At 59.7% G+C, this 56013-nt stretch carries 56 protein-coding genes, 1 pseudogene and 1 other annotated feature (2 of these 58 cut by a window edge); of the genes and pseudogenes, 23 read left to right on the plus strand and 34 right to left on the minus strand.

Going from position 1 to position 56013, the window contains the following annotated elements; genetic code table 11:
• Together ACYQ3S_RS02460 and ACYQ3S_RS02465 are read left to right on the plus strand one after the other, a co-directional pair.
• Positions 1-3497, plus strand: partial view of a phosphoribosylformylglycinamidine synthase gene (locus tag ACYQ3S_RS02460; RefSeq protein WP_459687166.1) — the 3' portion only. Its footprint begins 235 nt before the window's first position; only the last 3497 of its 3732 coding nucleotides appear in the window; the start codon falls outside the window, past its left edge; the stop codon is at positions 3495-3497.
• A gap of 58 nt (positions 3498-3555) precedes the next feature.
• Entirely contained in the window at positions 3556-3963 is a 408-nt protein-coding gene (locus tag ACYQ3S_RS02465; RefSeq protein WP_459687167.1) for an acyl-CoA thioesterase, read from the plus strand.
• A gap of 194 nt (positions 3964-4157) precedes the next feature.
• Here ACYQ3S_RS02465 and ACYQ3S_RS02470 read toward each other — a convergent pair whose 3' ends face one another.
• From ACYQ3S_RS02470 to rpsT, 4 genes are all read right to left on the minus strand, one after another.
• A complete protein-coding gene (locus tag ACYQ3S_RS02470) occupies positions 4158-5255 on the minus strand; it encodes an S-layer homology domain-containing protein (protein ID WP_459687168.1) in 1098 nt (365 codons plus the stop codon).
• Between the two features lie 321 nt (positions 5256-5576).
• Positions 5577-6233: an SdpI family protein gene (locus ACYQ3S_RS02475; RefSeq protein ID WP_459687169.1), complete on the minus strand. Its 657-nt coding sequence runs from the start codon at positions 6231-6233 to the stop codon at positions 5577-5579.
• Positions 6217-6501, minus strand: coding sequence for an autorepressor SdpR family transcription factor (locus ACYQ3S_RS02480; protein WP_459687170.1), 285 nt, complete (start codon positions 6499-6501; stop codon positions 6217-6219). Before ACYQ3S_RS02480 ends, ACYQ3S_RS02475 begins: the two co-directional genes overlap by 17 nt.
• A gap of 189 nt (positions 6502-6690) precedes the next feature.
• A complete protein-coding gene (gene rpsT, locus ACYQ3S_RS02485; RefSeq protein WP_054326254.1) occupies positions 6691-6954 on the minus strand; it encodes a 30S ribosomal protein S20 in 264 nt (87 codons plus the stop codon).
• A gap of 214 nt (positions 6955-7168) precedes the next feature.
• Between rpsT and gpr the strand changes: the two genes are divergently transcribed.
• From gpr to ACYQ3S_RS02510, 5 genes are all read left to right on the plus strand, one after another.
• On the plus strand, positions 7169-8056 hold the full coding sequence (gpr, locus tag ACYQ3S_RS02490; RefSeq protein WP_459687171.1) for a GPR endopeptidase: 888 nt from the start codon (positions 7169-7171) through the stop codon (positions 8054-8056).
• A 76-nt stretch (positions 8057-8132) separates the two neighbouring features.
• A complete protein-coding gene (spoIIP, locus tag ACYQ3S_RS02495; RefSeq protein ID WP_459687172.1) occupies positions 8133-9194 on the plus strand; it encodes a stage II sporulation protein P in 1062 nt (353 codons plus the stop codon).
• A gap of 46 nt (positions 9195-9240) precedes the next feature.
• Complete coding sequence (locus tag ACYQ3S_RS02500) at positions 9241-10698, plus strand: spore germination protein (protein ID WP_459687173.1); 1458 nt, start codon at positions 9241-9243, stop codon at positions 10696-10698.
• On the plus strand, positions 10695-11333 hold the full coding sequence (locus ACYQ3S_RS02505; RefSeq protein ID WP_459687174.1) for a Ger(x)C family spore germination protein: 639 nt from the start codon (positions 10695-10697) through the stop codon (positions 11331-11333). The genes ACYQ3S_RS02500 and ACYQ3S_RS02505 overlap by 4 nt, the downstream gene beginning before the upstream one ends.
• Positions 11326-12177, plus strand: a complete 852-nt coding sequence (locus tag ACYQ3S_RS02510; protein WP_459687175.1) for a hypothetical protein — start codon at positions 11326-11328, stop codon at positions 12175-12177. The genes ACYQ3S_RS02505 and ACYQ3S_RS02510 overlap by 8 nt, the downstream gene beginning before the upstream one ends.
• Before the next feature lie 48 nt (positions 12178-12225).
• Here the strand turns inward: ACYQ3S_RS02510 and ACYQ3S_RS02515 are convergent, their stop codons facing one another.
• The 5 genes from ACYQ3S_RS02515 to ACYQ3S_RS02535 all read right to left on the minus strand — a co-directional run bounded on the left by ACYQ3S_RS02515 (position 12226) and on the right by ACYQ3S_RS02535 (position 17237).
• A complete protein-coding gene (locus tag ACYQ3S_RS02515; RefSeq protein ID WP_459687176.1) occupies positions 12226-13305 on the minus strand; it encodes a PepSY domain-containing protein in 1080 nt (359 codons plus the stop codon).
• 30 nt (positions 13306-13335) lie between these two features.
• Entirely contained in the window at positions 13336-14166 is an 831-nt protein-coding gene (locus ACYQ3S_RS02520) for a PepSY domain-containing protein (protein WP_459687177.1), read from the minus strand.
• A gap of 89 nt (positions 14167-14255) precedes the next feature.
• Positions 14256-15632: a sensor histidine kinase gene (locus ACYQ3S_RS02525; RefSeq protein ID WP_459687178.1), complete on the minus strand. Its 1377-nt coding sequence runs from the start codon at positions 15630-15632 to the stop codon at positions 14256-14258.
• The gene (locus tag ACYQ3S_RS02530; protein ID WP_459687179.1) at positions 15629-16303 is read right to left on the minus strand and encodes a response regulator transcription factor; all 675 of its coding nucleotides are present in this window, start codon (positions 16301-16303) and stop codon (positions 15629-15631) included. The genes ACYQ3S_RS02525 and ACYQ3S_RS02530 overlap by 4 nt, the downstream gene beginning before the upstream one ends.
• 109 nt (positions 16304-16412) lie before the next feature.
• Positions 16413-17237, minus strand: coding sequence for a TraX family protein (locus ACYQ3S_RS02535; RefSeq protein ID WP_459687180.1), 825 nt, complete (start codon positions 17235-17237; stop codon positions 16413-16415).
• A gap of 124 nt (positions 17238-17361) precedes the next feature.
• On the opposite strand from ACYQ3S_RS02535, the gene ACYQ3S_RS02540 reads away from it, so the two are divergent.
• Positions 17362-17697, plus strand: a complete 336-nt coding sequence (locus ACYQ3S_RS02540; protein WP_459687181.1) for an arsenate reductase family protein — start codon at positions 17362-17364, stop codon at positions 17695-17697.
• Positions 17698-17744: 47 nt separating this feature from the next.
• Here the strand turns inward: ACYQ3S_RS02540 and ACYQ3S_RS02545 are convergent, their stop codons facing one another.
• The gene (locus ACYQ3S_RS02545) at positions 17745-17951 is read right to left on the minus strand and encodes a helix-turn-helix domain-containing protein (protein WP_459687182.1); all 207 of its coding nucleotides are present in this window, start codon (positions 17949-17951) and stop codon (positions 17745-17747) included.
• Between the two features lie 200 nt (positions 17952-18151).
• Between ACYQ3S_RS02545 and ACYQ3S_RS02550 the strand changes: the two genes are divergently transcribed.
• On the plus strand, positions 18152-18349 hold the full coding sequence (locus tag ACYQ3S_RS02550) for a hypothetical protein (RefSeq protein ID WP_459687183.1): 198 nt from the start codon (positions 18152-18154) through the stop codon (positions 18347-18349).
• 14 nt (positions 18350-18363) lie between these two features.
• Here the strand turns inward: ACYQ3S_RS02550 and ACYQ3S_RS02555 are convergent, their stop codons facing one another.
• The 4 genes from ACYQ3S_RS02555 to lepA form a co-directional block, all read right to left on the minus strand.
• Positions 18364-19722, minus strand: a complete 1359-nt coding sequence (locus ACYQ3S_RS02555; protein ID WP_459687288.1) for a DUF711 family protein — start codon at positions 19720-19722, stop codon at positions 18364-18366.
• A 98-nt stretch (positions 19723-19820) separates the two neighbouring features.
• The gene (locus tag ACYQ3S_RS02560; RefSeq protein ID WP_459687184.1) at positions 19821-20090 is read right to left on the minus strand and encodes an ACT domain-containing protein; all 270 of its coding nucleotides are present in this window, start codon (positions 20088-20090) and stop codon (positions 19821-19823) included.
• A 3-nt stretch (positions 20091-20093) separates the two neighbouring features.
• Positions 20094-21272, minus strand: a complete 1179-nt coding sequence (hemW, locus tag ACYQ3S_RS02565) for a radical SAM family heme chaperone HemW (RefSeq protein WP_459687185.1) — start codon at positions 21270-21272, stop codon at positions 20094-20096.
• Positions 21269-23080 carry a translation elongation factor 4 gene (gene lepA, locus ACYQ3S_RS02570; protein ID WP_459687186.1) on the minus strand — a complete coding sequence of 604 codons (1812 nt, stop codon included), beginning with the start codon at positions 23078-23080 and terminating at the stop codon, positions 21269-21271. The genes hemW and lepA overlap by 4 nt, the downstream gene beginning before the upstream one ends.
• A gap of 279 nt (positions 23081-23359) precedes the next feature.
• Between lepA and hrcA the strand changes: the two genes are divergently transcribed.
• The 4 genes from hrcA to dnaJ all read left to right on the plus strand — a co-directional run bounded on the left by hrcA (position 23360) and on the right by dnaJ (position 28302).
• Positions 23360-24406, plus strand: a complete 1047-nt coding sequence (gene hrcA / locus ACYQ3S_RS02575) for a heat-inducible transcriptional repressor HrcA (protein ID WP_459687187.1) — start codon at positions 23360-23362, stop codon at positions 24404-24406.
• Between the two features lie 38 nt (positions 24407-24444).
• On the plus strand, positions 24445-24990 hold the full coding sequence (gene grpE / locus ACYQ3S_RS02580) for a nucleotide exchange factor GrpE (RefSeq protein WP_459687188.1): 546 nt from the start codon (positions 24445-24447) through the stop codon (positions 24988-24990).
• A gap of 240 nt (positions 24991-25230) precedes the next feature.
• A complete protein-coding gene (gene dnaK / locus ACYQ3S_RS02585) occupies positions 25231-27078 on the plus strand; it encodes a molecular chaperone DnaK (protein ID WP_459687189.1) in 1848 nt (615 codons plus the stop codon).
• A gap of 75 nt (positions 27079-27153) precedes the next feature.
• A complete protein-coding gene (dnaJ, locus tag ACYQ3S_RS02590; RefSeq protein WP_459687190.1) occupies positions 27154-28302 on the plus strand; it encodes a molecular chaperone DnaJ in 1149 nt (382 codons plus the stop codon).
• Positions 28303-28390: 88 nt separating this feature from the next.
• Here dnaJ and ACYQ3S_RS02595 read toward each other — a convergent pair whose 3' ends face one another.
• From ACYQ3S_RS02595 to ACYQ3S_RS02605, 3 genes are all read right to left on the minus strand, one after another.
• A complete protein-coding gene (locus ACYQ3S_RS02595; RefSeq protein WP_459687289.1) occupies positions 28391-29251 on the minus strand; it encodes an NAD(P)-dependent oxidoreductase in 861 nt (286 codons plus the stop codon).
• Positions 29252-29307: 56 nt separating this feature from the next.
• Positions 29308-30675, minus strand: coding sequence for a citrate/2-methylcitrate synthase (locus tag ACYQ3S_RS02600; RefSeq protein ID WP_459687191.1), 1368 nt, complete (start codon positions 30673-30675; stop codon positions 29308-29310).
• Positions 30676-30967: 292 nt separating this feature from the next.
• Entirely contained in the window at positions 30968-31819 is an 852-nt protein-coding gene (locus ACYQ3S_RS02605; protein WP_459687192.1) for a YihY/virulence factor BrkB family protein, read from the minus strand.
• A gap of 131 nt (positions 31820-31950) precedes the next feature.
• Here ACYQ3S_RS02605 and ACYQ3S_RS02610 point away from each other — a divergent pair, with 131 nt between their 5' ends.
• Positions 31951-32469 carry an SLOG family protein gene (locus ACYQ3S_RS02610; RefSeq protein ID WP_459687193.1) on the plus strand — a complete coding sequence of 173 codons (519 nt, stop codon included), beginning with the start codon at positions 31951-31953 and terminating at the stop codon, positions 32467-32469.
• 99 nt (positions 32470-32568) lie between these two features.
• Here the strand turns inward: ACYQ3S_RS02610 and ACYQ3S_RS02615 are convergent, their stop codons facing one another.
• Positions 32569-33636 carry a branched-chain amino acid aminotransferase gene (locus tag ACYQ3S_RS02615; protein ID WP_459687194.1) on the minus strand — a complete coding sequence of 356 codons (1068 nt, stop codon included), beginning with the start codon at positions 33634-33636 and terminating at the stop codon, positions 32569-32571.
• A gap of 283 nt (positions 33637-33919) precedes the next feature.
• Between ACYQ3S_RS02615 and ACYQ3S_RS02620 the strand changes: the two genes are divergently transcribed.
• Entirely contained in the window at positions 33920-34969 is a 1050-nt protein-coding gene (locus tag ACYQ3S_RS02620) for a polysaccharide deacetylase family protein (protein ID WP_459687195.1), read from the plus strand.
• Between the two features lie 108 nt (positions 34970-35077).
• Here ACYQ3S_RS02620 and ACYQ3S_RS02625 read toward each other — a convergent pair.
• The 3 genes and pseudogenes from ACYQ3S_RS02625 to ACYQ3S_RS02635 form a co-directional block, all read right to left on the minus strand.
• Positions 35078-35569: pseudogene (locus ACYQ3S_RS02625) on the minus strand (sigma-70 family RNA polymerase sigma factor); the annotation flags it as partial.
• A 22-nt stretch (positions 35570-35591) separates the two neighbouring features.
• Positions 35592-36968 (minus strand): recombinase family protein, encoded by a 1377-nt coding sequence (locus tag ACYQ3S_RS02630; RefSeq protein WP_459687196.1) that lies wholly within the window; start codon positions 36966-36968, stop codon positions 35592-35594.
• Entirely contained in the window at positions 36965-37153 is a 189-nt protein-coding gene (locus ACYQ3S_RS02635) for a hypothetical protein (protein ID WP_459687197.1), read from the minus strand. Before ACYQ3S_RS02635 ends, ACYQ3S_RS02630 begins: the two co-directional genes overlap by 4 nt.
• Positions 37154-37345: 192 nt before the next feature.
• Between ACYQ3S_RS02635 and pta the strand changes: the two genes are divergently transcribed.
• Positions 37346-38320, plus strand: a complete 975-nt coding sequence (pta, locus tag ACYQ3S_RS02640; RefSeq protein WP_459687198.1) for a phosphate acetyltransferase — start codon at positions 37346-37348, stop codon at positions 38318-38320.
• A 47-nt stretch (positions 38321-38367) separates the two neighbouring features.
• On the opposite strand, the gene ACYQ3S_RS02645 is transcribed toward pta, so the two are convergent.
• Genes ACYQ3S_RS02645 through ACYQ3S_RS02660 form a run of 4 tightly spaced genes read right to left on the minus strand, consistent with a single transcriptional unit; the run spans position 38368 to position 41412 of the window.
• Positions 38368-39723 carry an AI-2E family transporter gene (locus tag ACYQ3S_RS02645; RefSeq protein WP_459687199.1) on the minus strand — a complete coding sequence of 452 codons (1356 nt, stop codon included), beginning with the start codon at positions 39721-39723 and terminating at the stop codon, positions 38368-38370.
• 34 nt (positions 39724-39757) lie between these two features.
• The gene (locus ACYQ3S_RS02650; RefSeq protein ID WP_459687200.1) at positions 39758-40060 is read right to left on the minus strand and encodes a hypothetical protein; all 303 of its coding nucleotides are present in this window, start codon (positions 40058-40060) and stop codon (positions 39758-39760) included.
• A gap of 36 nt (positions 40061-40096) precedes the next feature.
• The gene (locus tag ACYQ3S_RS02655; RefSeq protein ID WP_459687201.1) at positions 40097-40714 is read right to left on the minus strand and encodes a 3'-5' exonuclease; all 618 of its coding nucleotides are present in this window, start codon (positions 40712-40714) and stop codon (positions 40097-40099) included.
• Positions 40711-41412, minus strand: coding sequence for a DUF2461 domain-containing protein (locus ACYQ3S_RS02660; RefSeq protein WP_459687202.1), 702 nt, complete (start codon positions 41410-41412; stop codon positions 40711-40713). Before ACYQ3S_RS02660 ends, ACYQ3S_RS02655 begins: the two co-directional genes overlap by 4 nt.
• A 267-nt stretch (positions 41413-41679) precedes the next feature.
• Between ACYQ3S_RS02660 and ACYQ3S_RS02665 the strand changes: the two genes are divergently transcribed.
• Positions 41680-42171 carry an Lrp/AsnC family transcriptional regulator gene (locus ACYQ3S_RS02665; RefSeq protein ID WP_459687203.1) on the plus strand — a complete coding sequence of 164 codons (492 nt, stop codon included), beginning with the start codon at positions 41680-41682 and terminating at the stop codon, positions 42169-42171.
• Entirely contained in the window at positions 42165-43334 is a 1170-nt protein-coding gene (locus tag ACYQ3S_RS02670; protein WP_459687204.1) for a pyridoxal phosphate-dependent aminotransferase, read from the plus strand. Before ACYQ3S_RS02665 ends, ACYQ3S_RS02670 begins: the two co-directional genes overlap by 7 nt.
• Positions 43335-43387: 53 nt before the next feature.
• Here ACYQ3S_RS02670 and ACYQ3S_RS02675 read toward each other — a convergent pair whose 3' ends face one another.
• The 3 genes from ACYQ3S_RS02675 to ACYQ3S_RS02685 all read right to left on the minus strand — a co-directional run bounded on the left by ACYQ3S_RS02675 (position 43388) and on the right by ACYQ3S_RS02685 (position 45964).
• Positions 43388-45010, minus strand: a complete 1623-nt coding sequence (locus tag ACYQ3S_RS02675; RefSeq protein ID WP_459687205.1) for a DUF6056 family protein — start codon at positions 45008-45010, stop codon at positions 43388-43390.
• On the minus strand, positions 45000-45662 hold the full coding sequence (gene pyrE / locus ACYQ3S_RS02680; RefSeq protein WP_459687206.1) for an orotate phosphoribosyltransferase: 663 nt from the start codon (positions 45660-45662) through the stop codon (positions 45000-45002). Before pyrE ends, ACYQ3S_RS02675 begins: the two co-directional genes overlap by 11 nt.
• A gap of 65 nt (positions 45663-45727) precedes the next feature.
• The gene (locus ACYQ3S_RS02685; protein WP_107630634.1) at positions 45728-45964 is read right to left on the minus strand and encodes a hypothetical protein; all 237 of its coding nucleotides are present in this window, start codon (positions 45962-45964) and stop codon (positions 45728-45730) included.
• A 92-nt stretch (positions 45965-46056) separates the two neighbouring features.
• On the opposite strand from ACYQ3S_RS02685, the gene ACYQ3S_RS02690 reads away from it, so the two are divergent.
• On the plus strand, positions 46057-46275 hold the full coding sequence (locus tag ACYQ3S_RS02690) for a helix-turn-helix domain-containing protein (protein WP_262563823.1): 219 nt from the start codon (positions 46057-46059) through the stop codon (positions 46273-46275).
• Positions 46276-46318: 43 nt separating this feature from the next.
• On the opposite strand, the gene ilvD is transcribed toward ACYQ3S_RS02690, so the two are convergent.
• The 4 genes from ilvD to ilvB form a co-directional block, all read right to left on the minus strand.
• Entirely contained in the window at positions 46319-47983 is a 1665-nt protein-coding gene (gene ilvD / locus ACYQ3S_RS02695) for a dihydroxy-acid dehydratase (protein ID WP_054326213.1), read from the minus strand.
• A 232-nt stretch (positions 47984-48215) separates the two neighbouring features.
• Entirely contained in the window at positions 48216-49211 is a 996-nt protein-coding gene (ilvC, locus tag ACYQ3S_RS02700) for a ketol-acid reductoisomerase (protein WP_054326212.1), read from the minus strand.
• A 94-nt stretch (positions 49212-49305) separates the two neighbouring features.
• Positions 49306-49782: an acetolactate synthase small subunit gene (gene ilvN, locus ACYQ3S_RS02705; RefSeq protein WP_054326211.1), complete on the minus strand. Its 477-nt coding sequence runs from the start codon at positions 49780-49782 to the stop codon at positions 49306-49308.
• A gap of 17 nt (positions 49783-49799) precedes the next feature.
• Positions 49800-51464 carry a biosynthetic-type acetolactate synthase large subunit gene (ilvB, locus tag ACYQ3S_RS02710; protein WP_459687207.1) on the minus strand — a complete coding sequence of 555 codons (1665 nt, stop codon included), beginning with the start codon at positions 51462-51464 and terminating at the stop codon, positions 49800-49802.
• Positions 51465-51520: 56 nt separating this feature from the next.
• Positions 51521-51768, minus strand: a binding site (T-box leader).
• A 152-nt stretch (positions 51769-51920) separates the two neighbouring features.
• On the opposite strand from ilvB, the gene ACYQ3S_RS02715 reads away from it, so the two are divergent.
• The 4 genes from ACYQ3S_RS02715 (at position 51921) to ACYQ3S_RS02730 (ending at position 54490) form a co-directional block, all read left to right on the plus strand.
• Positions 51921-52595, plus strand: a complete 675-nt coding sequence (locus tag ACYQ3S_RS02715) for a DUF421 domain-containing protein (RefSeq protein ID WP_459687208.1) — start codon at positions 51921-51923, stop codon at positions 52593-52595.
• A 1-nt stretch (position 52596) separates the two neighbouring features.
• A complete protein-coding gene (locus ACYQ3S_RS02720) occupies positions 52597-52935 on the plus strand; it encodes a DUF4363 family protein (protein ID WP_459687209.1) in 339 nt (112 codons plus the stop codon).
• A gap of 126 nt (positions 52936-53061) precedes the next feature.
• A complete protein-coding gene (locus ACYQ3S_RS02725; protein WP_054326208.1) occupies positions 53062-53694 on the plus strand; it encodes a flavin reductase in 633 nt (210 codons plus the stop codon).
• A gap of 193 nt (positions 53695-53887) precedes the next feature.
• On the plus strand, positions 53888-54490 hold the full coding sequence (locus tag ACYQ3S_RS02730) for an NAD(P)H-dependent oxidoreductase (RefSeq protein ID WP_459687210.1): 603 nt from the start codon (positions 53888-53890) through the stop codon (positions 54488-54490).
• 64 nt (positions 54491-54554) lie between these two features.
• On the opposite strand, the gene ACYQ3S_RS02735 is transcribed toward ACYQ3S_RS02730, so the two are convergent.
• Positions 54555-55031 carry a pyridoxamine 5'-phosphate oxidase family protein gene (locus ACYQ3S_RS02735; RefSeq protein WP_459687211.1) on the minus strand — a complete coding sequence of 159 codons (477 nt, stop codon included), beginning with the start codon at positions 55029-55031 and terminating at the stop codon, positions 54555-54557.
• Positions 55032-55082: 51 nt separating this feature from the next.
• Positions 55083-56013, minus strand: partial view of a C39 family peptidase gene (locus ACYQ3S_RS02740; protein ID WP_459687212.1) — the 3' portion only. It continues 5 nt past the right edge of the window; the window shows 931 of its 936 coding nt (coding positions 6-936); its start codon lies beyond the right edge, outside the window — the gene reads right to left on this strand; the stop codon is at positions 55083-55085.

Raw genomic sequence — 56013 nt, forward strand, 5'->3', positions numbered from 1 at the left:
GCGCTCATACCGTGCTTGCGGTCGAGCCGCTGCCCGGCCAGTTCGACCAGCGCGCGGACTCGTGCGCGCAGTGCATCCAGCTTCTGACCGGCGGCGAGCGGCCGGCGGTCGCCGCGGCAAAAATCTATGTATTGGAAGGCGCGCTGACCGGCGCGGACATGGACAAGATCCGCGGCTACCTCATCAACCCGGTCGAGGCGCGCGAGGCTTCGATGGACAAGCCCGCGACCCTCAGGGTCGAATATGCGATCCCGACCACGGTCGCCTCGGTCGTCGGCTTTATCCATATGGACGAGGCCGCGCTCTCCGACCTGCTGGCAAACATGGGGCTTGCCATGGACCTGGATGATCTCAAGTTCCTGCAGGCCTACTTCCGCGATGAGGAAAAGCGCGACCCGACCATCACCGAGGTGCGCATGGTGGACACCTACTGGTCCGACCACTGCCGTCACACCACGTTTCTGACCGAGATCGACGGCGTGAAGATTGACGACCCGATGGTGCAGGACGCATTCGACCGGTATCTCAGGGCGCGCGTCGAGGTCTACGGCGAGGAGAAGGCGGCAAAGCGTCCAGTCACCCTGATGGATATTGCCACCGCGGGCGCAAAGGTGCTCAAAAAGCGCGGCTACCTCAAGAATATCGACGAGTCCGAGGAGATCAACGCCTGCTCGATCAAGGTCAAGGCGCTGGTGGACGGCCGCTATGAGGACTGGCTGCTGATGTTCAAAAACGAGACCCACAACCACCCGACCGAGATCGAGCCGTTCGGCGGCGCGGCGACCTGCCTCGGCGGCGCGATCCGCGACCCGCTCTCCGGCCGTTCCTATGTTTATCAGGCCATGCGCGTGACCGGCGCGGGCGACCCGACGGTGCCGCTCTCCGAAACACTCGAACACAAGCTGCCGCAGCGCAAGCTGTGCCAGACCGCGGCCGCGGGCTATTCGTCCTACGGCAACCAGATCGGCCTGGCCACCGGCCTGGTGCATGAGATCTATCACCCGGGTTATGTAGCCAAGCGTATGGAGATCGGTGCGGTCGTCGGCGCGGCCCCGCTGGAAAACGTCATCCGCGAGGTACCCGAGGCCGGCGATATCGTCATCCTGCTCGGCGGCAAGACCGGCCGCGACGGCTGCGGCGGCGCCACCGGCTCCTCCAAAAAGCACACCGAGGAATCGCTTGAAACCTGCGGCGCGGAGGTGCAGAAGGGCAACCCGCCGGAGGAACGCAAGATCCAGCGCCTGTTCCGGAACGGCGAGGTCACCCGCATGATCCGCCGCTGCAACGACTTCGGCGCGGGCGGCGTGTCGGTCGCGATCGGCGAACTGGCGGACGGTCTGGACATCAATCTGGACGCTGTACCCAAGAAATATGACGGGCTGGACGGTACCGAGCTGGCGATTTCCGAATCGCAGGAGCGTATGGCGGTCGTCGTGCGCGCAAAAGACGCGGATGCGTTCATCGCCGCCGCCGCAAAGGAAAACATCGAAGCGGTCGCTGTGGCGACGGTCACGGATAAAAACCGCCTGTGCATGACCTGGAACGGAAACACCATTGTCGATATTTCCCGCGGCTTCCTGAACACCAACGGCTGCGCCAAGCATGTGACCGCCGAGGTCGCCGCCCTGCCTATGCCGTCCATCGTGTGCGCACCGGAGGGCCAGACCGAAAGGGAAAAGCTGCTGAACCACGCTTCCACGCTCGGCATCTGCTTGGAACGCGGCCTTGTCGAGCGGTTTGACGGGTCGATCGGCGCAAACTCGGTATTCATACCGTTTGGTGGCAAGTACCAGCTCACCCCGGCGCAGGTCATGGCCGCGACCATGCCCGCGCTCTCCGGCCAATGCGAAACCGCCTCCGTGATGGCGTTCGGCTTTGACCCGTACTACACCGAGCAGAACCCGTATCTCGGCGCGTCGGCGGCGGTGATCGAGTCGGTCGCCAAGCTGGTGGCGGCAGGCTGTGACTTTGAGACCGCCTACCTCACCTTCCAAGAGTATTTCGAGCGTCTTGGCAAGGACCCCAAGCGCTTCGGCAAGCCGCTTTCCGCGCTGCTCGGCGCATACAACGCGCAGGAGGAGCTGTGTCTGGGCGCGATCGGCGGCAAGGACTCCATGAGCGGCTCGTTCGACGATATGGACGTACCGCCGACGCTGGTCTCCTTTGCGATCGCCCCGCAGGACGCGTCCCGCCTGATCTCGCCCGAGTTCAAGGCCGCGGGCCATCCTGTCTACTTCTTTGATGCGCCGTACTTCCAGGACGGCTCGCCCGATTACCAGACCATGAAGCACGTCTGGAACGAGGTTGCGAACCTCATCGCCGCCGGCAAGGCAGTGTCCGCGTGGGCGCTGTCCGTGGGCGGTATCGCCGAGGGCGTGAGCAAGATGGCGCTCGGCAACCAGATCGGCTTTGCGTTTGACGAGTCCTTCCCCACCGAGGCGCTGTATCTCAAGAATTTCGGCGGTATCCTGATCGAAGCGTCGGAGGACCTGCCTGCTTACTGGCTGGTCGGCCGCACGACGGACGACGGCGCGGTCACGGTCGCGGGCGAGCGCGTGCCGCTGGACGAGTTGACCGCGGCGTTCGAGAGCCGCCTGGAGAGCGTGTTCCCGACCCGCGCGGACGCAGCGGACGAGCATCTGGCCAAGGTATCCTGGACCGAGCGCAGCGGCAAGGCCCCGGCGGTCAAGACCGCCAAGCCCCTGGCTGTTATTCCGGTGTTCCCCGGCACGAACTGCGAATATGACACCGCGCGCGCGGTGGAAAACGCGGGCGGCGCGGCCGAGATCGTTGTGGTGCGCAACTTCTCCGCGGACGCGCTGCACCAGTCCGCCGAGCAGCTCGAACAGGCTGTCCGCCGCGCGCAGATGGTCATTCTGCCGGGCGGCTTCTCCGGCGGCGACGAGCCAGACGGCTCGGGCAAGTTTATCGCCTCGTTCCTGCGCAACCCCGCCATCAAGGACAGCATTCACGAGCTGCTGCAAAAGCGCGACGGCCTGATGCTCGGCATCTGCAACGGCTTCCAGGCGCTCATTAAGCTCGGCCTTGTCCCCTATGGCGAGATCCGCGACGAAATGACCGGCGACGACCCGACGCTGACCTTCAACCTGATTGGCCGCCACCAGAGCCGCTATGTCACCACGCGCGTAGCCTCGGTCAAGAGCCCGTGGCTGTCCGCCTGCGAGGTAGGCGACCTGCATTCGATCGCGGTATCGCACGGCGAGGGCCGCTTCGTCGCCCCGCAGCATGTGATCGACAACCTGGCGCAGAACGGACAGATCGCGTTCCAGTACACCGACCTGGCGGGCGAGCCCTCCATGGACATCGCCTGGAACCCGAACGGCTCGCTGTGCGCGATTGAGGGCATCACCAGTCCGGACGGCCGCGTGCTCGGCAAGATGGGCCACACCGAGCGTTACAGCCCGTTCGTCGGCAGAAATATCTACGGCGAAAAGTATCAGCCGATCTTTGCGGGCGGCGTGCAGTACTTCAAGTGATAAGCAACCGGAAAAGCGCCCCGTAAGGGGCGCTTTATTCCCAAAAGGAGCGTTTTCCATGACCCCCTATGAACACAAGGTCCAATATTACGAGACAGACGGTATGGGCATCGTCCATCACTCCAACTATATCCGTTGGTTCGAGGAAGCCCGCGTCGACCTGCTCGAACAGCTCGGTTACGGATACAACCGCATCGAGGCCGAGGGCTTCGGCAGTCCGGTGCTCGAGGTCTGCTGCAAATACAAAACCATGGCGCATTTTGGAGATGTGGTGTCAATCTCCGCGCGTATCATCGAATACAACGGCGTCCGCATGGCGCTGCGGTATGAGGTGCGCGACGCGCAGACCGGCGAGCTGCGCTGCGAGGGAGAAAGCCGGCACTGCTTTATGGGGCGCGAGGGGCGTCCCGTCTCACTGAAGCGGAGCTGGCCCGCGCTCGACCGAGTATTTGCCGCACAGTTATAAAAAGCAAGCAGCCGTACTTACCGGTACGGCTGCTTTTCTTTTATGCCTGCTTTTGGCGGACCGGATGATTGTTCTCCTTTCACAGATATCCGTGTTTTTTTGCGCTCACGGCCAGTATGGCCCCTTACAACGTGTCAGAGTCAAGCCTCTCTGAACAAAAAAAGATCCACCGGATTTTCCGATGGATCTGCTGTTTACGGACGGGTATAATAAATGACGGTCACTTCTCCGTTTACGATGGAAGGGTAGCAGTAGTTGTAAATACTGCCCGTACTGACCGGCGATTTTATCTGATGATAGGGCTGCGACACATCAATTGCCACGCAGTTTGCGGCGACCGGATAAGCGGTAGTCCCCGCTCCCTCGCCGGCCTGATGGTCCAGCACAAGCTGGCCGGCGGTATAAACGCCCGTCCGGTCGATCGACTGGTTCTCCTCCAGCGTAATATACATTACGCCGTTTTCCTGCCGCAGCATGGAATAGCGCATCAGCTCGCCATAATGGACGGTCGGGTCATAATTCTCAATCACCACGTCGCAGTAGCTCTGCGCGCCGATGCAGACGTTAACAATATCGCCGCGGGCCTGATAGACTGCGCCGCCGCCCTGCTCGCGCAAATGGGTGGCGCGGTACAGCATGACCGCCATCTCCGCGCGCGTGACGTTCATCTTGGGGTTCAGCCTGCCATCCGAGCCGCCGATCACCTTTGCGGCCACCAGCGCGCTGACGGAATCCGCTGCATACACGGCAACCTGACCGGCATCCGAAAAGCCCGCGAGCGAGCCGGCACTCAGGTCGAGCTGGGTGCGGTCGATCGTGCGCTTGAGAAACACCATCGCGTCCTCGCGCGTCATGGGCCGGCTGGGCAGGAAGCGGTTATCCGCTGTCCCGTTCGCCACGCCAAAGGCCTTGGCCGCGGTCACCGCCTTGCTGTAATAGGCATCCTGCGGCACATCGGCAAAGCTTCCCTGAGACGCGATCGCACCGCTGTCCAGCGCCTCGCTCATGCCGTACGCCCGATCCAGCATAACGATGAAATCCGCGCGTGTGATAGAGTTGCCCGGATAGAACAGATGGTTCCCCCCGCCCTTGACAACGCCGTTCATCGCCAGCGTATCGATCTCGCGGTGAGCCCATGCGTAGCCCTCTGCAACATCATAAAAATAAACTGAGTGATCGGGCAAATACGCATAGGTCTTTGTGTTGTCCGTCGCGAGCGCCGCAGTCAGCACGCTCACCGCAACGACGGCAACAAGCAGCAGCAACGCTGCCAGCTTACGCGTTCTTGTCATAATCTTCTCCTTGCCGTAAGGTTGAAAACATGGGTTGTATTCACCACCCATGCAAACTTACTGCAAGATTATAACACATTGCTCCCCACTTGACAAGTTAAAACTTGACTAAAAATGTCACCTCTGCCTTTGTTACCAGCTTTTCACACGCCATTTCCCGCTATTTTTCCTGCATTTTCCCCAGATGGACGACATTTTGCAGACAATCCGCCGCAGCCAGCTCCGCAACGGGCATCCCCATCACAACCGGTCCGCTGACGCCAATGCTTCAAAACGTCCATGTCAGCCCAAAGGTCGTGACCAGGTAAATCAGGAGGCGTTTCATGCCCGCTCCCTTTGCTCCGCGCGGAACCACAGGTAGCTCAGCACGGTCGGCACCAGTGCCGCCAGCAGCAGCGGCCCGAACAGCAGCGCGATCCGCGCCGTATTATTGGGTATAAACGCGCCCAGCAGGCCGACCATGCCTGCCGCGAAAAACATGCGGCCGCCAATGCGGTGTGTGCGTGTCCATACCGCTTCACTGGACAATGTCCACGGATTTTTGATGCCGCAGTACCAGTTCATGCGGATTTTGGGCATCATATTCCCCACATACACCATGACCAGGCTGACCACCAGACATACCGCCATCGCCACATTGACCGTACCCGGGCGCAGTCCCTCAACCACACAGATGCCGTTCATGATAATCAGGAACAGCATCATCATGAGCTGGAAGCCGATATAGGACCCGAAAAACTTATTATAATTGCGCCTCTTCGGGTCGAGCGCCGGCATACCATAGAACAGCGCCGCCAGCAGCGGCGACAGACCCGCAATCAGCCACAGGTGCCACTTCGGCTCGTAGCCCACCTCGCCGCCGAAATCCCAGCTCATCGGGATCTGCGCTGGCAGCCTGCCGTATACCGCCGCAGCCAGCACCAGCGGCACCAGCGCCAATATCCAGACAAAAATTTGGGCTTTACTGATTTTTTTCATGCTTATCTCCACCTTTCAATGCCGTGACCCATTCCAGGATCTCGTCGACCACAGACATGTTGAGTTCATAGTAGATGTACTTCCCCTGTTTATCGTCCAGCACCAGCCCCGCGTCACGCAGAATCGACAAATGATGCGAAACCGTCGCTCCGGAAACCTGAAAATGGGCTGCGATATCACCTGCCGCCATCGGACCCGCGCGCAGCAGCGCAAGGATATCCCGCCGGATTGGGTCGCTGAGCGCCTTAAAGCTTTTCTGGAACCCCATTTCCGCACACCTCTTTCCGGCGCATAGCCGCGCCTGCATTTTATTTAGATAATTATCTAAATAAAGAATACTATTCCTCCTCCAAAATGTCAAGCATTATTTCGATGATTTTCTAAATGACTGTCCACAAAGCTAATTTACGGCAATAAAAAATCCCAAGGCAAAAGCCTTGGGATTTTGGAACACAGGTTACGCCATGCCGTTGAGCTTAACGGTCATCTTGCTCTTCTTGTTGGCCGCGTTGTTCTTATGCAGGAGGTGCTTGGCAGCCGCCTGATCAACCGCCTTGACGGCAGTCGTATAAGCAACAGTCGCTTCCGCCTTATCGCCGGCAGCAACGGCCGTATCGAACTTCTTCAGCGTGGTCTTGAGCGCGCTCTTCGCCATCTGGTTGTTCATCGCCTTGACAGCGTTCACCTTGACGCGCTTCTTTGCAGACTTGATGTTGGGCATTCCGAAAACACCTCCTTTTTTCTCTATTCGTCAGTAGTTCTATTCTACCATCAGTTTTTTCAAATTGCAAGCATTTTTTCCTCTTTTTCGAATTTTAATTCTCCCACCCGCTTTCCCGCCCTGACAGCGGCGCCGAGGCGCCGTCTTTTCTTCCCGCGCGCCCTGCATAAAACCGGCCGCCTCTCGCAAACTACAGAAAAAAGGAGGGAGCGACATGTCTTTTCGCACAGACCTTGCGGTCGAAGCGATCGAAAATATGGACCAGGCCGCCGATCACCGGCAGGTCAGGCAGACCGAGCGCACGCTGGAGGGTTTTTCCGTCAACGAGGTAGAGATCCGCACCGATCATGCGGCACGGGAGATCGGCAAGCCGCGCGGCCGGTACCTGACGCTGGAGCTGGACGCGCTGATCCGCCGCGAGGAGGACGCATTCCCCCGCGCCTGCCGCGCACTGAGTACGCTGCTGCGCGAGCTGCTTCCCTCCCAGGCTCCGGACGGCCCGGTTCTGGTCGCCGGACTCGGCAACCGCATGATTACGCCGGACGCGATCGGCCCGCAGGCGGCTGACCATGTGATTGCCACACGGCATCTGGTCGAACAGGTACCCGATGTGTTTTCTTCCTGGCGTCCGGTTTCCGCGCTGGCGCCCGGCGTTCTGGGGCAAACCGGCGTTGAGACGGGCGAGGTGGTTTGCGGCGTCCTCGACCGCATCCAACCCTCGGCCGTACTCGCTATCGACGCGCTGGCGGCCGGACGCCTCTCACGCCTGCTGCGCACGGTGCAGCTTGCGGACACCGGCATCACGCCGGGCGCGGGCGTGGGCAACGCGCGCGCCGCGTTGAACGAACACACGCTCGGCGTGCCGGTCATCGCTATCGGCGTGCCAACCGTCGTGGATGGCGCGACGCTCGCGCACGAGATCGCGGGGCAGCTTGGCGGGCCGACCTGCGAAGCGCTGGAAGACCTTTCCCGTCCCGTGATGATTACCACGCGCGACATCGACCGCGAGGTCGCAGATATCTCCCGTATGATCGGCTACGCGGTCAACATGGCGCTGCACCCGCATCTCACCGTTTCGGATATCGACCTGTATCTGTCCTGAAACAATCGTCACAATTCGGTCATACTCGCGCGCTGGCGCGCGTATGATAGAGACAAGACTTAGGGAGGTGGCGGATATGAGAAGACGCAGACCCAAACACCGGCGGCGGGGCGGCATACAGCTTTCCGCCGCTGTCGCCCTGTGTCTGGCCGTATCGCTCCTGATGTTCGCCCGCGCGGGCGGCGAGGAGCTGGCGCAGCAGGCGCTCGACCGCCTGGCCGGCAACACAGGCTTCATCGCCCGCGCCGTTTCCCTCGAGCTTGGCTTTTTTCCGGAAACCACCGAGGTATTCGCCCCGCGCACCGCGGCCGCAGCACGCGACGAACAGGCGTCAGACCCGATCGCGGAAAGCGCCTACATCCCGCTGGAGGAGGAAAACGACGCGCCCGTCCTCCACGCGGCCGATAAAGCGGCCACCGTCACGATCAACAACGAAACCTCTTATGAGGTAGATGTCGCCTCCTGTCTCGCGGCCAACGCCTCGATCCGTGACAACGGGGACGGCCCGCAGGTGTTGATCGTACATACCCACGGCAGCGAAAGCTACACGCCCGACGCTGCCTTTCCCTACACGCCAACCGAAACCGAGCGCACGACCGATACCAAATACAACGTTGTACGCGTCGGCGACGAGCTGCAAAAGGTTCTGGAGGCCAACGGCATACAGGCGGTGCATATCCGCGATATTTTTGATTCCCCCGCCTATTCCGGTTCTTATGACCGCTCCCTCGCCGCGATAGAGGAGGCGCTGGCCGAATACCCTTCCATCCAGATCGTGATCGACGTACACCGCGATTCCATCCTGACAGACGATGGACGCGCCTATAAAACCTCCTGCACGATCGACGGGGAAGAAATGGCGCAGCTGATGTTCGTTGTCGGCACGGACGACGGCGGCCTGACCCATCCGGACTGGCGCGATAATCTCAATTACGTCGCCAGCCTGCAATATAAGCTCAACCGCACCTATCCCGGGCTGATGCGGCCGGTCAACCTGCGCACCCAGCGCTTTAACCAGCATGCGCGGCCGGGCTCAATGCTGGTCGAGGTCGGCTCCTCCGGCAATACGATGCCCGAAGCGCTTGCGGCGATCCGCCTGTTCGGCAAAACGCTGGCCGAGGACCTCACCGGTGCATAAGCTTTCGCGGTTTGGTGCAAAATACCCCTGGCAAAGGGGTGAAGCTATGGATAAAATAACGTTTTCCACCGATCTTGAAACCAACATCCGCCTGATGCAGGCGATTTTTCAAGGGGATAATACCTTTGTGGTCCGGCGTGCCATAGGTCACAGGGGGCTTTCCTGCGCTGTGTTCTTTTTCGACGGCATGGTCAACTCCATCGCCATCAACCAGAGCGTGATCCGTCCGATCGTCTGCTCGGACTGCAAGCGCGTCTCCGCCGACGAGCTTTCCCAAACCATCCTTCAGGTAAACGACAGCCGCGTGGAGACCGACACCAGCAAGCTGTTCGCCTCCTTCCTCTATGGCGACTCAGTCGTGTTCACCGAGGGGGACGCGCGGCCAGTCGTGGTCAATACCAAGGGGTTTTCCGTCCGGTCCGCCTCCGAGCCGGAAAACGAACGGGTGCTTTCCGGCCCGCGCGAGGGCTTTACCGAGTGCTTCATGCCCAACCTTGCGCTGATTCGCCGCCGGCTGAACGATAAGCGCCTGAAATTCACCTTCCTGCGCGCGGGCAGGCGCACCAACACGGTCGTCTGTCTCTGCTATCTGTCCGGCGTGTGCGAGCAAAAGCTGGTCGCGCACCTGCGCCGCAAGCTGGAATCGCTTGATATCGACAGCGTGCTGGATGCCAACTACCTGGCCGAACGCATTCGGGATCACCGCTGGTCTCCCTTCCCGACGCTGGGTACGACCGAGCGGCCGGATGTCGTAGCCGCCCGTCTGCTGGAAGGGCGCTGCGCGCTCGTGGTGGACGGCAGCCCTGTGGTGCTGACCGCACCGTTCCTGTTCCAGGAATGCTTTCAGTCCAATGACGACTACTATATCAGCTTTCTGCAGGCCAACCTCTCACGGGTGCTGCGCGTCCTGGGCTTTTTCTTTACGATCGCCTTTCCCGCGGTCTATGTCGCGCTGATGCTGTACCATCGGGAGCTGGTACCCGCCCGCCTGCTGTTCGCGGTTTCGGCCGCGCAGCGCGGCGTGCCGCTGCCGATCGGCTGGGAGACCCTTCTGCTGTTGCTGGTGCTGGAAGCGCTCAAGGAGGCCGGCGCGCGCACCCCCGGTGCCATGGGACAGACCATGAGCATCGTCGGCGGCCTCGTACTCGGACAAGCCGCCGTATCCGCCCGTTTCGCCGCCGCCCCCACCGTCATTGTCGTCGCGATCGCAGGCGTGACCGGATTGATGGTCCCCAAGCTGCAGGCCGCTGCGCTCTGGCTGCGCTTTGCCCTGCTGGCCGCGGCGGCCGCCTACGGCCTGTACGGCGTGGGGCTTGCGCTTGCGCTCATTCTTGCCTGGCTCTGCCGCATGCACTCCTGCTCCATCCCGTATCTGCTCAATCTGGTCCCGCGTATCCGTTCCGAACAGGAGGACGCCTGGCTCCGCTCCCCCTGGTTCTTTATGCGGTATGACCGTTTTCCGGTCAAACGAAGCCGAAAATCTGCAAAGGGGGACAATCCTTGAAAACCGTTCGAAAGCTGCTTTTTCCCTTGCTTTTGCTGCTGCTGTGCGGCTGCTCGCGCGAGGTATCGCCCGTATCGGCTCTGGCGCTCGACCGGATCGACGCGGGCTACCGCCTCACCGCCGAGGTCGTCCGGCAGGACAGCCTGGACGACGCCGCGGCGCCCGCCTATCTTTCCGTTACCAGCCACGACCTGCCTGAGCTGGTGCGCAATCTCCGCAACATCCTGCCGGGCGAGCTGTATCTCAGCCATGCACAGGTGCTTCTGATTTCGGAAGACGTGGCCTCGGAAAGCATCCTGCCCCTGGCGGACTATCTTTGCGAGGACAACAACGTCCGCCTTTCCCTGCGCGTTGCAGTCGTTCGCGGCGGCGCGGCGGATGTGCTGCTGGAAAACGACGACGAGGTCTACGCCCTCAGCGAAATGCTGGACCAGGCGGCGCGGTCCGGCACGCTGCCCGACATGCCGCTCTACCGCGCCACCGAGGTGCTGCACGCCAACGGCACCGCGATCCTGCCCGCGCTGTATCTGGATGAATTCGGCCAGACCGCCCCCGCAGGCACGGCGGTTTTTTCCGAGGAGCGCCTTTCCTGCTTCCTGGATGGCGGCGAGATCGGAGGCGGCGCAGATGCGTGAGCGGCTGTTTCCCCGCTGGGGCGCGGCGCTGTTCGCGCTGCTGCCGCTCAGCGAACTCCTTTATCTGCCGGTCGATGGCCAGACCATGTATGCCGCCGCGTTAGCCAGCCTGATCTGCGCGCTGCTCTGTGCCGGCGGGGCGCGCATCGCGCCATTTTGGCGCCGGTACCGTATATTGCAGTGGGCGCTCGCACTGTTCGCGCTCTGGCCACTGACCCAGTCCCTCGCGCGCATGGGGCTTTTCCTGCGGAACACCGTGTTTCCGTCCCGCCCGCTTTGGAGCCTTATTCTGCTGCTGACCGTGTGTACGCTCCTGACCGCCACGACAGGCTTGAACCGGTGCGCCATGTGGGCGCTGCCGGTGGCGTGGGTCGCGGGCGCGGTGCTGATACTGTCGGGCATCCTCACGCTCGGCGAGCTTCGCATCAGCTATTGGGAGGCGCCCGCCGCTCCGCTGCTCGGGCAGGCCGGCGCAATCCTCCGCGCCCTGCTGCCTGCAGCGCTGGCGCTTTCGCTTGCGCTTCCGGACGGGCTGGCCGGCGCTGCCTCCCGCGGGCTGAGCGCAGGCGGCGCGCTGCTCGCGCTGCTTTCCCTGCGCGCCCTCCTGCTGCTCGGCCCACATACCGCCGCGCTGCTGCCCTACCCCAATTTTTCCGCGGCCGGCCTGGCCGCGATCGGCGATTTCGCGCGGCATGGCGAGGTGTTTTTCGCCGTTCCCCTGCTGCTGTGCGAGCTGGGACGCTGCGCGGCTCTGGCCTGTGTGCTGCTTCTGCCGGTCACGCATTCCTACGGCGTCCTCCGGCTCGGCCAGGAGGCCGACCGTCCGGCACACCGGCAGCAATAGATAAAAAGGCTGGGAGACTTATACGGCTCCCAGCCTTTTGTCCGCTCCTTAATCGTAAATGGATTCCACATCCCATTCGACAATCGATCCGGTGTTCGCATCGATCGTGAACTCGTACTCCATCTGGTTGTAAATAATCGTTCCCTCGTACTCCCAGCGACCATCGTCAAAATCCAGCTTGAACTTGTAGATATTGGATGCGCTCGCGCCGGGTACACGGTTCAGCGCGGTCTGCTTGGCGGTGGACTCGCTGACCGATACGCCTGCGCCGGAATTCCCGCTGCCGGAGGGCTGATAGCCCTCCGCATCATAGTCGTAGCTGATGATCTTGCCGGTTGAAGCGTCGATCTCATAATCGTATTCCAGATACGCGCTGCCGGACTGGACGATGAATTCGACCTCGTAAACCCAGCGGCCGTCGTCAAAATCCTGATGGGCCTTGACAAAGGTGACCTGCGATGCCGTTTTGCCCGCATGGTCAAGCGCAGTCTGCTTGGCCTGCTCCAGCGTTACCGAGCCGGTGGGCTGCGTGGGATTTACAGGGTTGGTCGGCTTTGTGGGGTTAGCGGTATCAAAATCCGTCACGCTGCCATCCGCCGAACCACTGGAAAGGAATACCGTTTCCGTCGCTTCATTCCAGGAAACCGTTTTGCCCATGATCTCGCCGATTGCGCGGATGGGCAGATAAATGGAGCCATTATACAGCGCAGGATCGACCTGTTTGCCATTCACATCATAGAACGTGCGCTTGACCCCATCGATCACAATGGTATAGCCCGGCTCCATGCGCAGGGATATCTCCTGCTCCCTCGCATTCCGGTCCGGCGTGCCGGTGGCGTCCGGTGTGACGCGCGTGCCGCCGATCGTCGCCGTGCTGGTCGCTTCATCCCAGTTTACATTTTTGTCCATCAGTTCGCCGATCGAACGGATCGGCACATAGGTGGTGCCTGCATAGCTGATCGGGTGGACCTCTTTGCCCTGCGCGTTATAGAATACGCGCTCCACGCCGTCGATTTTGACCGTGATATCCGGACTCAACTCCGCGGTCACTGTGTAAGAGCCGTTTGCTGCGCCGGCAGCACCGCAAAGCAGCGCGGCAAGCGTCATCGTGCAGATCAGTTTTTTCATTGTATTGTCCTCCTTTTATTTTGGTTGGTTTTAATCAAAAATCGACTCTGCATCCCATTCCTGGATGGCTCCGCTGTAAGCGTCGATTTCAAATTCATATTCCATCCCCTGATACACGATCTTGCCTTCGTAAAGCAGGCGGCCGTCATCATGGTCCAGCTTCAGGCGGATATCCTTTTCCGTCGCCCCCGGCACCTTGGCCAGCGCGATGTCGCGGATCTCCTGCTCGCTTTTCGCCTCTCCCGCACCTCCGGTCACGCCCTGCTGCCCCGGCTGGTAATTTTCCGCGTCGTAATCGTAGCTGCGGATGCTTCCGGTTGCGGCCTCGATCTCATAGTCATACTCGGTATTGGTTGACGCAACGTAGAATTCCACTTCATAGACCGCGATGCCATCCTCATAATCCGGCTTTACCCACAAAAACGACGTATCGCTTTCCGCGACGCCGGCGTGGTCGAGCGCGATCTGCTTGGCCTGGTTTTCATCCACCTGCCCCGCGGCAGCGGCCTGCTGGCCTGCCGTTGCGGCCTGCTGGCCCGCACCCGTGGTCTGCTGCGCCGAAGCCGCGCTGCTCGATTCAATGACCGTACCCGTCATCGCGTCAATCGCATAGTGATATTCTCTGCCATTTGCGGTAAAATCCACCTGATAGTAGGAAAGCCCGTTCTTTTCGCCCAGGTCGGCGCTCGAAAAGCTCGCGTTCGCGGCATCGACCTGCGCGTCCGCTGCCGCCATGTTTTTCGCCGCGTCCGCACCGATATAGTTCATATGAGCGGCGCTTCTTTGCGCGGGCTGCGCGCAGCCTGCCAGAGTTGCGGCCAGCACCAGCGAGGCGGTCATAATGGTAAGCTGTTTTTTCATCCTGCTCACACCTTTCGTTTGAGTTCATATACAGCATACCAGCCCAACATTAAAAGAACATTAAAAAAGTAAATTTTTCTGAAAATTTTTCAGCCGGCCGTTCCGGCCGCTTCCGGACGGTTCTCCGCAGGAAATCGCAAAGTAAAACAGCTCCCCTGTCCGGACGCGCTTTCCACCGTGACCGTTCCACCATGCAGGGCAGCGATCTGGCGCACCATGGTCAGCCCCAGTCCGGTTCCCCCCTCGCTGCCGCGCGAAGCGTCCACCTGGTAAAACCGCTGCCATATCTTCTCCTGCTGTTCCTGAGCGATCCCGATGCCATCGTCCCGCACAGCGAGCAGAATATCCTTCTTTTCCCTGCGCAGCGTGACCCAGATGTGGCCGCCCTGCCTGCCATACCGCACGGCATTATCGATCAGGTTTTGCAGCAGGCGGCTGATCAGCGTGACATCGAAGCAGGCTTCGACCTCCGGCTGGATATCGGCCTGCAGGGTGATATCCTTGGGAAACGCGGGCTGCTCCGTGCAAACGACTTCCACCAGGCTGCTCAGATCCGCCTGCTCAAAGCAGGCGCGCTGCGTCCCCTGCTCCAGGCGGGTCATCTGCAGAAGCTGGCTGATCAGCGCGGACATTTTGCCGGCCTGCCGTTCGATCACCTCGACCGCCTGCGCGTACTGCGCGGGGTCCTCCGCGTGCTTGCGGGCATAGTCGCACTGGGCGAGGATGACCGCGGTCGGTGTGCGCAGCTCATGCGAGGCGTCCGAGGTAAACTGCTTTTCGGATTCAAAGGAAGCCTCCAGGCGGGCGAACATATTGTCGAACGCCTGTCCCAGACGGCTGATCTCATCCCGCCCGGGCGGCAGCCCGATGCGGCGCGACAGGTCGCGCCCCTCGCCGATTGCCTCCGCCGCCTGGATGATGCGCCCGATCGGCCGGAAGGTCGAGCGCGCGAGCAGGTATGCCCCCAGCCCGCTCACCACGACCATCAGCGGCAGGAGCAGCAGCGCGATGCCGACCAGGTCGTCCAGCACATCAGCGATATCAGGCGCGGGCAGGATGCCGCGCACCCAGACGCCGTCCTGCCATCCGAACGGCAGCCACAGGTCAAGCGCATAATAACTGTCGTCCACCCCCTGCACCGGCCGGATGGCGCCGTTTTCAAATGCCGTCCCCTCGGGAAAAGCCAGTGGGAGCTGCCCCGCGAGCAGCGCGCCGCTGTCACTGTATATGACGGTATAAACGCCGTTGTTGGTAAAGGAAAACCCTTCGCTGAATTTCAGGCTGCCGTTCTCCCGCGAGATGCCGGACAGGTTGTTCTGCACCGCGCTTGTCAGTTGGTCGTAAGCGTTCTCTGTCACCACCGAGCTGCTGACCGCCACCATGAACCCCAGCACCAGCGTGCTGAGCAGCAGCATGAGCAGCGTGATCCACAGCGTGAGCTTCTGCTTGACGGAAAGATGCTTCACGGCTCCTCCTTTAATATCCAGCCCGCGCCGCGGACCGTATGGAGGAGCTTTTTATCAAACCCTCCGTCGATCTTCTTGCGCAGATAGGTGATATAGACGTCCACCACGTTCGAGCCGCCCGCATAGTCGTAATTCCAGATATGGTCCTCCAGGCGGGCGCGCGAAATGACCGTCCCCTTATGCTGCATCAGGTATTGCAGGATGGCATATTCCTTGGCGGACAGCCGGAGCTCCTTCCCGCCGCGCGTGACCGTGCGGCTGCCGGTATCCACCGTCAGGTCGGCCAGCGTCAGCACGCTGGTTTTCTGCACGCTGTATTTCCGCGTTGCCGCGCGGATTCGGGCGAGCAGCTCGTCAAAATCAAACGGCTTGACCAGATAGTCGTCCGCACCAAGGTCCAGCCCCTCAATCCGGTCCTGCACGCTGTCCCGCGCGGTCAGGAAAATAACCGGCACCGTACTCCCCTGCGCACGCACCGCACGCAGCACGGCATGCCCGTCCTGTTTCGGCATCATGATATCCAGCAGCAGGCAGTCATATTCCGCCCCCAGCAGGTTGTCCAGCGCGGCCTCGCCGTCATAGCAGGTATCCACGCTGTAGCCGGCGCGCTCCAGCGTTTGACAGATCAGCCGGTTGAGGTCGCGCTCGTCCTCTGCAACCAAAATACGCATTGCCGCCCCTCCTTATCGTTTCGGCTGAATCTATTATAGTATATTTCTTCCTTTTTGCAAGCGGACGCCCCACAAAAAAGCGGGATGCTTCCGCATCCCGCTCCCCTTGCTACGGCCGCCCCAGCAACGAGACCGCTATTGCAAAAATGTATACATGTGCCGGATAATAGAGGTAGAAAAGGTACTTCATGCCCCGCCCCCGCTTTCCGTTATACTGCAGGAGGAATGGCAGCGCCAGCCACATGAAGAAAACCGAAGCAACGACCTCCCAGTCAAAAGCAGCCAGACATTGCAGGACGAGCGCGACCCCCAGAAACGCCGTATAGAAAATCGCAAGCGCCCGTTTGTTATTCCGGCAATAATAAAAGCCTATGCCGATCAGCACAACCAGTATGCTGCCCTCGCACCAGATCGGACTGGGTATGAAAATGGTTGCCAGCTGCACCGCCAGCGGCGACACCGGCAAAAGCATCTGCACCGGCACAATGGAAAGCAGCAGCGCTGCCATCGCCAGTATGTACAGCGCCGCGCGGCCGTACCTGCGTCCGCGCAGGGCCTTGCGCGTGTTCTCGATCCACCAAAGGTAAATGACGATGACCGCCATAGTTGTAAAAATGCCGTTCATCACGATCATTCCGCCCGGCAGCGGGAAATAGATATTCACTATGGTATTTATCATATACATCAGCACGCCGCCTATGTACAAACGCAGCAGGTACTTCCGTCGGCTGTGCGTATGGGCGAAGCCCTCGGCCACGAAAAACACAAAAACCGGCGCGGCAATACGGCCGATCAGCGTCAAAATCAGCGGCATATCGGTTAAGGCCGAGCCGAAATAGTGGATATGGTCGATCGTCATAATGACAAGCGCCATGAACTTGAGCTGGAAGCCGTCCAACCCCCGCCGCCGCTCCAGTGATACGGATTGTTCCATGTTGATTCCCTTTCTATTTGCATTATTGTTCTGTATAAATAATACAATAATGCAATCACTTTGTCAACCCTTGTTTTATTCGGCTGATTTTGTTATAATAGCAGACAAAAAGGAGAGCGGCGAAATGAACATTCAGATTTTCGGCAAGAACAAATGCTTTGATACTAAAAAGGCCCAGCGGTGGTTCAAGGAGCGCGGCATCAAATTCCAGATGATCGACCTGGCGCAGAAAGGCATGTCCCGCGGCGAGCTGGATAGCGTTTTGAAAGCGGTCGGCGGGCTGGATGCGCTGCTCGACGAAAAAAGCAGGGGCTATGCCGCCCTTGCCTATCTCGCGTATGACGAGGACAAAAAAGAAAAGCTGCTCGAAGACGGGACGCTGATGAAAACGCCGGTCGTGCGCAACGGGCGGCAGGCGACGGTGGGATACCAGCCCGAGGTCTGGGCATCGTGGGAATGAGAGAAAGCTATTATAAAAAGACCTGTTCCGGCCGGAACAGGTCTTTTTTAATCATCAACATATTCAAAAATATCTTCCACCCTGCAATGAAATGCTTTGCACAATGCTTCAATCTGTGCAATTTCAATCCGCTTTATATCCTCATAGTACAAGTTGGAAATCGTATTAGGGCGGATACCTGTCATCTCAGAGAGTTGCTTCATGGACATTTTGTGTTCCCCTAAAAGGTTGGAAACCTTTATCTTAATCGGCATAAAATCACCTCTTTATAACTAAATCTTAGCATTAAAAGTTACTTTTTTCAATTATTACGCACATATATATCTTTTATAGTTTTATTATAACTTGACAAGTTATTTTATACGTTATATAATAGCTCCAAAAGATATTCAAAGGGGTGTTTTTTATGTTCCACAAACCAACTATCGCAGAGCTGGAAGAAGAACTGCATTAGTTGACCGATGATCTGCTAATCGATTTATTCCTCTGTGACCTGCTCGTGCATTATCCGGCCGATCCCGCGGCGGACAACCGCACGTTTCTCGCGGCGGTATCCCGCACCGGCTGCTTCTTAAAGCAGCACAGCGCGGATCTAAGCGCCGCGGGCCGTTTTCTGCTCGAACGCGCAAAGGAAAACGCCGCATCGGCCTGATGCGGCGTTTCGTTTTAGTTTTTCAAACTCTGGATGGGCGCCGGAATGCGGCCGCCGCGATGGATGAATTTCGCGGGTGAGCCGGTGGCGATCGGCATGATGGGCGCGCTGCCCAGCAGGCCGCCGAACTCCACCATATCCCCCACCTTTTTGCCAATGGCCGGAATGACGCGCACGGCGGTCGTCTTGGAGTTGACAACGCCGATGGCGATTTCATCCGCGATCAGGCCGGAAATGACCTCGGCGGTCGTGTCGCCGGGTACGGCGACCATGTCGATGCCGACCGAGCAAACCGCGGTCATGGCTTCGAGCTTCTCCAGCGTGAGCGCGCCCGCCTGTGCGGCGGCGATCATGCCCTCGTCCTCGGACACCGGAATAAACGCGCCCGACAGCCCGCCGACGCTGGACGACGCCATCACGCCGCCCTTTTTGACCGCGTCGTTGAGCATCGCCAGGATAGCGGTCGTGCCGCAGCAGCCGCAGACCTCCAGGCCGACCTCTTCGAGGATGCGCGCGACCGAGTCGCCGATTGCCGGCGTCGGCGCGAGCGACAGGTCCACAATGCCGAACGGTACGCCTAAACGCTGGCTGGCGATCGCGCCGACCAGCTGGCCCATGCGGGTGATCTTGAACGCGGTCTTTTTAATGACCTCGGCCACCTCGTTAATCGGGCAGTCGCCCGCGCGCCGGATGGCCGACTGCACCACGCCCGGGCCGGATACGCCGACATTGATAACGGTTTCCGGCTCGCCGATGCCGTGGAACGCGCCCGCCATGAACGGGTTGTCGTCCACCGCGTTGGCGAATACGACCAGCTTGGAGCAGCCCATGGATTCGTTGTCCTTTGTCAGCTCGGCGGTCTGCTTGATGATGCGCCCCATCAGCGCGATGGCGTCCAGATTGACGCCCGCCTTGGTCGAGGCCACGTTGACCGACGAGCAGACCAGATTGGTCTCAGCCAGCGCCTCGGGTATGGAGTTGATAAGGATTTCGTCGCCCTTGGCAAAACCTTTCTGCACCAGCGCGGAAAAGCCGCCGACAAAGTTAACGCCGGTGGCCGACGCGGCGCGGTCGAGCGCCTTGGCCAGCGGCACATAGCTGTCCGCATCCGTCACCGCGCCGATCATCGCGATCGGGGTGACCGAAATGCGCTTGTTGATGATCGGGATACCCAGCTCGCGCTCGATCTGCTCGCCGGTCGCGACCAGCTTTTCCGCGCGGCGGGTGATCTTGTCGTACACCTTGTCGGCCAGCACGTTGATGTCGCTGCTGGCCAGGTCGCGCAGCGAAATGCCCATCGTGATCGTGCGGATGTCGAGGTGCTCCTCCTCTATCATCTTGATGGTTTCCAGTATATCTTTTGTGTTAATCATTGACATAATAATAGTCCCCGTATTCACCCATAGCAGGATATTTTTCTTCCGCACGCACTCTTCCCGCGCGCAGCGCCGTTTGGCGGAAAATGGCGTTTTTATATTTTGTGCATCGCGTCGAAGATATCCTCATGCATGGTATGGATCTTCATGCCGAGCGTTTCCCCGTCCTGATCGAGCAGGTCGGCCAGCGCGGTGAAATCCACCGTACACTGATCGATATTCACCAGCATGACCATGGCGAACATGTCCTCCATAACATTCTGCGAAATATCGACAATATTCACCTGATGCTTGTACAGCGTGTCGGATATCTTAGCGATAATGCCCGTGCGGTCCTTGCCGACCACCGTGATAACTGCGCGCATGTTTTATTCCTCCAAAAATTGAATTGATTGTTGTTCCCCCATGTCCGGCTGGCCAGCCTCGACAATGGTGTTGATGATGCTGTTGGATACCAGGAACCCCTTTTCGGTCAGGTACCAGCGCGTCCCCTGGTGGGCGACCAGCTCGTTTCCCATCAGACCGCGGAACGCTTCCTCATAGGGCGTGGAGTCGATGTTATACCGTTTCTCCAAATCGAGGAAGTCCACCCCGTCCGAGGTACGCAGGCGTACCATCAGGTATTCGCCCTGCCGCTGGAACGTCGGCACCTCGTCCTCGTCCCGCAGGATATCCTCGCCGCTTATGTAGGCCTTGATGTCGCGCGCGAACTCGAACCGGCGCCCATTCATGAACGAATGCGCGCCCGGCCCCAGCCCCAGATACTCGGACAGGTCCCAGTATTTCTGGTTGTGGCGCGACCGGAAGCCCGAACGGGCGAAGTTGGATATTTCATAATGCTCAAAGCCGTTTTTGCGGAGCAGCTCGCACATGGCGAGATAGGTGTCCGCCTGCGCGTCGTCGTCGGGCAGGGTCGGGTTTTCGCGGCCCATCGGCGTGGCCGGTTCGAGCTTCAGCCCGTAGCAGGACAGATGCTTCGGACCGAGCGCAAGGCACTGCTCCACCGAGTCGAGAAACTGCTCCTGCGTCTGCCCGGGCAGACCGTACATCAGATCCAAGCTGATGTTGGAAAAGCCTTTCTCCCGCGCCAGGTCAACCGCGTCCTTCGCCTGCTGGAACGTATGGATGCGGCCGATGGCCTTCAGCTCGTCGTCATGCGCGGACTGCACACCGAACGACAGCCGGTTCACGCCCTGCTTTTTCATCATTTCCAGCACTTTTTTATCCGTGCTTTCCGGATTGCACTCGACCGTGATCTCCGCGTCCTCCGCAAGGGGGAACTTGTTCCGCACCTCCTGCAGGATGCGGCCGAGGTATTTCGGCCCCAGGCAGGTCGGCGTACCGCCGCCGATATAGACCGTATCCACCGTGTAGCCGCCGCACAGTGCGCCGTAGGAGCGGATATGGGTCAGCAGCGCCGAAACGTAGTCTTTCATCAGTTCCTTGTCCGGCACGGAGTAAAAATCACAGTAGCCGCATTTCTGCACACAGAACGGGATATGCAGGTACAGGCCGAGCGGCTTGTTTCGATAACTAAATTTACTCATGATTCCTCGTCCAGCTTGAGCACCGCCATGAACGCCTCGGTCGGGATCTGCACCGTACCGAGCGAGCGCATCTTCTTTTTGCCTTCCTTCTGCTTTTCCAGCAGCTTCTTCTTGCGGGTGATATCGCCGCCGTAGCACTTGGCGAGCACGTCCTTACGCATCGCCTTGACCGTTTCGCGCGCGATCACCTTGCCGCCGATCGCGGCCTGGATGGGTACCTCGAACAGCTGGCGCGGGATATTTTCCTTGAGCTTTTCACAGATGCGGCGCGCGCGGACGTAGGCCTTCTCGCGGTGGACAATAAAGGAAAGCGCGTCCACCTGGTCGCCGTTGAGCAGCATGTCCACCTTGACCAGATCGCTCGGCCGGTAGTCGAGCAGCTCATAGTCAAGCGAGGCATAACCCTTGGTGCGCGCCTTGAGCGCGTCGAAAAAGTCGTAGATGATTTCATTGATCGGCATTTCGTAGTGCAGCTCGACCAGGTTGGAGTCAAGATACTGCATATCCTTGAACACGCCGCGGCGCTCCTGGCACATGGGCATGATATTGCCGACAAATTCCTGCGGGGTCATAATGGTGGCCTTGACGAACGGCTCGCGCGCCTCGTCGATCAGGCCGGGATCGGGATAGTCGTGCGGGTTGTCGCAATGGACAACCGCGCCGTCGGTCCGCACGATCTCATACACGACCGAGGGCAGCGTGGTGACCAGGTCGAGGTCGAACTCGCGTTCGAGCCGCTCCTGGATGACCTCCATGTGCAGCATGCCGAGGAAGCCGCAGCGGAAGCCGAAGCCCAGCGCGACCGAGCTTTCCGGCTCGAACGACAGCGCCGCGTCGTTGAGCTGAAGCTTTTCCAGCGCGTCGCGCAGGTCGGGGTATTTGGAGCCGTCCTCGGTATAGATGCCGCAGAACACCATGGGCTGCGCCGGACGGTAGCCGGGCAGCGGCTCCGCGGTCGGCCGTCCCGCCTCGGTGACCGTGTCGCCCACACGGGTGTCGGACACGGTCTTGATGGACGCGGTAAAATAGCCGACCTCGCCCGCGCACAGCTCCTGCTGGGGCGACAGGCCGAGCGGCAGCATGTAGCCGCATTCGAGCACCTGGAACTCCGCGCCCGTGGCCATCATTTTCACCTTCATGCCTGGGCGGATGCTGCCGTCCATCAGCCGCATATAAACGATAACGCCCTTATAAGGGTCGTACTGGCTGTCAAAGATAAGCGCGCGCAGCGGCGCGTCCGCGTCGCCCTGCGGGGCGGAGATGTCGGACACGATGCGTTCGAGCACCGCGTGGATATTGATATTCATTTTGGCCGAGATCTCCGGACTGTCCTCGGCTGGGATACCGATGATGTCCTCGATCTCCTGCTTGACGCGCGGCGCGTCCGCCGCGGGCAGGTCGATCTTGTTGATGACCGGCACAACCTCCAGCCCCGCGTCAATGGCGAGGTAGGTGTTGCCCAGTGTCTGCGCCTCAATCCCCTGTGCCGCGTCCACCACCAGCAGCGCGCCCTCGCACGCAGCGAGCGAACGCGAAACCTCATAATTGAAGTCCACATGCCCGGGGGTGTCGATCAGGTTCATCTCATAGGTCTGGCCGTCGTCGGCCTCGTATTCCATGCGCACCGCGCGCGCCTTGATCGTGATGCCGCGCTCACGCTCCAGATCCATATTGTCAAGCAGCTGTTCCTCCATCTCGCGCTGGGACACGGCCTTGCACTGTTCGAGCAGGCGGTCCGCCAGCGTCGACTTGCCGTGGTCAATATGCGCGATGATGGAAAAATTCCGTATTTGCCCGCGATTTTTCACACCGAAAGCTCCTTACCTTTCCTTAATAGCAATATGGAAATATTATACCACGTTTTACGCCGCCCCACAAGCATACTTTTGCACAAGCGGGCCGCACGCTCCTCCGCTCTTTCCAGCACATTAGCAGTCCCCATCCGGCTGTGACAGCCCGTTTCCTATCATTTAACAAAATATTCATAAACGAGACTTGACTTTGCCGCTACGCGGTGGTAAATTAGTTTTAGCACTCAGAGAGGCGGAGTGCTAACCCATTTTCACACAGGAAAGGAGTCCGCTCAGGTGGAGCTTTCGGAACGAAAAAAGCAGATCCTCAAGGCCATCATCGGCGATTATATCCGCACAGCCGAGCCAGTCGGCTCCAAGGCGCTGACCGAGGGGCATGCGCTTCCGTTTTCCTCCGCCACCATCCGCAACGAGATGAGCGAGCTGGAAGAAATGGGTTTTCTGGAAAAGCCGCACACCTCCGCCGGCCGCATCCCCTCGCCGCAGGGCTACCGGCTGTATGTCGACGAGCTGATGGAGCAGCCGGCTGAAACGCCGGACGACGCCGCGCCGCTGCAGAGCATCCTGCAGACCAAGGTGCGCGAGCTCGACCATTTGATACGCGAGGCGGGCAAGCTGATTTCCAGCCTGACCAATTACGCTTCCGTCGCGATCACTCCCGCCATGACCCAGGCATCCATCCGCCAGTTTGAGATCATCGCCATTGACAAAATGAATTTTGTCATCGTGGTTGTAACCGACTCCGGCTCGGTCAAAAATAAAATGGTGCGGACCATGACCGACGTCACCAAGGACGAGGCCGAGCTTCTCACCTATGTCCTCAACCAGACGCTGACCGGCCTGCCGCTCAGCCACATCACGGCCGAGCGTTTTGATATTGTGCGCAGGGCCGCGGGATTGACCGCCCTTTTGGCCCCCGTGGCTGAATATGTCGCCGAGCTGATCGAAGAGCTGGGAGATCAGAAGGTCTTTCTGGACGGGACCAACAAGCTGCTGCGCTTTCCGGAATACAAGGACCTGCACAAGGCGCAGGCGCTGCTTGACTATATGGAGGATGACAGCCGGCACCTGCTGCCCGCGACCCGTAAGATCGACGGAATCCAGTTCTTCATCGGGCCGGAAAACGGGGAGAACCCGCTCAGCGATACATCCGCGATTTATGCAAAATACGATATCGGCAAAATCGGTCAGGGCGCGATCGGCATCGTGGGTCCGACCCGCATGGATTACGCCAAGCTGTCCGCTCAGCTCAGCCGCTTCGCCAAGGGGCTCAATCAGCTGATTGCCGAGACCTTTTTAGACGAGAAAGACGGAAATCCCTGAACAGCGGGATTTTCAGCAAATGGAGGCATGAAAACAATATGAGCAAGAAAAAGCAGTCCGATCCGGCCGAGGCCGAGCAGAAGGCGCCGGAAACCCCGTCCGAGGAGGAAACGGCAAAGGCCGGCGCGCAGGAGGAACAGGCCGCGCCCGCCGACGACTGGAAGGCAAAATACGAGGAGCTGAACGACCGCTATCTCCGCATGGCGGCGGAGTACGACAACTTCCGCAAGCGCAGCCAGCGCGAGCGCGAGCAGGCGTATACGGACGCGGTCAGCCGCGCAGTGACCGCGCTGCTCCCCACCTATGACAACCTTGAGCGTGCGCTCAAGGCCGAAACCGCGGATGCGGAATACAAAAAGGGCGTGGAGCTGACCATGACCCAATTGACCGACAGCCTGAAAGGCCTGAACGTCACCGTGATCGAGGCTTCGGCCGGCACCACGTTCGACCCGAATTTCCACAACGCCGTGATGCATGTCGAAGATGAAGCGCTGGGCGAAAGCGTGATTGCCGAGGTATTCCAGCAGGGCTTCCAAATCGGCGACAAAGTGATCCGGCACGCGATGGTGAAGGTCGCAAACTAAAACCCCCGTATAGGGGACTTCAAAAGTCCCCTATATACGAAAGCAAGTTCCTTTGAAACTTGCTTTCGATACCCGAATGCCGCCGCCCAAGGCGGCTGAGTCGAGGAATAAAATCCGAGATACATGCTCTCGGATTTTATGGAAATTTCTTTTCCAAGGAATTTCCTGATAAATGCGCGCCGGAGGGCGCGACAATACTTGTAATAAAGCATCTGAATCATATAAAGGAGTGCTATCAACATGGGCAAAATCATTGGTATCGACCTTGGTACAACAAATTCCTGCGTATCCGTTATGGAAGGCGGCGAGGCTGTCGTCATCCCCAACGCGGAAGGCGCGCGCACGACTCCGTCGGTGGTCGCGTTCTCCAAGGACGGCGAGCGCATGGTGGGCCAGGTGGCCAAGCGCCAGGCCGTGACCAACGCGGACCGCACGATTATTTCCATCAAGCGCCACATGGGCTCGGACTACCGCGTAAACATTGACGGCAAGCCCTATTCCCCGCAGGAGATCTCCGCGATGATCCTGCAAAAGCTCAAGGCGGACGCGGAAGCCTACCTCGGCCAGCCGGTGACCCAGGCGGTCATCACGGTGCCGGCGTACTTCTCCGACTCCCAGCGCCAGGCGACCAAGGACGCGGGCAAGATCGCGGGCCTCGAGGTGCTGCGCATCATCAACGAGCCGACCGCGGCTGCGCTGGCTTACGGCGTGGATAAGGAAGCCGAGCAGAAGATCATGGTCTACGACCTCGGCGGCGGCACGTTCGACGTTTCCATCCTCGACATTGGCGAGGGTGTGCTCGAAGTGCTGTCCACTGCGGGCGACACCCACCTCGGCGGCGACGACTTTGACCAGCGCATCATCGACTGGATGGTCGCGGAGTTTAAGAAATCCAACGGTATCGACCTGTCCGCTGACAAGATGGCCATGCAGCGTCTGAAGGAAGCGGCGGAAAAGGCCAAGGTCGAGCTGTCCGGCATGGCGCAGACCTCGATCAACCAGCCGTATATCACCGCGGACGCGACCGGCCCGAAGCACCTCGAGCTGACGCTGACCCGCGCGAAGTTCAACGAGCTGACCGCCGACCTGGTCGAGCGCACCATGGGTCCGGTGCGTCAGGCGATGAGCGACGCCGGCCTGTCCGCCTCCGACCTGTCCAAGGTATTGCTGGTGGGCGGCTCGACCCGCATTCCCGCCGTGCAGGAGGCTGTTAAGGGCATCACCGGCAAGGACGGCTTCAAGGGCATCAATCCGGACGAATGCGTCGCGATCGGCGCGTCCATCCAGGGCGGCGTACTCGGCGGCGAGGTCAAGGATGTGCTGCTGCTCGACGTCACCCCGCTGTCCCTCGGCATTGAGACGCTGGGCGGCGTATGCACCAAGCTGATCGACCGCAACACCACCATTCCCACCAAGAAGAGCCAGATCTTCTCCACCGCAGCCGACAACCAGCCGTCGGTTGAAATCCACGTCCTGCAGGGCGAGCGCGAGATGGCCGCGGGCAACAAGACGCTCGGCCGCTTCACGCTGGACGGCATCGCCCCGGCGCCGCGCGGCGTACCGCAGATCGAGGTTACCTTTGATATCGACGCGAACGGCATCGTAAACGTATCCGCCAAGGACTTGGGTACGGGCAAGGAGCAGAAGATCACCATTACCGCGTCCACCAATCTCTCGCAGGACGAGATCGACAAGGCCATGCACGAGGCCGAGCAGTACGCGGAGCAGGATAAGAAGAACAAGGAAGCGGTCGAGGTGCGCAACAACGCCGAGCAGCTTGTCTTCCAGTCCGAAAAGGCGCTGACCGACCTGGGCGATAAGCTGTCCGCCGATGAAAAGGCCGGCGTACAGGCCGAGATCGACAAGGTCAAGGAAGCGCTCAAGGGTACCGACACCGAGATGATTAAGATGGCGACCGATGGCCTGTCCAAGAAGTTCAGCGATCTGGCGGGTAAGATCTACCAGCAGCAGGCGCCGCAGGGTGACCCGAACATGGGCGGCCAGCCGGGCGCACAGTCCGGCCCGCAGGGCGATTTCGTTGACGCGGACTTCACCGAGGTCAAGGACGACGACGATAAGAACAAGTAATTCCATGCCGCGTGGGGCGGGACGGTCTCCGTTCCGCCCTGCGGCATGTCATTTTCCGTTATTTGAGGGATCATAATGGCTGACAAAAGAGATTATTACGAGGTACTGGGCGTGCAGAAAGGCGCGAGTGAGGACGAGCTGAAAAAGGCTTACCGCCGCCTGGCCCGCAAGTACCACCCTGACCTGAACAAAGACAATCCCGATGCGGCCGACAAATTCAAAGAGGTCAACGAGGCCTATGAGGTCCTTTCCGACGCGGATAAACGCGCCAAGTACGACCAGTTCGGCTTCGCGGGCGTGGACCCGAGCTACGGCGGCGGCGCGGGGGCAGGCGGCTTCGGCGGGTTCGATATGGGCGACCTCGGCGACCTGTTCGGCTCGTTCTTCGGCGGCGGCTTTGGCGGCGGGCGCTCGCAGCGCCGCAATGCGCCGCAGCGCGGCGAATCCATCCGGCAGACGGTCATCCTCTCGTTTGAGGAGGCGGCGTTCGGCTGCGAGAAGGAGATCTCGGTGAACCGCATCGAGTCCTGTGACGAATGCGGCGGCACGGGCGCTGCCAAGGGTACCAGCGCCGAAACCTGTCCGAACTGCCGCGGCACCGGCTCCGTGACCCAGACCCAGCGCACCCCGCTCGGTGTGTTCCAGACGCAAACCGCGTGTCCCAACTGCCGCGGCACCGGCAAGATCATCAAAAAGCCCTGCGCCAAGTGCGGCGGCGCGGGACGCGTGCGCAAAACGCGCAAGTTCAAGGTAAACATCCCTGCCGGCATCGACGAGGGACAGTCCATCCAGCAGCGCGGGCAGGGCAACGCGGGCGTGAACGGCGGACCGGCGGGCGACCTGTTTGTGACCGTGTCCATCCGGCCGCATCCCATCTTCACCCGAGAGGGGCAGGATGTGTACGTCGAGATCCCGATTTCGTTCGCGCAGGCGGCGTTGGGCGACACGCTTCAGGTGCCGACGATCGACGGGCGCGTGGAATATAAGGTGCCGGAAGGGACGCAGACCGGCACCGTGTTCCGCATGAAAGGCAAGGGCATCCAGAACGTCAGCGGCCGCGGCCGCGGCGATCAGTATGTCCGCGTGAATATCGAGGTGCCGAAAAACCTGTCCGAAAAGCAGAAAAAGCTGCTGCGCGAATTTGAAGAATCCGCAACCGATGAAAACCAGAGCAAGCGCAAGGGCTTCTGGGATAAGGTAAAGGACGCGTTCAGCGAAAAATAACCGACCGGCGCAGGCTGTTCCGGTCGGATCAGGTTTCCGCCCCGCGCGGGAAACGGAAAAGAGGGCCGCTCCTGCGGCCCTCTTTTTTTCAGTTTTCGCGGTAATGCCGGATCAAGGCCTGTGTGCCGAGGTCGCCCATGCCTTCCGCTTCCAGATCGCCGTACATGGCGCAGACGCGCTCCAGCACCGGCAGCACGGGTCCGCCCTGCGATTGGGCGATCTTCATGTCCTTGATAAAATGCTTGAGGAAAAACCCCGGCGCATAATCCTCTTTTACCATCTTGGGCATCAGGTTCTCCATCTGCCACGAGCCGGCCGCCCCCTTGGAAATGCTGGCGAGCAGCTTATCCGGCTCCAGCCCCGCGCGTTCGGCATAGGCGAGCGCTTCGCACACGCCGGCGATCGTCCCCGCAATCGCAATCTGGTTGGCCATCTTGGTATGCTGTCCCGCGCCAGCCGGACCTTCATAAACGATCTGCTTTCCCATCGCTTCAAACAGCGGCAGGCACGCCCTGTAATCCGCTTCCGCCCCGCCGACCATGATGGAAAGCGTGCCGTTTTTCGCCCCCGTGTCGCCGCCGGAAACCGGCGCATCCAGCACGCGCAGCCCGCGCTGCTTCCCCTCCTGGGAAATCCGGACCGCAAGCTTCGGGTCGGTCGTGGTCATATCGATCAGATAGGCGCCGGCCTTCGCCGCCGCCAGAATGCCCTCTCCGCCGAAATAGACCTGCTCCACATCCTTCGGGTAGCCTACCATCGTAATAACCGCATCGCGCCCTTTCGCGCATTCTGCAACGCTGTCGCACCAGCGCACTTCATTTTCGGCAAGGAAATCCGTAAGCTTTGCCTTGGTGCGCGAATAAACCGCGACCTCATAACCCGCACCCAGCAGGTTGCGCACCATGGAGCGCCCCATCACGCCCACGCCAATAAACCCAACTGTTTTCATCATTTTTCCTCCTTGCGTATATGCGTCTAAAGCGCGGACCGAAATCCGCGCTTTTTTTACCGTTCCCCAAGGGGGGTATATCCGATTTCCGGCTGTACACAGCGGTAGGCGGGCCGGATGATCTTGTCCGTATTAATCAGCTCCTCCAGCCGGTGCGCGCTCCAGCCGACGATACGCGCCATGGCAAATACAGGCGTGTAAAGCTCGGGCGGAAGCCCCAGCATGGAATACACAAAGCCGGAATAAAAATCCACATTGGCGGAAACGCCTTTGTAAATCTGCCGTTCCTTTGCAATAACCTTGGGCGCCAGCCGCGCAACCGTGGAATAGAGGGCGAAATCCTCATCCCTGCCCTTTTCCTTGGCCAGCTGCCCGACGAACGACTTGAACACCTGCGCACGCGGGTCCGAGATCGAATACACGGCATGGCCCATGCCATAAATCAGCCCCTTGCGGTCAAACACTTCGCGCCGCAGCAGCTTGTCCAGATAATCGGCCACCTGCTCGTCGTCATGGACATCGGAAACGCTGCGCTTGAGGTCCTCGAACATCTGCACGACCTTATAATTGGCGCCGCCGTGCTTAGGCCCTTTCAGCGAGCCGAGCGCCGCCGCGATCGCCGAATAGGTATCCGTTCCCGAGGAGGTGACCACATGCGTGGTAAAGGACGAATTGTTGCCGCCGCCGTGCTCCATATGCAGCACAAGCGCCAGATCCAGCACACTCGCTTCCAGCGGCGTGTACTGCATGTCCGGACGCAGCATGCGCAGGAAATTGGAAGCCGTGGAAAGGCTGTCCGAGGGGTAATGGATGTACATACTGCCGCCGCACTCATAGTGATTATAGGCGTGATAGGAATATACCGCGAGCATCGGGAACACGGAAATCAGCATCAGGCATTGGCGCAGCACGTTCGGCAGGCTGATATCGTCCGCATAATTGTCGTAGGAAGCCAACGTCAGCACACTGCGCGACAGGCTGTTCATCATATCATGCGGCGGCGCTTTCATGATGACATCGCGTGTGAAATTGGTCGGCAGCGTACGTCCTTGGGCAAGCAGGCCCTTGAAGTCGGCAAGCTGACCCGCGTCCGGCAGCTTGCCGAACAGCAGCAGATAGGCGACCTCCTCATATCCCTTGCGCCCTTCCTTCATGAAGCCCTGCACCAGATCGTTTATGTTGATGCCCCGATAGTACAGTTCCCCTTCGCAGGGTACCATTTCACCATTGACTTCTTTCTGCGATATGATGTCCGAAATATTGGTCAGCCCTGCCAGTACGCCCTTCCCGCTCAAGTCGCGCAGGCCGCGCTTGACATCATATTGCTTGTACAGCGCGGGATCGATCCGGCTGTTTGTCCGGCATATCTCCGCCAGCGCCTCCACGCGCGGCGTCACCTCTAAAATGTTGTGGTCTGCCGTCATCTTGTGTCCTCCCTTTTCCAATACATACTACCCGATGTATATATTGTATCTGGAAAATCGCAAGCCTGCAACGACATTTCGGTAACAGAGTGTGAAAATTCTGTGAATTTTTACTATAGCAGCATCATAAAGCACCGCTCACTCCTCTTCCATTCCGGCGCGACGCCGCTTTGCATATCGGAACGAAGCGTAGTAAGCAGCAGTACCAATACTGTGGTCAGCGGCACCGTGAACAGCACGTCAATTATATATTATTTTCATCAATAAAAAAGAGGACCGCACAGTCCTCCTTTTATTGAAAATGCTTTTCGGTCTCCATGCGGTACAGCCGCATAATGACTAACGTGTGGTTGAGCTGCGGCCCCATCAGCAGGATCATACTGACAATATACAACCAAAGCATCAATACGATGATTGCGCCGAGCGAGCCGTACAGCACGGAATAATTGGCCATGTTATCCACATAAAACGAAAACGCCCACGATACCAGCAGCCAGGCGACCAAGGAAAACAGCGCCCCCGGCCATACCTCCCGAAATTTCAGATGCAGGTTGGGGACCACGCGGTTGAACAGCATCAGGAACACAAAAATAAACGCGATCATCACCCAAAAGCTTGCGTCATGCGTCAAATCCAGCGCCGCTGGCGGCACCGGCTCCAGCCGCGGCAGGATGCGGATGATCGTCCGTCCCGCAACCGCCAGAATAAAACTGCAAACGACCGATACCAGAAAGCCCGCCGTAATGCCGAACGAGATCAACACATCGCGCAGGACGCCGCGCTGCACCTCGACATGGTAGATGTCATTGACTGTGCGCATCATGGAGCGGACCGCGCGGGACAAGAAATACAAGGTCAGCACAATGCCGATCAGCATGGGACTGAACGAGGGAGAGTTGGAAAGCTGCGCCAGATAGGAGGTGATCAACTGCTGCAGGCTCTTGGGCAGCAGCTCCAGCACGGGCTGTATGCTCTCGATCGAAATATCGAGCTGTGCCAGAACCGAGTTGACAAACATCAGCAGCGGGAACATGGAAAACAACAGGAAATACGACAGCTCCGCCGCCGCCTGCGGGATACCGTCCGAGAAAAAACGGTAAACCATCCGTTTTATCAGGTATGCCAGCCGGTTTTGCCCATTCACGAACCCATCCCCCTTTCCTCTAAGGTACTTCTATTGTACCAGCTTTTTTCTGATTTTCAACTTGCGTTTTGGCAGCATCCGGTGTATACTGTCCATAAACAGAACATTTGTTCTTATTGGAGGGGATGTCCATGGATAGCCTGCGCGGGGAAACCTGTTGTTTTTCCGGATATCGGATCGAAAAAATGCCGTTTCGGACGGACGATTCCCCGGCCGCCGGCGCCTTGCGCGAGGCGCTTGACCGGGCAATCCGCCATGCCGCCGGACAGGGCTATACCCGCTTTCTGTCCGGCATGTCCACCGGTTTTGACCTCTGGGCCGCGGAAGCCGTGCTGCGGGCGCGCGCGCAGCTTCCGGTGCAGCTTTTATGCGCGGTCCCGTTTGACGGGCAGGCGTCCCGCTATGCGGCGGAATGGAAGCGCCGGTTCAATCACTGTCTGCTCGCAGCGGACGGGGTATACTCCCTGTCACGGAAGTATCATACCGGCTGCTATGCCGCGCGCAACCAGTTCATGGTGGACGCGGCTTCCCTGCTGATCTGCTTCTTTGACGGACAGCCCGGCGGCACCGCACAGACCGTGCGCATGGCGCGGCAGCGGGGCCTGCGCATCGTCAACCTCGCGGAGCGACAGCTCTCCCTGCTGGATTGACCGGCGTACGCCGCGCGGACCATTATGCCGCGGCGCGGGCGTTAAAAAGAGGCTCGGAAATGATTCCGAGCCTCTTTTCACAAGCGATTTATCCTGCGATCAATCCACCTTGACCGTCCAGCCCAGCTCATCCGGCATGGTACCCCACTGGATGCCGGTCAGGGTATTGTACAGCTTATGGGTGATCTCGCCGATCTCACCGTTGTTGATATAGGCAACGTCGCCCTCGTAGCGCAGCTCGCCGACCGGAGAAATGACCGCCGCCGTGCCAGTGCCGAACACCTCTTCCAGCTTCCCGTCCTTGGATGCCTGCATCACGTCCGCGATCGGCAGGCGCTCCTCAGACACCGGAACGCCCCAGTGCTTGAGAAGATCGATGCAGCTCATGCGGGTAACGCCCGGCAGAACCGTACCCACACAGGGCGCGGTGTAGACCGTGCCGCCGATCTTGAAGAAGCAGTTCATCGATCCCACTTCCTCCACATATTTATGCTCCACACCGTCCAGCCACAGCGTCTGCTCGTAGCCAAGCTCATGCGCCTTTACCTGCGAGATCAGGCTGGCCGCATAGTTGCCGCCGCACTTGGTAAAGCCCGTGCCGCCCGGGCAGGCGCGGGTATATTCGTCCTCCACGAAGATCTTGACCGGATTGATGCCCGTCGAATAATACGCGCCGACCGGCGAGCAGATGATGATGAACTGGTGCGTTCTGGACGGGCGCACGCCAAGGTGCGGCTCGGTCGCAATCACAAACGGGCGGATATACAGGCTGGTACCCTCCGCATGCGGCACCCAGTCCTTTTCAACCGAAACAATTTCCTTGACCGCCTGCACAAAATCCTCCACCGGCAGGCTCGGCAGGCACATGCGGTGGTTGGTGTTAATCATGCGCTGCGCGTTTTTGTCCGGCCGGAACAGCTGGATCGAACCATCGGGCGTGCGGTAGGCCTTCATGCCCTCGAACGACTCCATCGCGTAATGCAGGACCATGGCCGCAGGATCGATCTGAATCGGCTCATACGGTACGATGCGCGCGTCGTGCCAGCCCTGCTCCTCATCGTGATCGATAATCAGCATGTGATCGGTATAATAGACGCCGAAGCCGAGGCTGTTTTCATCCGGCTTGGACTTTTTGTTGGCTGTGAGCTGTTTTTTGATCTGCAGCATGGTGGATTCACTCTTTCTTTCTTGTTTTTCTCTTTTATTATAGCACTTTGCCAAGATAAAGCAAGGCGTTTTTCGATACAAAGGGTGACAAACCCGCCGTGTTTTGATATAATAAGTTCGTATGAATTGCTGAAAGGGGTGACCGCGCATCAAACAGAAATGGAAAAAGCTGCTCAGTGTACTGCTGTGCGCGGCGCTCGTCCTGTTTTCATTTCCCGTCCCCGCCCGCGCGCTGACGCTGACCGCGGTCAATGATACGCTTCTGCCGCTTGACGACGGCACCATGCCCGCGCGTCTCGGCGGCGAGCTGTATGTGCCGTACAGCGTCTTTACCATGCTTGGCGTTTCCGCTTCGCAGGAGGGCGGCGTGCTGAGTCTCTCCGCAAACGGGGAAACGCTTAGCTTCTCCCCCGACGAGGGATATGTATACGACCAGAACCTGAACAGCTATTCGCCCCCCGCGTACCACCGGAACGGAACGGTTTATGTGCCGGTCAAGCTGTGCTGCGGCAAATTCGGCCTGAGCTATTCCACGCTGTCCTTTTCCGGCGAAACCGTGCTGCGCGTGACTGACGGTTCGGCGCAAAGCGACTCCTCGTTCACCTCCTCCAATGCGGATTCGATCCAAAGCGCGATCAATACATACAAGGGCGTCGCGCCGTCCACTCCATCGGGCGGCAGCGGCCAAACGACCGAGCAGCCGGCCGAGCCTCCCATCCCTCCGGTTGAAGAAAAACCGACGCAGAAGCCCGCGCGGGTTTACCTGACCTTCTATGGCGCGCCGACCGCCAACACCCCCGCCGTGCTGGACGCGCTCCACAACGCCGGCCGCCTGGCGACGTTTTTCCTTCCCGTGGATGCGTCCAGCTGGACGGACGACACCGTGCGCCGCATCGTTGCGGAGGGGCATACCCCCGCACTGCTGCTGAACGTTTCCCCCCAGACCGCGCCCGCCGACCTGGTTGCCAGCCTGACCGCCGCAAACGAGCGTCTGACGCTGCTCACCGGCGTATCCACGCGCATCGTTTCCAACGATACGGGCTGCGCCAAATTGACGCAGGCACAGCGCGACGCACTGATCGGCGCCGGCTACCGGCTGTGGGACTCCACCTTTGACAGCGGGGACGCCACCCAGTCCGCGGCAAGGGCATACGCCACCACCGCCCAGAACTTTGTCTCAACGACCGCGACCGTCGTGGTCCGCCTGCATCACAGCGCCTCCACAGCGCAGACCGTGCGCTCGCTTTCCGCCTATATGTCGAGGCAGGGCATCCCCTCGTCCCGCGTCATGCTGAGCGCCACACCGATCAACAGCGCTTCCGATACCCGATAGCTACCTGCGCATCTGTCATGGAAAACACGGCACAGCTTAAAGCTGTGCCGTGTTCTTTTCCTGCCGGACGCCGCTTTGGAACCGCGGCGCGTCTCCCCATCGGTTTTGCTATATCTGTTTCCGAATGTGGTCGAGCGCCCCCTTTTCCAGACGGGATACCTGCGCCTGCGAGATGTGGATTTCCTCCGCCACCTCCATCTGCGTCCGCCCCTCGAAAAAGCGCAGCCGGATGATGCGTTTCTCCCGCTCGCTCAGGCTGTCGATCGCTTCGCGCAGCGCAATGCGGGCGAGCCAGTTCTCATCGGTATTTTTATTGTCTCCCACCTGGTCCATCACGCATACCGTGTCCGCACCGTCATGAAAAACCGGCTCAAACAGGGATACCGGATCAAGGATCGCGTCAAGCGCGAATACAACCTCCTCCTTGGGTACGTCCATCGCCTTGGCCAGCTCCACTATATCCGGCTCGCGCTGGTGCTCGCGCATGAAGGCTTCCTTGGCCTGCAGCGCCTTATAGGCGGTATCCCGAAGGCTGCGGGATACCCGCAGCGCGCTGTTGTCCCGCAGGTAGCGCCGGATTTCCCCAATAATCATCGGCATGAACGTACAAAGGAGAAAACAGCTATCCCGCTGCCGTTTCGTATCCGCTGACGCCCTCAATGGCATAATATATTTCGGCCTTGCCGTTTTGCAACACGATTTTTTCTACGCAGGCGCGTATCAACGCCTGCCGCTCCTCACCGGCCAGGCTGTCCCAACAGGCGCCGATGGTATATAACGCCCGCCGCGCTTCCTCATCCTCCTGCCGCTGTTCCTGCCGCTGCGCGGCGGAAAGCGCCTGCTCGGCCCGTTCCCGCTCTTTTTTGACGCGCTCGATCGATTCGCGCAGCGTATCGTCTTCCGCGTCGGCATACAGTTCGTACAGGCGGCGCAGCTTGCGCTGGACCCGCTCCAGCGTCCGGCGGCACTCCGCCGCATCCCCCTGCCGTTGGCGCGGTGCCGACGGCTGCGCGGACAGCCTCGCCAGATCGCGTATGACGATCGCCTCCACCTCGCGCGCCATCACTCCCCGATTCGGACAGGCGGCATCATGCACCAGATGAGGCTTGGACTTATCCCGCGAGTAACAGACCAGCTTATCCCCCGCGTTGCCCCATTTCTGATAGCGCATTTTGGCGCCGCAGTGTCCGCAGACCAGCAGGCCGGCCAGCAGCTTTCCCGCCCCCGCGGCGCGCGGCCGGTTGGGACGGTGCAGCCGGCGCTGTGCGCGCGCAAAGGTTTCGCGGTCAATCAGCGGCTCATGCCGCCCCGCGTAGCGCTCGCCTTTATAGACGATCACGCCCGTGTTGCTCTCCCGATCCAATATCTGCCGCACCAGATGCTCGTATTTCAGCCCCAGCTCGCGCGCGATGCGTCCGGCCGACTGGCCCTCCAGATACCGCGCGTAGATCTCGCGCACGGTATCCGCATCGCCGTTGGGGACCAGGATGCCCTTCCCCGCGTCGTAATCATATCCAAACGGTATTTTGCCGCCGCCCGGCCAAAACCCCTGCTTGACGCGCTCGACCATGCCCATGCGGGTGCGCAGAAAGATGTTCTCGCGTTCGAGCTGGGCAAATGCGGACAGAATACCGATCATCGCGCGCCCATACGGGCTGCCGGTATCGATATTTTCATTGATCGATACAAAATCCACTCCATGCGGCAGAAAAACGTCCTCGATCAGGTAAAGCGTGTCTTTCTGGCTTCGGCTCAGGCGGTCGAGCTTGTAGACAACGACGCGCTCGACCGCGCCGGCGCGGATTTCCTCCACCAGTTCGGTAACGGCCGGCCGTGTCAGGTTGGAGCCGGAAAAACCGCCGTCCACATACCGCCGGAAGCGGGTGATCCCCTTCATCCGGCAGTACGCCTCCAGCTTTTCGGCCTGCGCCGCGAGCGAGTATCCTTCATCCGCCTGCGCTTCGGTCGATACGCGCAGATATAATGCGGTGTGTTTCATGAAATATCCTTTCCAAGACCGCGTTCCTCCGCTTCCAGTATAGCAGAGGGCGGCGGCTCCGGCAACGGAAGTTCCTGCCGGAAGCGCGCCTCGCGCAGCAGCATGCCGACCCCCTCCTGGTCAAGCAGCAGCGGCGGCAGCACGCCGTGCAGCCGCTTCCCGTTCAAATAACGCACCACGCGCATGCGGACCACCTCCTTTCCCCTTTATTCTGCCCAGGTTTCCCCTTTTGCAACCGTTCGGACGCTCTTCCAAACCGTTCCACAAAGCAACCAAAATATACTCAAAATAACACTTGTGGAAGTATCAGCATTGGGTGTATAATGGGGTATCGGAACTGTTTGACAGACGAACAAAAATTTAGAGGAGAATGCATCATGTTTGAAAATCTGATTGCCACGCTCAAGGCCGACAAGCGTAAAATCGTATTCACCGAGGGGCCGGACCCCCGCATTCTGGAAGCCGCCTCCCGCCTGAAGAAAGACGGCCTGCTGGATTCCATCCTGGTCGGCAATGTGGACGAAGTCAAGTCCGCCGCTGCCGCGGGCGGTTTTGACATCGAGGGCATGGAAATCATCGACCCCGCGGCTTATCCGGAAATGGACGCGATGGTCGCCAAGATGGTCGAGCTGCGCAAGGGCAAGATGACCGAGGAACAGTGCCGCGCAGCGCTTTCCAAGGGCAATTATTTCGGCACCATGCTGGTCAAGCTGGGCAAGGCGGACGCCCTGCTCGGCGGCGCTACATATTCGACCGCGGACACCGTCCGCCCCGCGCTGCAGATCATCAAGACCAAGCCGGGCAACAAGATCGTATCCTCCTGCTTCATCCTGCGCCGCGACGGTAAGGATGGCGGCGACGAGCTGTACGCGATGGGCGACTGTGCGATCAATATCAATCCGAACGAGGACGAGCTGGTGGAAATCGCCATTGAAACCGCAAAAACCGCCAAGGCGTTCGGCATCGACCCCAAGGTGGCCATGCTGTCCTACTCGACCAAAGGCTCCGGCAAGGGCGAAACGGTTGACATGATGAAGAATGCAACCGAAAAGACGAAAGCGGCCGCGCCCGATCTCGCGGTAGACGGCGAGCTGCAGTTCGACGCTGCGTTCTCCCCTGTCGTTGCGGCGACCAAGTGCAAAGGCTCTCCGGTTGCCGGCCAGGCCAACACCTTTATTTTCCCCGATATCAACGCGGGCAACATCGGCTACAAAATCGCCCAGCGTCTGGGCGGCTTCGAGGCCTACGGTCCGATCCTGCAGGGCCTGAACGCGCCGATTAACGATCTGTCCCGCGGCTGCAACGCGGATGAGGTCTATCAAATGGCGATCATCACCGCCGGCCTGAAATAACCCGACGCCGCACGGCAAACACCAAGCAAAAAGGACTGACCAGCCGGTCAGTCCTTTTCGTTTTCCTTTTGCGCCTGCGCACGCGCCTTCTGTGCGGCTTCCCGCCGCTCCTTTGCACTGACCGGTGGGGCCTCCTCCCTGATCTCGACAAACGCCCGCGTTTCCGGATCGAGACGTTTTGGCCCGCGGTAAGCATTGGTGTCCACCGAAAGGCCGCGTTTTCGCAACAGGTTATTGACCGCCTCGGTCGCCATCGTATACAGTACGGCGAACAGCGGCACGCCGACCGCCATCCCCACAAAGCCGAACACGCCGCCGAACACGAGGATCGCAAACATGACCCAGAAGCTCGACAGGCCAGTGGAATTGCCCAGTATTTTCGGCCCCAGGATATTCCCGTCAAACTGCTGAAGCGCCAGGATGAACAGCACAAAATATACCGCCTGCACCGGACTGATGACCATAATCAGGATGGTGCTCGGCACCGCCCCGATAAACGGGCCAAAAAACGGGATGATATTGGTCACGCCGATAATGACCGAAATCAGAAGCGCATACGACTGGTCCATCGTCATCAGCCCGAAGCCCATCAGGATGCGCAGTCCGGCAAAGCACAGCAGGCCGATGATGAGCGAATCGATCAGCTTGCCGGTGATGAATCCGCCGAATACGCGGTGGATATAGGCAACACGCTTGATGATGCGGTTGGCGCGCTGGATGGAAAACAGGCTGTACAGCGTCTTTTTGGCCTGCGCGCAAAAGGTATCCTTGCTGTTGAGGATATAAAGCGCGATGATAATGCCGATCAGCAGGTCGAACAGGACGGAAACCGTCGTTACAACGCCGGTCATCAGCGCGACCAGCTGCGGCAGCGCGCTGTTCTGCACCCAGTCGACGACCTGTGTGGAGAACTGCTCATACAACTGCAGGAAATTCCGCTCGATCACCGGATTGTCCTTCAGCAGCGACGCGACCCAGGTCGATATCTCGTCCAGATAGGTATCCATGGATTCCAGCAGGGAAAACACGCTTACGATCAGCTGCGGCAGCACCATCCACAGCAGCACGCCCACGACCGCAAGGCCGATCATCAGGGACAGGATGCTGCAAAGCCCCTTGGCGATCTGTGTCCCCCGCTTCATCCGCTGCGCCAGCTTAGGCTGCAGCACGCGGTACAGGCCGTTGAATACCGGCATCAGAAGGTATGCCATGACAAAGCCGTAGATAAACGGGCTCAGAATGCCGAGCAGCTTTTTGATCATGCGCCAGATGATCGGCAGCCAGCCCAGAAAATAAAAGACAAGCACACTGGCAACGATCACGCAGAACGCCGTCAAGCCCCACTGGAAATAGTGGGGCTGATTCTGCGCTTCCGTCCTATGTTGTTCTGTTGGTTCCTGCACGGACACGCTCCTCTCCTATCCTTCCGGCCGCGGGTTATTCTTCGTCGTCAAAGAAAATGCGCCAGAACAGGTACATCCAGGTCGCGGCAAACGCAACGAACAGGATGCCCCGAAACTTTTTGAAAAACTTTGCAAAGCAGGCGCCGAGCCACAGCCCGAACGACAGCATGCAGATCTTGAACACCGCGAAATCAAACATCGAGAACCCCTGCGCCTTGGACACCGCATGGTCCGTCCAGCGGGCCGCACAGTCGCGCGCGTCGTTCGCATAACCGAGCACCTGATTCGCGCGGCTGCGCAGCGCCTCACGGTCGATGGAATCCAGATAATTTTTCATAGCTTTTCTCTCCTTTTAACAAATATGTGAAACCGGTCACACCGTATTTTCGATTCGTATATCCTTTGCGATGCTGCAGGGCGTCGTCCCCATGGACGAGATCCGTCCCAGCCGCATCCCGATCTTCGCCGCGAGCGCATCCGCGTCCTCGCTCCCTGTTTCCTGCAGCGCCGCCTGCAGAATCCAGCCGGCCGCCCGTGCATCCGAGCCTGCCTCGTGATGATTCAGCTCAATGCCGAGCGCTGCGGATACCGTATCCAGTTTATGATTTTCCAGCGCCGGCCATACGCGTCGGGCCACCTTTACCGTACAGATATAGCGGCACTCCGGCACCGGCAGCTGGTAATGGCTCAGGCATGCGCACAGCACCGCCGTATCAAACATCGCGTTGTGGCAGACCAGAACGCTGCCCTCCGCCTCCCGCGCCACGGTGTTCCAAACCATATCGAACGCCGGCGCGTCCGCCACCATGCGTTCCTTGATATGGTTGACCCTGACATTGCCCCAGTGGAACTTTCCGACGCAGGCGGGCGGCTTGATAAGCGATACCTGCTCGCGGATCAGGCTGCGATCCTCAAACACCGCCACGCCAAGCGCACAGGCGCTGAGCGGAGAGGCGTTTCCTGTTTCAAAATCGAGCGCAACATACCTCATTCGAGCGCCTCCCGCGGCGCAGCGCCCGCTCTTTCCTTTGCGGCGAGCAGGAAACGGTACAGCGGCGCGAGCCGGCGCATGGTATCCACCATCGGCCCGACGAACGACCCGTCCAGCACGGGAGAGAAGTCGTTTGTTTCCCGAAAGTCCACGCCGATCTCCTTCCGGTTGAGCCAGGTCTGGTAGGCGGGCTTTGCATCCGGAAATTTCGGACGCTTATACAGCTCCCCATCCAGCCGCACCTGTGGGCAGGCGCGGACCGCCTCATACGCCTCCAGAAACAGCTTATCCTCTTTCAGGATCATCTCGCGCAGCGCCTCCATCTCGCCCTTCCCCCAGGCGCCCCAGCAGCCAAAGCCCCAGAACTCCGGACGGATCTCGAAATAATAGCACGGCACGGACTCATGCTCCCGACGCGGACGGCGAAAAAACATCCACATATTCGCGCGGTAAAGCGTCTTATCCTTGGTATAGCGGGTATCGCGCCGTACACGCGATACCATGCGCGAGGGCGTGACCACAAACAGCGGGTCGATCTCCAGCATGGCTGGGGTCATCTCCGCGATCAATTCATGAAATGGCTGGATCGCCAGCCGTTTGATCTCTTCTTTATGCGATTCATAAAATTCTCTGCTGTTTTGCAGACGGTTGAGCTGCAGCAGGTCGATGCCCGCTGCAGGAAAGCCTGTGAATGCCATGGAAAAGGGTACCACCTTTCTGCTTATCATTGTACCGCGTTTTACCGGTTTCCGCAACAGTATTTTGCAGACTTATCCCGCGCATGCCGCAAAATATTGTAGTCTGCAGCAGGCGGCGCCGTCCGTCTTGCCCTGACCCGCCGCTCCCCTTCCTATTCCGGCCGTCTGTCCGGCTTTCCCGTCCAGGGCTGTGTACGCACAGTGGACAAGCCGCCGGATTGGTGCTATAATAAACCCAATCTTTATCTGAAACAGGAGGGCGTTATCATGGAAAACCCTGAAAAATTGCTGGATCTGCTCAGCCAGGACGCACGCCTGACGCCGGCGCAGCTTGCCGCCATGACAGGCGCGACCGAAGCAGAGGTCGTCGAAGCGGTCCGCACCTTTGAAAAAAACGATACCATCCTTGGTTATAAAACCGTTATCGACTGGGACAAGACCTCCAAGGAAAGCGTCACCGCATTGATCGAGGTCAAAATCACGCCGGAAAAAGGCATGGGCTTCGACGAGATCGCCCGCCAGATCTATTCCCATCATCAGGTGGAAAGCGTTTACCTGATGTCGGGCGGCTTCGATCTGACGGTCATCATCAAGGACCGCACCATGCGCGAGGTCGCGCGCTTTGTCTCCGAGCAGCTCGCGCCGATGGAAAACGTCCTGTCCACCGGCACGCATTTCATCCTCAAAAAATACAAGGACTACGGTGTGGAATTCGACCCCTCCGATCGCGATAAAAGAGAGGTCATGATGGCATGGTAGATTACGAGCAGCTGCTCTCCGACCGTGTCAAGATCGTAAAGCCATCCGGCATCCGCCGCTTTTTTGACGCGGCGGCAGCCATGCCGGATGCGATCTCGCTCGGCGTCGGAGAGCCGGATTTCGAGACCCCGTGGCAGATTCGCCGCGCGGGCATTCAGTCCCTGGAAAAAGGACAGACGTTCTACACCTCCAACTGGGGCCTTGCCGAGCTGCGCAGCCAGATCGCGGGGCTGGCCCGCCGCAAATACCAGCTCTGCTATGACGCGGACAAGGAGATCCTCGTTACGGTCGGCGGTTCGGAGGCGATTGATAACGCCATCCGCGCGCTGGTCAACCCCGGCGACGAGGTGCTCATCCCCGAGCCCAGCTTCGTCTGCTATACCCCGCTGACCCAGATGGCGGGCGGCACCCCTGTCCCCCTGCCGACGCTGGCGGAGGACCAGTTCAAGCTGACGCCCGACCGCCTGCGCGCGGCGATCACGCCGCGCACCAAGCTGCTGATCCTGCCGTATCCCAACAATCCGACCGGCGCGATCATGACGCGGGACGAGCTGGAGGCCATCGCCGCCGTGCTGCGCGACACCAATATCATTGTCATTTCGGACGAAATTTACTGCAGCCTGACCTACGGCGCCGCGCCGCACGTCTGCTTTGCCGAGCTGGACGGGATGCGCGAGCGCACCATCGTCGTGGACGGCTTCTCCAAATCCTACGCGATGACCGGCTGGCGCCTTGGCTGGGCCATGGGTCCCAAGGAGTTGATGCGGCACATCTGCAAAATCCATCAGTTCGGCATCATGTCCGCGCCGACCACGGCGCAGTTCGCCGGCATCGAAGCCATCCGGACCGGCGAGGACGATATCGAACGCATGCGCACACAGTATGACATCCGCCGCCGCTACCTGCTGGGCGAGCTGCGCTCGATGGGGCTGACGTGCTTTGAGCCGCAGGGGGCGTTCTATATGTTCCCCTCCATCGCCTCGACCGGCCTCTCTTCCGAGGCTTTCTGCGAACGTCTGCTTCATGAGCAGCAGGTCGCCGTTGTACCCGGCAGCGCGTTCGGCAAAAGCGGCGAGGGGCATGTTCGCATCTCCTATTCCTATTCCATGAACCATCTGCGCGAGGCCTGCTTCCGCATGCGGAAATTCCTGCAGTCTTTATAATTCCCATCTGCGCACAGAAAACGGACTGCCCTTTTGGGGCAGTCCGTTTTGCGTTATTCCCATATCAGCTCTACCTCGCGCGGCAGGCCGTAATATTCTTTATAATACGCGTCATAGTAATCGTTGTGATACGGCATGGCCCAGCCGTACAGGTCGTTCGCAAACCGATGCTGCGTCAGGTGATCGCTGCCATCATAGGCGGCAATCGCAAGGCGGTTCGCCGCATCGACCGCGGCGTTTGCCCGATACCCGTCATACTGGTCCTTGAGCGTCGTCCACGCACAGAACAGCAAAGGCACACAGCACAGCGCCGCGCATACGGCCCGCGCGGGAAGATACCGGCACAGCAGCCACAGCAGCGCGGCCGCGGCCACAACAGCCGCCGCCCACGCCTGTCCCCAGTGCCAGGCAAGGATCGAGCCCGCGCCCAGCAGGTACAGATACGGCGCTTCCCGCATCAGGCAGACGGTAAACAGCAAAAGCATCACCGCGCCGCACAGCATGGTGCGCGGCCCGATCGTGGGTGACACCAGCATCATCACCTGCGAACCGACCCCCAAAATCAGGGCGAACAGCGGCGTCCACTCCCTTTCCATCGCGGAGCGGACGGAAATATAGAACGCGCACAGCAGATAGCCGCCCAGCACCGCCAGCGCGTAGGCCGCGACGCGGACAGGCACCTCGGGGCTGTTGCGCAGCAGCTCCGGCACCTGCTCCGGCAGCCAGAACCACGCGGAAAACGAAATGACCGACAGCACGGCGAACACACCGTCCGGCACGCTCCGGCGGCGCACCGCGCGCAGCAGCAGCCACAGCGGTATCGCGGTGAGCGTCAGGAAGTGGATGGGGAAAAGCGTATCCCCAAACAGAAAGGTCTGCCGCAGCTGCAGGACGTTATACTTCACCACAGCCAGCGTGCCGCCCTCAACCGGCGGCGGCGTGATAGACGCGCGGTAGGCGACCGACGGGGCGAGCAGAATGCTCGCCGCGCCCGCGGCCGAAAGCAGCAGCGGCCACAGCGCCTTTTTCGGGAACCCCTGCCTGCGGACGGCCCAATGCTCCCCAACCAGCAGCACGGTCAGCCCGACCGTCATCATGCTGGCCTGCTCGACCGTCAGACCCGCGAGCGCCCCGAACACCGCCGCCGGCAGCCATCCCCTCCTGCCGGAAAGCGCATCGCGCAACAGCACCCAGTATTCCAGGAAGAGCGCCAGCGGCAGGACATAGTTCATCGCGCCGGTAATCCAGTACACGCTCTGCCTTGTCAGCACAGCGGGCAGCAGGAAGATGCCGCACGCGCACAGCACCGCGGCGGCAACCGCCTGCCTCCAGCCGTCCGCCGCGAGCCGCGTCAGGTTGAGCGCGATCGTGCCGAGCAGGGCCGCGATAAACACCCGCGCAAACACGACGCGCCCGTCCGAACCCAGCAGGACCGCGTCCAGCAGGTGAACAAGGTTGCGCCCGTTGGCCGTCTGGTAATGCTGCGCGATGCGCGCCAGAAGCTCCCCCGCGCCCAGCCTGCCCCACCGGCCGTAAAACAGGTCGTCCCCCATCGGCACAACGTACTGCAGCACCGCATAGCAGCCGACAGTCACCAGCAGGAACACGCCCAGATAGATCCAGGGCAGATATTTTCTGTTTTGTTCCGCTTCCAATCCCATGGATTTAGAATACACAATACTGCGCCATATATGCGTCCATCAGCGGCAGCAGGTGCGCGTATTCCTCCTTATCCGCCAGATATTCGCGGATATCCTGCACCGTGACGAGCGCATGCACCTTGATGCCGAACTCCTCGCCAACTTCCATGACCGCGGTCTTGCCCGGGGTCGTGCCGATCTCGCAGCGGTTGACCGAAATGAACATATCGGTCACCTTCACATCCGCGCAGCCTTTCAGCACCGGCATGGTTTCGCGGATCGCGGTGCCTGCGGTAATTACGTCCTCAATGATAATGACGCGGTCCCCGTCTTGCGGCTTGTAGCCGACGATGCTGCCGCCCTCGCCGTGGTCCTTTGCCTCCTTGCGGTTGAAGAAAAAGGGCTTATCAATCCCGTAATTGCGGGCAAGCGCGCCGGAAACCGAGGTCGCCAGCGGGATGCCCTTGTACGCAGGGCCGAACATCGCGTCGAAATCGCCGCCGACCGTCTCCTTGACGAGCGCCGCGTAAAACTCGCCCAGGCGGGAGTTCTGCAGCCCTGTCTTATAGTTGCCGGTGTTGACGAAATACGGCGTTTTGCGGCCGGACTTGGTGGTAAAGTCACCGAAGCGAAGCACGTCCGCGCTCATCATGAATTCGATAAATTCCTTTTTGGAAGCTGTCAGCATATTATCATACCGTCCTTTTTTTGGTCTGCTTCCATTATACCAGATTTATACGCCCCCCACAAGGTTTACCGGAAAAGCTGCTCCTCGGCGAGTAAAAGGCCGCATTTCAGGCCAAGGGCAAAGCTCTGCTCCTGATACTGTGTCAAAAGCGCCATCAGGTCGTTCTGAAACTGCTTTTTCTTCCGTCCGCCCTTTTCCGCCCAGCGGTCTACCTGACGGTAAACGCGGTCCTCGACCTCGGTTTCGTGATAGTTAAGACCGCTTATAACCGCATCGTACAGCAGCGTTGTTATGGATTCCATATGTATCACCTCTTACGCTTATATTACCGAGATTCTCGTTAAAAGTCAATACCGAGTTTCTCGTTAATATATAATAACTTTGAGGTGATGATATGATTTTTCAACACTTGCGCGATTTACGCGAGGACAATAATCTTACACAAACACAGGTTGCCGAAATCCTGCATATTAAGCAAACGACATACAGCGGCTATGAAAGCGGAGCACATCGCATCCCAATTGATGCTTTGATCGCATTAGCCGATTTTTACAATACCTCCATCGATTATATCGTGGGCCGCACCAACAATCCCGCCCCGCCGAAAAAATAACACAATAAAAGCCCCGAAACCACCGGTTTCGGGGCTTTTCCTGTTATCGCAGCACCGCGCCCTGGTCGGCGGAGCTGACCATGCGGGAGTAGCGGTAGAGCCAGCCGGACTTGATGTTCGGCTCGCGCGGGACGAACTTCGCACGGCGCGCTTCCAGCTCCTCATCGGATACCTTGACGTTGACCTTGCTGTTCGGAATGTCGATGGCGATGGTATCGCCCTCCTGAATGAGCGCGATCTCTCCGCCCGCCGCCGCTTCCGGCGACACATGACCGATGGACGCGCCGCGGGACGCGCCGGAGAAGCGGCCGTCCGTAATCAGCGCGCAGTCCCTGTCAAGCTGCATGCCCGCCAGCGCAGAGGTCGGATTGAGCATCTCGCGCATGCCGGGGCCGCCCTTCGGGCCTTCGTAGCGGATAACGACCACATCGCCCTTTTGGATCTTACCCGCGTAAATGGCCTGGATCGCATCGTCCTCGGAATCGAACACGCGCGCAGGGCCTTCATGCACCATCATCTCGGGCGCGACTGCGGAGCGCTTGACCACGCAGCCATTTTTGGCAATATTGCCCCACAAAACGGCAATACCGCCGGTTTCGGAATACGGGCTTTCCAGCGGACGCACGACCTCGGGGTTCTTGTTCACGACGCCCTCGAGGTTCTCACCCACTGTCCTGCCGGTCGCGGTGATGAGCGACAGGTCGAGCAGGCCGCGTTTGGTCAGCTCTTTCATGATAGCCGGCACACCGCCCGCCATATACAGCTCCTCGATGTGGTGCGGGCCTGCGGGCGCAAGGTGGCAGATGTTCGGCACCTTGGCGGACAGCTCATTGAGCGTGGCCAGGTCGAGCGGCACGCCCGCCTCGTTCGCCAGCGCGAGCAGGTGCAGCACCGAGTTGGTCGAGCAGCCGATCGCCATTTCACAGGTCAGCGCATTGCGGAACGCCGCCGGCGTCAGGATGTCGCGCGGCTTGATGTCACGGCGCAGCAGCTCCATGACCTGCATGCCGGCGTGCTTGGCCAGATGGATGCGCGCCGCATGCACAGCTGGGATGGTACCGTTGCCGGGCAGCGCCATGCCGATGGCTTCGGACAGGCAGTTCATCGAGTTGGCCGTGTACATGCCCGAGCATGAGCCGCAGCCCGGGCATGAGCCGCACTCGCATTCCATGAGCTTTTCGTCGTCGATCAGGCCGGCCTTGTACGCGCCGACCGTTTCAAAGGTCTTGGAGAGTGAAATCTCCTCCCCGTTGTAATGGCCGGCGAGCATCGGCCCGCCGGATACAATGATAGACGGGATATTGAGCCGCGCCGCGGCCATCAGCATACCGGGTACGATCTTGTCGCAGTTGGGGATCAGCACGAGCGCGTCGAACTGGTGCGCCTGCGCCAACGTCTCCACGCTGTCCGCGATCAGCTCGCGGCTGGGTAGCGAATACTTCATGCCGATGTGGCCCATCGCAATACCATCGCACACGCCGATCGCCGGAACGAGTACAGGTGTGCCACCCGCGATACGGACGCCCGCCTTGGCGGCATCCGCGATTTTGTCAAGATTGATATGGCCGGGGATGATTTCGCTGTATGCGGAAACAATGCCGATGATCGGCTTGTTCATCTCCTCTTCGGTCAGGCCGCAGGCGCGTAGCAGCGAACGGTTTGGCATACGCTCTGCACCCGCGGTGATGTTGTCGCTTCTTTTGGACATGGGGGCTTCCTCCTTTTTGCAACACAGGCGGGCGGAAGCCCGCCCGCCTGTGCGCATTCAGCTTTTCACGCGCCCTCGGCGCGCATGTAACAGAAAAACAATGCCTGACTTTTTACACAAGAGCTGTAAAAAGCTTCGCTTTGTTGGAACTTTTCGCAGCCTCGGACGTGTCCGCGCCCCGCGCGGCACGTCCTCTTGCTTGAAACTGTGGTTTCAAACGAAAACAAAGTTTTTACTTCTTCAGCCAGCTCATCATGCTGCGGAGCTGCTTGCCGGTCTCCTCCAGCTGGCTCTCCGCCTCGACCTGACGGCTCGCCAGGAAACGGGCGCGGCCGCCCGCGCGGTTCTCCTGAATCCACTCGGAAGCGAAGGTGCCGTCCTGAATCTCGCGCAGGATCTTCTTCATCTCCTTGCGGGTCTCCTCGGTGATGATGCGCTTGCCGGTACGGTAATCGCCGTATTCCGCAGTGTCGGAGATCGAGTAGCGCATCTTGGCAAAGCCGCCCTCGTTGATCAGATCGACGATCAGCTTCATCTCGTGTACGCACTCGAAATACGCGTTCTCCGGCGCGTAGCCCGCCTCGACCAGTGTCTCGAAACCGGCCTTCATCAGCTCGCAGACGCCGCCGCAGAGCACGGCCTGCTCACCGAACAGGTCGGTCTCGGTCTCAGCACGGAACGTGGACTCCAGAATGCCCGCGCGGCCGCCGCCGATGCCGCAGGCATACGCCAGCGCAATGTCCATTGCCTTGCCGGAAGCATCCTGATGTACGCAGACCAGATCCGGAACGCCCGAACCTTCCACATAGGTACGGCGGACCGTATGGCCGGGACCCTTCGGCGCGATCATGATTACGTCAACATCTGCCGGCGGCACGATCTGCTTGAAATGGATGTTGAAGCCGTGCGCGAAAGCAAGCACGTTGCCCGGCTTGAGGTTGGGTTCGATCACTTCCTTATAGATATCCGCCTGCTTCTCGTCCGGAACGAGCATCATGATGATATCGCCCGCCGCAGCAGCCTCGGCCGGCGTCATAACGGTCAGGCCGGCAGCCTTCGCCTTTGCTTCGTGCTTGGAGCCCGGACGCAGGCCGACGACGACGTTCACGCCGGAATCATGCAGGTTCTCGGCATGGGCATGACCCTGGGAGCCAAAGCCGATGATGGCAACGGTCTTGCCGTCAAGCAGGGACAGGTTGCAGTCCGAATCATAATACATCTTTACCATTTTTGTTTCCTCCTAAGTTTATATAAAATGAATCAGGAAAACGAATTGATTTTACGCCTGCGGCGCGCATATAGAAAAGGGAGACTGCCCTCAACTATTTTTCGATTGCCGTTACGCCCGAACGGCTCATCTCCAGCACCTCGAAGTTGGAGATTACATCCAGGAACGCGTCGATGCGGCTGGGTACCTCGGAAAGCTCAACAATCAGGGCGCGCTCGGTGGATTCGATAATAGCGGCGCCGTACAGCTCGCAAAGCTGCCGGATAGCGTCGCGCACATCGCCCGCCTCGGCCTTCAGCTTGACGAACACCAGCTCGCTACAGCAGGAGTCCTCCTCCTGCAGATGGTCGACGCAGATGACCTCCTCCAGCTTGGAAAGCTGCTTCATGATCTGCTCCAGAATCGGTTCGTCGCCCTGCACGATGATCGACATGCGGGAAACCTTGGGGTCGGTCGTCGCGGACACGGTAAGGGAATCAATGTTGTAGCCGCGCCGGCCGAACAGGCTGGACACACGGGCCAGAACGCCCGCGTTATTCTGCACGGTCACAGAAAGGATATATTTTTGCATGCTGTCCTCTCCTTTTCTCAGTCCGCCACGATATCGTCGACCGTGCCGCCCGCCGGTATCATGGGCAGGACGCGTTCGTCCTTGTCGATCTGGCAGTCGATCAGCACCGGACCGGTGCGCTGCAGCGCGTCGCCCAGCGCCGCGCGCAGCTCGGCGATGTTGGTGGCGCGGAAACCGCGGCCACCAAACGCTTCCGCCAACTTGATGTAATCCGTCTTGCGGTACAGGTTGGTCTGGGAATAACGCTTTTCATAAAACATGGTCTGCCACTGGCGGACATTGCCCAGCACATTATTATTCATGATAACCGTGATGACCGGCAGGTTATAGGTAACCGATGTACACAGCTCGTTCAGGTTCATATGGAACGAACCGTCGCCGGTGATATGGATAACCGGCTTATCTGGAAACGCAACCTGCGCCCCCATCGCAGCGCCGTAGCCGAAGCCCATCGTGCCAAGCCCGCCTGACGTGAGAAAATGCCGGATTTTTTTGCAGCAGTTATACTGTGCGGACCAAAGCTGGTGCTGGCCGACATCGGTGGCGACGATCACATCGTCCCCCGCCATCTCGTAAATCGTCCGCAGCAACTGGTGTGGGTGGATGACACTGTCGTCGTCCTGCGGTACATAATCGAGCGTCCTCTGCCATTCGGCAATCTGCGCGCGCCATGCGCCGTGGTCGGCTTTCTGCACATAGGGCAGCAGCTTTTCGAGGAAATTCTCCGCGTCGCTGACCACAGCGTAATCCACGCCGATGTTTTTGTTGATCTCGGCAGCGTCGATATCGATATGCACGACCTTTGCCTTCGGTGCAAAGCGCGACGGATTGGTCGCCACGCGGTCGGAAAAGCGCGCGCCGATGCACAGCAGCAGGTCGCACCGCTCGACCGCCCACGCGGCCGAAACCGTGCCGTGCATGCCGACCAGCCCCAGGCTGAGCGGCTCGGTATCCGGAATACAGCCGATCGCCATGATGGTGTGAGCGGACGGGATATCCGCTTTTTTCATCAGCTCCAGCAGGGCCGCCCCCGCGTTTGCGGTCTCCACGCCGCCGCCGTAATAGATCATCGGCCGTTCGGCCTGCGCGATCATGTCGGCAACCGTCTGGAACTGCTCTTCGGTCACCTCATAGGTTTCATGCACCTCTACCTTTTCGCCCGAAACATAGTCGCAGGTGGCGCTGGTCACATCCTTGGGAATGTCGATCAGCACCGGTCCCGGCCGGCCGGACGCCGCGATGCGGAACGCGCTGCGGATCGTGTCCGCCAGCTCCTCCACATGGCGCACCACAAAATTGTGCTTGGTGATCGGCATGGTGATGCCGGCGATGTATACCTCCTGGAACGAATCGCGTCCGATCAGGCTGGTGCCGACGTTGCCGGTGATGGCGACCATCGGGATGGAATCCATGTAAGCCGTGGCGATGCCGGTCACCAGATTGGTCGCGCCCGGGCCGCTTGTCGCCAGGCATACGCCTACCCTGCCGGTCGCGCGGGCGTAGCCGTCCGCCGCGTGTGCGGCGCCCTGCTCATGCGCCGTTAAAATATGTCGAATGCGGTCGCTGTTTTTGTAAAGCGCATCATAGATATTGAGGACCGCGCCGCCCGGATAGCCGAATATCGTATCGACTCCCTGCTCGACGAGCACCTCCACCAAAATCTCCGAACCGTTCTTTACCATGCGGATCCGCCTCCTTTCCTGTCTTAAAGCAAAAATAAAAAAAGCCTCTGCCTCTTCAAAGAGACAAAGACTATCACTCTGCGGTACCACTCTTTTTGCCGCGCGCCAAAATGCCGAACGCGACCACTCAACCCGATCCTTTAACGCGGATCATGCGGAACACCTTACACGGGGCCTTATTTCATCCCTTTTCAGGCGCTCTGCTCGCGGAGGACTTTCGCGCTTCCTTTCCTCCACCGTCTCGCACCAACCGACGGCTCTCTCGCTGGATTCCAGGCGCTACTTTTCCGGTCATCGCCTATTGCAATATTCAAAATGTAATTCATATTATAAGACCGCTTTCGGGAAATGTCAACACCTTTTCGCATTTTACTGTGTTAAATTCTTGTCACAGGAATATTCTCCCGTTTTTGCGGCCATACTACACCGGAATCCATCAAGAAAAGAGGCTGCGTTATGGCTGTGCCACTGTTGCGTACCCTGATCCTTTATTTTGCCGTTGTGATTGCCGTGCGCGCCATGGGCAAACGGCAGATCGGCGAACTCGACCCCTCCGAGCTGGTGGTCACCATTCTTGTTTCCGACCTGGCGGCGGTTCCCATGCAGGACCTCGGCATTCCCATGTTTTCCGGACTGGTCCCGATCGCCACGCTGGTCGCGCTTGAGATTCTGGTGAGCTATGTCGCGCTGAAAAGCCGCCTTTTCCGGCGCCTGCTCAACGGGCAGCCGGCAATCATCATCCGCGGCGGGCTGCTCGATGTCAAAAAGCTGCGCCAGATGCGGCTGACCACGGACGAAATCATCGAAACCCTGCGTAAGCAGAATGTAGCATCGGTCTCGGACGTCAAATACGGCGTGATCGAGCCGGACGGCACGCTGACCGTCATCCTCAAGCAGCCGCAGCAGCCGGTCACGGCGGAAATGCTCGGCCTGACCCCCAAGGACACCGGCCTGCCGCTCGTTGTGGTGTCGGACGGCAAGCTGGTCGCCCGCTCGCTCCAGCTTCTCCGCCTTGACGCACGGGATATCGAAAACCGGCTGAAAAACCAAAGCATCGCCTTATCCGAGGTCTTCCTGATGACGCTGGACGACTGCGGCAATTCCTTTATTCAACGAAAGGGGGAAGCTTGATATGCAGCGGCTTTTTCTTGCCCTCTCCCTTTTGGCCCTGTTGGGCTGGGGCAGCTTGTGGAGCAGTCGGACGGTCGAAGCCACGGTGGACGCCATTGTTCAGGATATGGAAAGCGGCCGGCTGGAACAGGCCTACGAAAAATGGTCGGCCGCGCAGACCTTACTCGGCTCCCTGCTCCTGCACGAAGAGCTGGACGAGGTTAACCGCCTGTTTGCCCGTGTGCGCGCTGCCCAGAAGGAGCAGATAACGGACGACCTTCTGCTCGACCGAACCGAGCTGCTCGCTCAGCTCCGCCACCTGCCCGATCTGGAACAGCCGAACCTGAAAAACCTGTTCTAAAAGCACAAAAATATTCCTTCTTTTTTGTGGAAAATAATATAGCTTTTTCCTGTCAATTGTGATAGTATAAGTTTGTAATTGATATTTATTTTCATTAATGAGTATTGACAAGAAAGGAACGGTTTTATGAACAACGCTGCATATAAAAAGCTGGACTACAGCCTCGCGCTGCTGTCCACCGCAGAGGGCGGCAAAAATTTCGGCTGCATCATCAACTCCCTGCACCAGGTCACCTCGTCCCGTCCTCCCAAATTCACATTTTCTCTGAACAATGATTCCGCGACCTGTGCGGCGCTCAAGAAGAGCGGCGTTGCCGCGGCCACCCTGCTCGCCAAGCAGGCGGAGGACCGGCTCGTCAACGAGTTCGGCTACAAATCCGGCCGCGCGATCGATAAGTTTGCTTCTTTTGCCGTTCAGACCGACAGCCAGGGCTGCCCCTATCTGACGGATGGCATGGTGTCCCGCCTGAGCCTGAAGGTGACGGAAACCGTCGCGATCGGCTCCTACACGCTGTTTATCTGCGAGCTGCTCGACGCGGAGGTGCTCGGCGACGGCGACTGCCTGACCGTCAAGGAGTTTGAGAAGCGTGGCGAGGATGTTCCGCCCGTTGCGCCGGTCTATCACGAATTATCCGCGGACGCGGGCTGGAAATGCACGGTATGCGGCTATGTCCGGCTGGCGGAGGACATTCCGGATGATTTCATCTGTCCGATCTGCCGCGCGCCGCGCAGCAAGTTCGTCAAGCGCAGCGAAGCATAACGGCGTTTCCCCTTGCTTTCCGGCACCTCTCCCTTTGAGCAAAAGGGGGAGGTGCTTTTTCTTGCCTTTATCTTGCCGCCGTGTTATGATGGGGACGGACCGGCGCGCGGCTTCCCCGCCGCCCGCGGTCAATGCTTTGCTGCACATTCCTTGCCGCGTACGCGGCGGAAAACGGATAAAGGAGTAACTATATATGAAGAAAAACCTGTTGTTTGTCAATGGTTGTATCCGTGGCAGGGATTCGCGCACCCTGCGGCTTGCCCAGCGCGTTGTCAGCCGCATTCCGGATGCGGATATCGATGTGCTTCTGCTGCCCGCCCTCCATCTGACGCCCTACGGCGCGGCAGAGATCGCTGAACGGGATGCGCTTTCCCGCGCCGGCGCTTTCGACGCCCCGTTTTTTGCGCTTGCAAACCAGTTCAAAAACGCAGATGCCGTCGTCCTGGCCTGCCCTTTCTGGGACCTGAGCTTTCCCGCCATGGTGCGCGCCTATCTGGAACGCCTGTGCGTGACCGGCCTGACCTTCCATTATGACCAATACGGCCAGCCGGTCGCGGACTGCAGGCCGCGGCGGCTGCTCTATGTGACAACGCGCGGCGGCATCGTCGATAACAGCGATCCCGCGCTCGCCGACCACGGCAGCGCCTATCTGGAATCCATCTGCAAGCTGCTTTGCGGCGGCCGCTTTGACACCCTCGCGGCGCAAGGGCTGGATATCATCGGAAACGATGTCGAAGCCCTGCTCCAGCAGGCCGAAAAGCAGGCCGACCAGATCGCCGCGCACTTCTGGGATTGAGCAAGCGCAGCATAGAATAAATAGAAAAGAGGCTTTCCACAGGGAAAGCCTCTTTTTCATGTTGTTACCGCACTTTGCGCGATGCTTCAAACGAATCCGCGCGCACCCAGAACACCTCGGCCACCGACAGCGCCGCGTCGGTATACGTCCAGCCGCCGCGTCCGGTCTGGTGCTGCATGATGATGTCAAAACCGTGGCGTTTTTCCGCATTATCCTGCGCGAACTGCACGCTGCCATAGCCCACAATGGACGAAAACGCGAAGCTGTACCGGCACGCCAGATCGCCCTCTCCGGTCAGCCCATCCTCGGTATCCAGCTCAAAGCACACGCGCGGGTCTTTGCGCAGCGCGTCGATCTTTTTCCCTTTCAGGCCGCTGTGGAAATACAGCGTCAGGCCGCTTTCATCCCAGGTATAGCCGAAATTGAGCGGGATCACATACGGCATCCCTTCCGCGGTCATCGCCACGCGGCAGGTTTTGCAGGCACGGAGGATCGGCTCTATATTCTCCCGCCCCGTGATCTCTCTGTCTTTTCTGCGCATTTTTCTTCACCTCTGGACAAGCATACCATGTTTTTCCCTTTTGGGCAACCCCTATCCGGCGGCAGAGCACTCCCAAAGACCGGCGATCTGTCCGGACAGCGTATCATAGGACCATACCTTTCCGCTCCGCTCCACGCTGTTCGGATCGCGGACCGTATATCCTCCATCCGCGCGGCCGTACAGCACAATAAAATGTCCCTCGGTCGTAAAATCCCCCGGCAGCATGGAGCAGATCACCGGATGGCCCGCGTCCAGCGCGGCGTCGATCTGCGCCTGGTCGAGCGCAAGCTGGCGGCACTGTACGCCCAGCGAGGGCGCGCCCTCACTCAGCAGCGACCAGCTTGTCCCCTGCCCCGGCACATAGTATCCCTGTTCCGCGGCGAACTGCGCCACGCGGTAAGGGGTGAGCGTGGGGTCGCCGGTCAGATAGGACGCCGCCATGGAAAGGCAGGCCGGCGCACAGCCGCTGACCGCAACCGTGCTTTCCCCATAGGGCTGGTACCCCCACCGCATGTCCCATTGCAGCAGCAGCGGCACGGTGTCCAGCGGTTCTGTGAGGGACTGCACCGGCGCGTCCCCATGATGCGCCGGATACCCCAGCACAAACTCCAGCGTTTCGCTGTTGCGGGCAAGCAGATCGAGGTATTCCGGCGGATAGGCCTCCGGCGCATCCACGATCGCCTGCGCGCGGCTGTCCCTGTGCGCGAGCTGGACGATCGACGCGGCCGTCCCGTCTTTCACGGCGATACCGCGCGCGGCCCAGTCGGCCTCCACGCGCACGCCGTCCAGCAGGCGCAGGCCGCCCCACGCCACCACGGCCAGCACCGCCAGCAGGAACAGCGCGCGGAGGGGATGGCGGCGCTTTTTCACCCGCTTGCGCCGGCGCGGGGCTGTCCTGCTCACGGGCTTGGGCGCGGTCCTGTCCGGCGCGGCCGCGGCCGTCCGGCGTACCGTCTCCCCAGGTATGCTGATGTAGCGTGTC

It is taken from the genome of Agathobaculum sp. TL06 (assembly GCF_054658635.1).

Bases quoted from the DNA above. Each gene is read 5' to 3' on its own strand.
- grpE (WP_459687188.1), top strand. From the start codon at position 24,445: ATGAGCAAGAAAAAGCAGTCCGATCCGGCCGAGGCCGAGCAGAAGGCG.
- ACYQ3S_RS02665 (WP_459687203.1), top strand. From the start codon at position 41,680: ATGGAAAACCCTGAAAAATTGCTGGATCTGCTCAGCCAGGACGCACGC.
- ACYQ3S_RS02690 (WP_262563823.1), top strand. From the start codon at position 46,057: ATGATTTTTCAACACTTGCGCGATTTACGCGAGGACAATAATCTTACA.
- ACYQ3S_RS02560 (WP_459687184.1), bottom strand. From the start codon at position 20,090: ATGCGCGCAGTTATCACGGTGGTCGGCAAGGACCGCACGGGCATTATC.
- ACYQ3S_RS02670 (WP_459687204.1), top strand. From the start codon at position 42,165: ATGGTAGATTACGAGCAGCTGCTCTCCGACCGTGTCAAGATCGTAAAG.
- ACYQ3S_RS02545 (WP_459687182.1), bottom strand. From the start codon at position 17,951: ATGCCGATTAAGATAAAGGTTTCCAACCTTTTAGGGGAACACAAAATG.
- ACYQ3S_RS02655 (WP_459687201.1), bottom strand. From the start codon at position 40,714: ATGAGGTATGTTGCGCTCGATTTTGAAACAGGAAACGCCTCTCCGCTC.
- ACYQ3S_RS02650 (WP_459687200.1), bottom strand. From the start codon at position 40,060: ATGAAAAATTATCTGGATTCCATCGACCGTGAGGCGCTGCGCAGCCGC.
- pyrE (WP_459687206.1), bottom strand. From the start codon at position 45,662: ATGCTGACAGCTTCCAAAAAGGAATTTATCGAATTCATGATGAGCGCG.
- ACYQ3S_RS02555 (WP_459687288.1), bottom strand. From the start codon at position 19,722: ATGATTAACACAAAAGATATACTGGAAACCATCAAGATGATAGAGGAG.
- ACYQ3S_RS02715 (WP_459687208.1), top strand. From the start codon at position 51,921: ATGGCTGTGCCACTGTTGCGTACCCTGATCCTTTATTTTGCCGTTGTG.
- ACYQ3S_RS02470 (WP_459687168.1), bottom strand. From the start codon at position 5,255: ATGACAAGAACGCGTAAGCTGGCAGCGTTGCTGCTGCTTGTTGCCGTC.
- ACYQ3S_RS02535 (WP_459687180.1), bottom strand. From the start codon at position 17,237: ATGGAACAATCCGTATCACTGGAGCGGCGGCGGGGGTTGGACGGCTTC.
- ACYQ3S_RS02595 (WP_459687289.1), bottom strand. From the start codon at position 29,251: ATGAAAACAGTTGGGTTTATTGGCGTGGGCGTGATGGGGCGCTCCATG.
- ACYQ3S_RS02510 (WP_459687175.1), top strand. From the start codon at position 11,326: ATGCGTGAGCGGCTGTTTCCCCGCTGGGGCGCGGCGCTGTTCGCGCTG.
- ACYQ3S_RS02610 (WP_459687193.1), top strand. From the start codon at position 31,951: ATGGATAGCCTGCGCGGGGAAACCTGTTGTTTTTCCGGATATCGGATC.
- ACYQ3S_RS02540 (WP_459687181.1), top strand. From the start codon at position 17,362: ATGAACATTCAGATTTTCGGCAAGAACAAATGCTTTGATACTAAAAAG.
- ACYQ3S_RS02475 (WP_459687169.1), bottom strand. From the start codon at position 6,233: ATGAAAAAAATCAGTAAAGCCCAAATTTTTGTCTGGATATTGGCGCTG.
- ACYQ3S_RS02520 (WP_459687177.1), bottom strand. From the start codon at position 14,166: ATGAAAAAACAGCTTACCATTATGACCGCCTCGCTGGTGCTGGCCGCA.
- ACYQ3S_RS02500 (WP_459687173.1), top strand. From the start codon at position 9,241: ATGGATAAAATAACGTTTTCCACCGATCTTGAAACCAACATCCGCCTG.
- ilvC (WP_054326212.1), bottom strand. From the start codon at position 49,211: ATGGTAAAGATGTATTATGATTCGGACTGCAACCTGTCCCTGCTTGAC.
- ACYQ3S_RS02600 (WP_459687191.1), bottom strand. From the start codon at position 30,675: ATGACGGCAGACCACAACATTTTAGAGGTGACGCCGCGCGTGGAGGCG.
- rpsT (WP_054326254.1), bottom strand. From the start codon at position 6,954: ATGCCCAACATCAAGTCTGCAAAGAAGCGCGTCAAGGTGAACGCTGTC.
- ACYQ3S_RS02725 (WP_054326208.1), top strand. From the start codon at position 53,062: ATGAACAACGCTGCATATAAAAAGCTGGACTACAGCCTCGCGCTGCTG.
- ACYQ3S_RS02720 (WP_459687209.1), top strand. From the start codon at position 52,597: ATGCAGCGGCTTTTTCTTGCCCTCTCCCTTTTGGCCCTGTTGGGCTGG.
- ACYQ3S_RS02685 (WP_107630634.1), bottom strand. From the start codon at position 45,964: ATGGAATCCATAACAACGCTGCTGTACGATGCGGTTATAAGCGGTCTT.
- ilvB (WP_459687207.1), bottom strand. From the start codon at position 51,464: ATGGTAAAGAACGGTTCGGAGATTTTGGTGGAGGTGCTCGTCGAGCAG.
- ilvN (WP_054326211.1), bottom strand. From the start codon at position 49,782: ATGCAAAAATATATCCTTTCTGTGACCGTGCAGAATAACGCGGGCGTT.
- ACYQ3S_RS02630 (WP_459687196.1), bottom strand. From the start codon at position 36,968: ATGAAACACACCGCATTATATCTGCGCGTATCGACCGAAGCGCAGGCG.
- ACYQ3S_RS02620 (WP_459687195.1), top strand. From the start codon at position 33,920: ATGCCCGCGCGTCTCGGCGGCGAGCTGTATGTGCCGTACAGCGTCTTT.
- hemW (WP_459687185.1), bottom strand. From the start codon at position 21,272: ATGAGTAAATTTAGTTATCGAAACAAGCCGCTCGGCCTGTACCTGCAT.
- ACYQ3S_RS02465 (WP_459687167.1), top strand. From the start codon at position 3,556: ATGACCCCCTATGAACACAAGGTCCAATATTACGAGACAGACGGTATG.
- ACYQ3S_RS02730 (WP_459687210.1), top strand. From the start codon at position 53,888: ATGAAGAAAAACCTGTTGTTTGTCAATGGTTGTATCCGTGGCAGGGAT.
- spoIIP (WP_459687172.1), top strand. From the start codon at position 8,133: ATGAGAAGACGCAGACCCAAACACCGGCGGCGGGGCGGCATACAGCTT.
- ACYQ3S_RS02530 (WP_459687179.1), bottom strand. From the start codon at position 16,303: ATGCGTATTTTGGTTGCAGAGGACGAGCGCGACCTCAACCGGCTGATC.
- pta (WP_459687198.1), top strand. From the start codon at position 37,346: ATGTTTGAAAATCTGATTGCCACGCTCAAGGCCGACAAGCGTAAAATC.
- ACYQ3S_RS02735 (WP_459687211.1), bottom strand. From the start codon at position 55,031: ATGCGCAGAAAAGACAGAGAGATCACGGGGCGGGAGAATATAGAGCCG.
- dnaK (WP_459687189.1), top strand. From the start codon at position 25,231: ATGGGCAAAATCATTGGTATCGACCTTGGTACAACAAATTCCTGCGTA.
- ACYQ3S_RS02635 (WP_459687197.1), bottom strand. From the start codon at position 37,153: ATGCGCGTGGTGCGTTATTTGAACGGGAAGCGGCTGCACGGCGTGCTG.
- ilvD (WP_054326213.1), bottom strand. From the start codon at position 47,983: ATGTCCAAAAGAAGCGACAACATCACCGCGGGTGCAGAGCGTATGCCA.
- ACYQ3S_RS02660 (WP_459687202.1), bottom strand. From the start codon at position 41,412: ATGGCATTCACAGGCTTTCCTGCAGCGGGCATCGACCTGCTGCAGCTC.
- gpr (WP_459687171.1), top strand. From the start codon at position 7,169: ATGTCTTTTCGCACAGACCTTGCGGTCGAAGCGATCGAAAATATGGAC.
- ACYQ3S_RS02480 (WP_459687170.1), bottom strand. From the start codon at position 6,501: ATGGGGTTCCAGAAAAGCTTTAAGGCGCTCAGCGACCCAATCCGGCGG.
- ACYQ3S_RS02615 (WP_459687194.1), bottom strand. From the start codon at position 33,636: ATGCTGCAGATCAAAAAACAGCTCACAGCCAACAAAAAGTCCAAGCCG.
- ACYQ3S_RS02515 (WP_459687176.1), bottom strand. From the start codon at position 13,305: ATGAAAAAACTGATCTGCACGATGACGCTTGCCGCGCTGCTTTGCGGT.
- dnaJ (WP_459687190.1), top strand. From the start codon at position 27,154: ATGGCTGACAAAAGAGATTATTACGAGGTACTGGGCGTGCAGAAAGGC.